Origin of the sequence: Streptomyces sp. NPDC048275, assembly GCF_040652275.1 — a bacterium.
In the GTDB taxonomy this organism is placed as follows: domain Bacteria; phylum Actinomycetota; class Actinomycetes; order Streptomycetales; family Streptomycetaceae; genus Streptomyces.
In genome coordinates this window covers 1-56,610 of sequence record NZ_JBEZLR010000041.1, presented here as the reverse complement: position 1 = coordinate 56,610, position 56,610 = coordinate 1, and the positions used below count along the sequence as shown (strand labels likewise).

Annotated in this window: 44 protein-coding genes, 1 tRNA gene, 10 pseudogenes and 1 riboswitch; of the genes and pseudogenes, 27 read left to right on the top strand and 28 right to left on the bottom strand. The window is 69.9% G+C overall.

All coding sequences use genetic code 11. The features are described from left to right. The first annotated feature begins 34 nt into the window (after positions 1-34). Positions 35-1,249: an SGNH/GDSL hydrolase family protein gene (locus AB0D57_RS24000; RefSeq protein WP_362076416.1), complete on the top strand. Its 1,215-nt coding sequence runs from the start codon at positions 35-37 to the stop codon at positions 1,247-1,249. Positions 1,250-1,574: 325 nt separating this feature from the next. Here the strand turns inward: AB0D57_RS24000 and AB0D57_RS23995 are convergent. Continuing rightward, positions 1,575-1,787, bottom strand: a pseudogene (locus AB0D57_RS23995) (hypothetical protein); the annotation flags it as partial. Positions 1,788-1,850: 63 nt separating this feature from the next. Beyond that, on the bottom strand, positions 1,851-2,885 hold the full coding sequence (locus AB0D57_RS23990; RefSeq protein ID WP_362076412.1) for an FAD:protein FMN transferase: 1,035 nt from the start codon (positions 2,883-2,885) through the stop codon (positions 1,851-1,853). Between the two features lie 300 nt (positions 2,886-3,185). Between AB0D57_RS23990 and AB0D57_RS23985 the strand changes: the two genes are divergently transcribed. Continuing rightward, on the top strand, positions 3,186-4,262 hold the full coding sequence (locus AB0D57_RS23985) for an NAD(+)/NADH kinase (protein WP_362076410.1): 1,077 nt from the start codon (positions 3,186-3,188) through the stop codon (positions 4,260-4,262). 43 nt (positions 4,263-4,305) lie between these two features. Here AB0D57_RS23985 and AB0D57_RS23980 read toward each other — a convergent pair. The 4 genes and pseudogenes from AB0D57_RS23980 to AB0D57_RS23965 form a co-directional block, all read right to left on the bottom strand. Further along, a pseudogene (locus AB0D57_RS23980) lies at positions 4,306-4,431 on the bottom strand (RNA-guided endonuclease TnpB family protein); the annotation flags it as partial. Between the two features lie 26 nt (positions 4,432-4,457). Beyond that, on the bottom strand, positions 4,458-4,724 hold the full coding sequence (locus tag AB0D57_RS23975) for a hypothetical protein (RefSeq protein ID WP_362076407.1): 267 nt from the start codon (positions 4,722-4,724) through the stop codon (positions 4,458-4,460). Next, the gene (locus AB0D57_RS23970) at positions 4,694-5,056 is read right to left on the bottom strand and encodes a hypothetical protein (RefSeq protein WP_362076404.1); all 363 of its coding nucleotides are present in this window, start codon (positions 5,054-5,056) and stop codon (positions 4,694-4,696) included. The genes AB0D57_RS23975 and AB0D57_RS23970 overlap by 31 nt, the downstream gene beginning before the upstream one ends. Before the next feature lie 301 nt (positions 5,057-5,357). Next, on the bottom strand, positions 5,358-6,482 hold the full coding sequence (locus tag AB0D57_RS23965) for a hypothetical protein (protein WP_362076401.1): 1,125 nt from the start codon (positions 6,480-6,482) through the stop codon (positions 5,358-5,360). A 33-nt stretch (positions 6,483-6,515) separates the two neighbouring features. On the opposite strand from AB0D57_RS23965, the gene AB0D57_RS23960 reads away from it, so the two are divergent. Next, positions 6,516-7,184 carry a hypothetical protein gene (locus AB0D57_RS23960; protein WP_362076398.1) on the top strand — a complete coding sequence of 223 codons (669 nt, stop codon included), beginning with the start codon at positions 6,516-6,518 and terminating at the stop codon, positions 7,182-7,184. A 131-nt stretch (positions 7,185-7,315) separates the two neighbouring features. Here AB0D57_RS23960 and AB0D57_RS23955 read toward each other — a convergent pair whose 3' ends face one another. Beyond that, positions 7,316-8,596 carry a SpoIIE family protein phosphatase gene (locus AB0D57_RS23955; protein ID WP_362076395.1) on the bottom strand — a complete coding sequence of 427 codons (1,281 nt, stop codon included), beginning with the start codon at positions 8,594-8,596 and terminating at the stop codon, positions 7,316-7,318. Positions 8,597-8,921: 325 nt separating this feature from the next. On the opposite strand from AB0D57_RS23955, the pseudogene AB0D57_RS23950 reads away from it, so the two are divergent. Then, positions 8,922-9,026 (top strand): annotated as a pseudogene (locus AB0D57_RS23950) (enoyl-CoA hydratase); the annotation flags it as partial. Between the two features lie 91 nt (positions 9,027-9,117). Then, on the top strand, positions 9,118-10,719 hold the full coding sequence (locus AB0D57_RS23945) for a GMC family oxidoreductase N-terminal domain-containing protein (protein ID WP_362076392.1): 1,602 nt from the start codon (positions 9,118-9,120) through the stop codon (positions 10,717-10,719). A 163-nt stretch (positions 10,720-10,882) separates the two neighbouring features. On the opposite strand, the gene AB0D57_RS23940 is transcribed toward AB0D57_RS23945, so the two are convergent. Then, positions 10,883-11,590, bottom strand: coding sequence for an SDR family NAD(P)-dependent oxidoreductase (locus tag AB0D57_RS23940; RefSeq protein ID WP_362076389.1), 708 nt, complete (start codon positions 11,588-11,590; stop codon positions 10,883-10,885). A 102-nt stretch (positions 11,591-11,692) separates the two neighbouring features. Here AB0D57_RS23940 and AB0D57_RS23935 point away from each other — a divergent pair, with 102 nt between their 5' ends. The 7 genes from AB0D57_RS23935 (at position 11,693) to thiD (ending at position 19,417) form a co-directional block, all read left to right on the top strand. Beyond that, positions 11,693-12,532: a helix-turn-helix transcriptional regulator gene (locus AB0D57_RS23935; protein WP_362076386.1), complete on the top strand. Its 840-nt coding sequence runs from the start codon at positions 11,693-11,695 to the stop codon at positions 12,530-12,532. 222 nt (positions 12,533-12,754) lie between these two features. Beyond that, positions 12,755-13,228 (top strand): DUF4442 domain-containing protein, encoded by a 474-nt coding sequence (locus AB0D57_RS23930; protein ID WP_362076383.1) that lies wholly within the window; start codon positions 12,755-12,757, stop codon positions 13,226-13,228. A 54-nt stretch (positions 13,229-13,282) separates the two neighbouring features. After that, the gene (locus AB0D57_RS23925; protein ID WP_362076380.1) at positions 13,283-13,954 is read left to right on the top strand and encodes a class I SAM-dependent methyltransferase; all 672 of its coding nucleotides are present in this window, start codon (positions 13,283-13,285) and stop codon (positions 13,952-13,954) included. Positions 13,955-14,603: 649 nt separating this feature from the next. Beyond that, positions 14,604-15,815, top strand: a complete 1,212-nt coding sequence (locus AB0D57_RS23920; RefSeq protein ID WP_362076377.1) for a type III PLP-dependent enzyme — start codon at positions 14,604-14,606, stop codon at positions 15,813-15,815. Positions 15,816-15,923: 108 nt separating this feature from the next. After that, positions 15,924-17,003, top strand: a complete 1,080-nt coding sequence (locus AB0D57_RS23915) for a maleylacetate reductase (protein ID WP_362076374.1) — start codon at positions 15,924-15,926, stop codon at positions 17,001-17,003. Between the two features lie 73 nt (positions 17,004-17,076). After that, positions 17,077-17,171: riboswitch (TPP riboswitch) on the top strand. After that, a complete protein-coding gene (locus AB0D57_RS23910; protein WP_362076371.1) occupies positions 17,161-18,555 on the top strand; it encodes a cytosine permease in 1,395 nt (464 codons plus the stop codon). It overlaps the preceding riboswitch by 11 nt. 49 nt (positions 18,556-18,604) lie before the next feature. Continuing rightward, entirely contained in the window at positions 18,605-19,417 is an 813-nt protein-coding gene (gene thiD / locus AB0D57_RS23905; protein ID WP_362076368.1) for a bifunctional hydroxymethylpyrimidine kinase/phosphomethylpyrimidine kinase, read from the top strand. 52 nt (positions 19,418-19,469) lie between these two features. Here thiD and AB0D57_RS23900 read toward each other — a convergent pair. Both AB0D57_RS23900 and AB0D57_RS23895 read right to left on the bottom strand, forming a co-directional pair. Further along, a pseudogene (locus AB0D57_RS23900) lies at positions 19,470-19,904 on the bottom strand (MFS transporter); the annotation flags it as partial. 354 nt (positions 19,905-20,258) lie between these two features. Continuing rightward, positions 20,259-21,239, bottom strand: a complete 981-nt coding sequence (locus AB0D57_RS23895) for an alpha/beta hydrolase (RefSeq protein ID WP_362076365.1) — start codon at positions 21,237-21,239, stop codon at positions 20,259-20,261. 412 nt (positions 21,240-21,651) lie between these two features. Between AB0D57_RS23895 and AB0D57_RS23890 the strand changes: the two genes are divergently transcribed. After that, positions 21,652-21,876 carry a hypothetical protein gene (locus AB0D57_RS23890; protein WP_362076362.1) on the top strand — a complete coding sequence of 75 codons (225 nt, stop codon included), beginning with the start codon at positions 21,652-21,654 and terminating at the stop codon, positions 21,874-21,876. 55 nt (positions 21,877-21,931) lie between these two features. Here AB0D57_RS23890 and AB0D57_RS23885 read toward each other — a convergent pair whose 3' ends face one another. Continuing rightward, positions 21,932-22,456: a hypothetical protein gene (locus tag AB0D57_RS23885; protein WP_362076359.1), complete on the bottom strand. Its 525-nt coding sequence runs from the start codon at positions 22,454-22,456 to the stop codon at positions 21,932-21,934. A 483-nt stretch (positions 22,457-22,939) separates the two neighbouring features. On the opposite strand from AB0D57_RS23885, the gene AB0D57_RS23880 reads away from it, so the two are divergent. From AB0D57_RS23880 to AB0D57_RS23865, 4 genes and pseudogenes are all read left to right on the top strand, one after another. After that, entirely contained in the window at positions 22,940-23,707 is a 768-nt protein-coding gene (locus tag AB0D57_RS23880) for an NPP1 family protein (protein WP_362076356.1), read from the top strand. 285 nt (positions 23,708-23,992) lie between these two features. Further along, positions 23,993-24,782: pseudogene (locus tag AB0D57_RS23875) on the top strand (LysR family transcriptional regulator); the annotation flags it as partial. Between the two features lie 100 nt (positions 24,783-24,882). Next, a pseudogene (locus AB0D57_RS23870) lies at positions 24,883-25,704 on the top strand (IS5 family transposase); the annotation flags it as partial. Between the two features lie 46 nt (positions 25,705-25,750). Further along, the gene (locus AB0D57_RS23865; protein WP_362076353.1) at positions 25,751-26,170 is read left to right on the top strand and encodes a hypothetical protein; all 420 of its coding nucleotides are present in this window, start codon (positions 25,751-25,753) and stop codon (positions 26,168-26,170) included. An 81-nt stretch (positions 26,171-26,251) separates the two neighbouring features. Here AB0D57_RS23865 and AB0D57_RS23860 read toward each other — a convergent pair whose 3' ends face one another. After that, positions 26,252-27,298, bottom strand: a complete 1,047-nt coding sequence (locus AB0D57_RS23860) for a S53 family peptidase (RefSeq protein ID WP_362076350.1) — start codon at positions 27,296-27,298, stop codon at positions 26,252-26,254. A gap of 760 nt (positions 27,299-28,058) precedes the next feature. On the opposite strand from AB0D57_RS23860, the gene AB0D57_RS23855 reads away from it, so the two are divergent. The 3 genes from AB0D57_RS23855 (at position 28,059) to AB0D57_RS23845 (ending at position 30,592) form a co-directional block, all read left to right on the top strand. Then, a tRNA-Pro gene (locus AB0D57_RS23855) sits at positions 28,059-28,132 on the top strand. Between the two features lie 302 nt (positions 28,133-28,434). Continuing rightward, complete coding sequence (locus tag AB0D57_RS23850) at positions 28,435-29,433, top strand: acyl-CoA dehydrogenase family protein (RefSeq protein WP_362076347.1); 999 nt, start codon at positions 28,435-28,437, stop codon at positions 29,431-29,433. Further along, the gene (locus AB0D57_RS23845; RefSeq protein WP_362076344.1) at positions 29,417-30,592 is read left to right on the top strand and encodes an acyl-CoA dehydrogenase family protein; all 1,176 of its coding nucleotides are present in this window, start codon (positions 29,417-29,419) and stop codon (positions 30,590-30,592) included. The genes AB0D57_RS23850 and AB0D57_RS23845 overlap by 17 nt, the downstream gene beginning before the upstream one ends. 159 nt (positions 30,593-30,751) lie before the next feature. On the opposite strand, the gene AB0D57_RS23840 is transcribed toward AB0D57_RS23845, so the two are convergent. Further along, complete coding sequence (locus AB0D57_RS23840) at positions 30,752-32,971, bottom strand: NADP-dependent isocitrate dehydrogenase (RefSeq protein WP_362076341.1); 2,220 nt, start codon at positions 32,969-32,971, stop codon at positions 30,752-30,754. Positions 32,972-33,204: 233 nt separating this feature from the next. Between AB0D57_RS23840 and AB0D57_RS23835 the strand changes: the two genes are divergently transcribed. Next, a complete protein-coding gene (locus AB0D57_RS23835) occupies positions 33,205-34,773 on the top strand; it encodes a M1 family metallopeptidase (RefSeq protein ID WP_362076338.1) in 1,569 nt (522 codons plus the stop codon). A gap of 42 nt (positions 34,774-34,815) precedes the next feature. On the opposite strand, the gene AB0D57_RS23830 is transcribed toward AB0D57_RS23835, so the two are convergent. Both AB0D57_RS23830 and AB0D57_RS23825 read right to left on the bottom strand, forming a co-directional pair. Continuing rightward, positions 34,816-35,901: a mechanosensitive ion channel family protein gene (locus AB0D57_RS23830; protein WP_362076335.1), complete on the bottom strand. Its 1,086-nt coding sequence runs from the start codon at positions 35,899-35,901 to the stop codon at positions 34,816-34,818. A 249-nt stretch (positions 35,902-36,150) separates the two neighbouring features. Then, positions 36,151-37,050: a lysylphosphatidylglycerol synthase domain-containing protein gene (locus AB0D57_RS23825; protein ID WP_362076332.1), complete on the bottom strand. Its 900-nt coding sequence runs from the start codon at positions 37,048-37,050 to the stop codon at positions 36,151-36,153. 306 nt (positions 37,051-37,356) lie between these two features. Here AB0D57_RS23825 and AB0D57_RS23820 point away from each other — a divergent pair, with 306 nt between their 5' ends. After that, entirely contained in the window at positions 37,357-39,279 is a 1,923-nt protein-coding gene (locus AB0D57_RS23820; protein WP_362076477.1) for an ABC transporter ATP-binding protein, read from the top strand. A gap of 474 nt (positions 39,280-39,753) precedes the next feature. After that, positions 39,754-40,167: a GNAT family N-acetyltransferase gene (locus tag AB0D57_RS23815; protein ID WP_362076329.1), complete on the top strand. Its 414-nt coding sequence runs from the start codon at positions 39,754-39,756 to the stop codon at positions 40,165-40,167. Between the two features lie 111 nt (positions 40,168-40,278). Here the strand turns inward: AB0D57_RS23815 and AB0D57_RS23810 are convergent. From AB0D57_RS23810 to AB0D57_RS23790, 5 genes and pseudogenes are all read right to left on the bottom strand, one after another. After that, positions 40,279-40,368: pseudogene (locus tag AB0D57_RS23810) on the bottom strand (peroxiredoxin); the annotation flags it as partial. Between the two features lie 62 nt (positions 40,369-40,430). Continuing rightward, the gene (locus AB0D57_RS23805) at positions 40,431-41,327 is read right to left on the bottom strand and encodes an RNA polymerase sigma-70 factor (RefSeq protein ID WP_362076326.1); all 897 of its coding nucleotides are present in this window, start codon (positions 41,325-41,327) and stop codon (positions 40,431-40,433) included. Positions 41,328-41,386: 59 nt separating this feature from the next. Further along, the gene (locus tag AB0D57_RS23800) at positions 41,387-41,617 is read right to left on the bottom strand and encodes a hypothetical protein (RefSeq protein ID WP_362076323.1); all 231 of its coding nucleotides are present in this window, start codon (positions 41,615-41,617) and stop codon (positions 41,387-41,389) included. Positions 41,618-42,251: 634 nt separating this feature from the next. Next, positions 42,252-44,939 carry a pyruvate dehydrogenase (acetyl-transferring), homodimeric type gene (aceE, locus tag AB0D57_RS23795; RefSeq protein WP_362076320.1) on the bottom strand — a complete coding sequence of 896 codons (2,688 nt, stop codon included), beginning with the start codon at positions 44,937-44,939 and terminating at the stop codon, positions 42,252-42,254. A 123-nt stretch (positions 44,940-45,062) separates the two neighbouring features. After that, positions 45,063-45,803 (bottom strand): NAD(P)H-binding protein, encoded by a 741-nt coding sequence (locus AB0D57_RS23790; RefSeq protein WP_362076317.1) that lies wholly within the window; start codon positions 45,801-45,803, stop codon positions 45,063-45,065. Between the two features lie 275 nt (positions 45,804-46,078). Here AB0D57_RS23790 and AB0D57_RS23785 point away from each other — a divergent pair, with 275 nt between their 5' ends. Together AB0D57_RS23785 and AB0D57_RS23780 are read left to right on the top strand one after the other, a co-directional pair. Continuing rightward, positions 46,079-46,504 (top strand): cupin domain-containing protein, encoded by a 426-nt coding sequence (locus AB0D57_RS23785; protein WP_362076314.1) that lies wholly within the window; start codon positions 46,079-46,081, stop codon positions 46,502-46,504. Positions 46,505-46,627: 123 nt separating this feature from the next. Beyond that, positions 46,628-46,948 (top strand): annotated as a pseudogene (locus AB0D57_RS23780) (hypothetical protein); the annotation flags it as partial. 23 nt (positions 46,949-46,971) lie between these two features. Here AB0D57_RS23780 and AB0D57_RS23775 read toward each other — a convergent pair. From AB0D57_RS23775 to AB0D57_RS23750, 6 genes and pseudogenes are all read right to left on the bottom strand, one after another. Further along, positions 46,972-48,038 (bottom strand): annotated as a pseudogene (locus tag AB0D57_RS23775) (aldehyde dehydrogenase family protein); the annotation flags it as partial. Then, positions 48,013-48,183 (bottom strand): annotated as a pseudogene (locus AB0D57_RS23770) (phenazine antibiotic biosynthesis protein); the annotation flags it as partial. The pseudogenes AB0D57_RS23775 and AB0D57_RS23770, both read right to left, overlap by 26 nt. A 106-nt stretch (positions 48,184-48,289) precedes the next feature. Further along, positions 48,290-48,772: a cupin domain-containing protein gene (locus tag AB0D57_RS23765; RefSeq protein ID WP_362076311.1), complete on the bottom strand. Its 483-nt coding sequence runs from the start codon at positions 48,770-48,772 to the stop codon at positions 48,290-48,292. A 65-nt stretch (positions 48,773-48,837) separates the two neighbouring features. Then, entirely contained in the window at positions 48,838-49,581 is a 744-nt protein-coding gene (locus AB0D57_RS23760; protein WP_362076308.1) for a PIG-L deacetylase family protein, read from the bottom strand. Between the two features lie 14 nt (positions 49,582-49,595). Then, on the bottom strand, positions 49,596-51,122 hold the full coding sequence (locus AB0D57_RS23755; RefSeq protein ID WP_362076305.1) for an MFS transporter: 1,527 nt from the start codon (positions 51,120-51,122) through the stop codon (positions 49,596-49,598). 253 nt (positions 51,123-51,375) lie between these two features. Then, entirely contained in the window at positions 51,376-52,140 is a 765-nt protein-coding gene (locus AB0D57_RS23750) for an SDR family oxidoreductase (protein ID WP_362076302.1), read from the bottom strand. Positions 52,141-52,338: 198 nt separating this feature from the next. On the opposite strand from AB0D57_RS23750, the gene AB0D57_RS23745 reads away from it, so the two are divergent. After that, on the top strand, positions 52,339-52,689 hold the full coding sequence (locus AB0D57_RS23745; RefSeq protein WP_362076299.1) for a metalloregulator ArsR/SmtB family transcription factor: 351 nt from the start codon (positions 52,339-52,341) through the stop codon (positions 52,687-52,689). A 232-nt stretch (positions 52,690-52,921) separates the two neighbouring features. Further along, on the top strand, positions 52,922-53,701 hold the full coding sequence (locus tag AB0D57_RS23740) for an alpha/beta hydrolase (protein WP_362076474.1): 780 nt from the start codon (positions 52,922-52,924) through the stop codon (positions 53,699-53,701). Positions 53,702-53,857: 156 nt separating this feature from the next. On the opposite strand, the gene AB0D57_RS23735 is transcribed toward AB0D57_RS23740, so the two are convergent. Next, positions 53,858-54,697, bottom strand: a complete 840-nt coding sequence (locus AB0D57_RS23735) for a helix-turn-helix transcriptional regulator (RefSeq protein WP_362076296.1) — start codon at positions 54,695-54,697, stop codon at positions 53,858-53,860. Positions 54,698-54,999: 302 nt separating this feature from the next. Then, the gene (locus AB0D57_RS23730) at positions 55,000-56,433 is read right to left on the bottom strand and encodes an aldehyde dehydrogenase family protein (RefSeq protein ID WP_362076293.1); all 1,434 of its coding nucleotides are present in this window, start codon (positions 56,431-56,433) and stop codon (positions 55,000-55,002) included. Between the last annotated feature and the right edge of the window lie 177 nt (positions 56,434-56,610).

Genomic DNA, 56,610 nt, shown 5'->3' with positions numbered 1-56,610 from the left:
CGCCGTAATACCCGACAGCCGAAGGGCAACGACCGTGAACAGCGCCATCAACACCCCCTCCAGCTGCGAAGGTTCTGCCCCGCACACAGTTGCATGGGTTCGCACCTGGGGCGCCTCCCCGCAGGCACCGGACAACTCCGTCAGCTGCATCGAGCCCTTCGAGAACGCGACGCTGCGGCAGATCGTCCGCATCACAGGCGGCGGACACCGCATCCGCATCCGCATCAGCAACGAGTACGGAACCGCACCGCTGACCATCGGCGCCGCCCGTGTCGCCATCACGGACACCGACGACGGAATCCAGCACGGAAGCGATCACGCGGTGACCTTCAGCGGCCAGCCGAGCGCCACCGTGCCGGCGGGCGCGCCGATCCTCAGTGACCCCATCGATCTGCGGACCGCCGCGCTGTCGCGGCTGACCATCAGCCTCTACCTGCCTGACCGAGTCGACACCGCAACCTGCCACGGGACCTTCCACACGCTCGGCTGGCTCATCCCCGGCGACGCGACCGCCTTCGTGTCGCTGCCCGCGGACGCCGCCCCCTTGCCAGCACAAGCCCTGATCACGGCCGTGGAAGTACAGCCTGAGACACCGACCGAGGCCATCGCCGTAATCGGCGACTCTCGCGTCGATGGCATGGGATCCACCCCCGGTACCGACCGACGCTGGACGGACAGGCTCGCCGAACGTCTGGCAGCCCGCGGCGGACAGGCACGCTGTGTGGTCAGCCAGGGCATCAGCGGCAACCGCATGCTCATCGACGGCATCGGCACAGCCGCCCTCGCCCGCTTCGATCGCGATATCCTCGCCACGCCCGGCCTCGGCCACGTGGTGATCGCCGTGGGCAACGACCTCATCTTCTCCTTCGCTCCACGCACCGAGGAGACCGCCGGATTCCTCTCGATGTTCCCTGGCTCACCCGTCGGCGTCGACGACATCATCGCGGCCCACCTTCAGCTGGCAGCACGCGCCCGCGCGCACGGCGTAAAGGTCTACGCTGCGACCATCGCCCCCTACGGCAGCTCGGAAATGTACTCCGCCGAGGGTGACAAGGCACGCGAGCAGGTCAACGCATGGATCCGCACAAGCGGCGCCTTCGACGGCGTGCTCGACTTCGACGCCGTGTGGCGCGACCCTGCCGATCCCAGCCGCATCCGCAGCGGCCTGCACATGGGCGACAACCTCCACGGCAGTGACGCGGGCTATGCCGCCCTCGCGGAGTCCATCGACCTCTCCCTCTTCGACTGATCCCTGACCGAGTGGTTTCTGAGCTACCTTCGCGGCAGAAGGAGCGTCCCCCTGGATGCACCCGACAACGCCGCGGCGTTCGGCATATGCGGTGATCGCACACGCCGAACGCCCTGGCGGGCCGTCAGGAGCCGCCCATCCAATCGTGCTGTATGGAGGTCGCCATCGCCGGGCGATGCCGCCGCCCTGGCTGTCCCCTCACGAATACCGCTCCCTGATGGCAAAACAGCACCCGCTTGTGGGGACCAGTTGGGGACCACACGGTGTGCGCGATGGCGCACGAAGGAGGCTGCTGCAACCCCCTCTTACCCCCCGGACGTTGTTTGACGCCGGCCAAGTCGAAGCCGGACAGCTCTGCGCGGGCGTTCTCCAGCGGGCGCCGCCCCAACTCGCGTACCTCCTCGACTCTCTCCCAGAGCCTTGAGAGCCTGGGGACCCCCAGCTCGGCGCCAGAGAGGTACTCGTGGTTGCCGGTGACGAAGAACGCACCGTGGCGGGCCCGTAGTTGGGCGCGCGGTGCGACGGCAGGGGCGAGGTCCGGCGCGGTCCTTTCCTTGAACATGTCTCCCGAGGCCGGCGAGCCCTGTGCCGGGAGGGTGCCTCACCCGGAGGCTTCGGTCTTGATCTTTTCGAGGGCGTCGTTGAACCCGTCGGGCGTGTGACTGTTCCCCGCCACGCGGTCCAGGGCCACGTCATCGATGTTCCTGCCGACTACGACGGCCGGGACCGCCTCGGCGAAGCGTCTCTGAAACTCGAGCGACGTTTCGTCCGTCGCGTGGGGAGTGATGTCGACAGCGGTGATCTCGTCGTCTTCGAGGGTGACGGACACCCCGACTCGATCCCCGGGTCCCGTACTCACCGTCCACGGTGTATTCGCCGTCCTTGTACGGGCCACGGCCGGATGCGGAGCCGGAAGAGGCGGTGCCGGTGCTCGAAGCGGACGGTGTGTTCGCGCTGTCCGTGTCCGTGGTGGCACAGCCGGCGATCGCGGCCGTGACGGAGATTCCAGGCCGATTCGGATGGCCCGCTCACCCGCATGGAGCAGGTCGCCGCTCCCATCGACGACGAACCGGGTGTGGCCGGCTTCGCGAAGGATCGCCGAGAGGAGGTCGACCAGGTAGCCCTTTCCGGCTGCCCTGACGTCGATCACCAGCAGCCGTCGTGTGACAAGGGTCGTACCGTCCCGGTCGACGTCCGCACCCCAGCTCGCGCGGCCCCGCGTGCGCTCGGCCGCCCGGACCTCGTCGGGCGCGGGAGTGAGGGAGTACGCAGGGTCGTAGCCGAGGAGTTCCAGTTCCCGGCCGACGAGCGGGTCCACGGCGCCTTCAGTGGCCGTGTACAGGCGGTCGTAGAGACCGAAAAGGTTGATCGAGTCCTCGGGGAACTCGAACCGGCCCCCGTCGGCGGTGGCGATCCGGGACACCAGGGAGTCCGGACGGAAGCGGGAGTACGTGGCGTCGAACCGTCGGGTCCGGTCGAGGAGGTGGGAGCGCAGGCTCGCGCTCAACGGCTCGTCCGTGTCGATCTGCCAGTGGGTGCCGATGGCATCGAAGGCGAACCGGCTGCCCCGCGGCTGCGGCCCACCCAGGACGGCCGGTCCTGAGACCTGTTCCGAACCGGGCCTGACGTCGTTCACAACTGCTGCTTCCTGCGGGATCTTCCAGTCAGATCCAGGTTTGCGACTTCGGCCGCTCCGTGGCAGAGCGTGTTGTGCCGGGGAGCGGCGTTCCAGGGAGTGACAGGGCCCCTCACATGGCCCTCGCCGATGGGCCGACACCGACAGGCTGCACGGACCGACCGAGAACGGGCGGCGTGGCGTCTCCACCCGGTGGGGGGTTCGCGGCGAGCATGACGCATGTACGCATGTGACGCATGGTCGCCGGGCGGTTGGCCCTCGCGGGTAACGAAGCCGATGAGTGGGTGCGTGGGAGCAGACGTGACGGTGAATCGTATCGGCCTGGTCGTGCACGGCGGACGGCGGGAAGCCGCGCTCGCGGCGCGCACGGTGCGTGCGTGGTGCGACGATCAGGGCGCCGAGTGCGCGGACATCGACGTGTGGCAGGACGGCGGGCGCCGCAGCGCCGGGGAAGAGGTCGCCGCCGCGGGCGATCCTGACCTCATTGTCACCTTGGGCGGTGACGGGACCTTCCTGCGCGGCGCTCGGCTGGCCGCCGAGAACGACGCCCTGGTCCTGGGTGTCGACCTCGGTCGGGTCGGCTTCCTGACGGAGGTCCCGGTGGACTCGGTGCGCTCGGCCCTGGACGCCGTACGTGAGGGGCGGCTGACTGTGGAGAGCCGCATGTTGCTGACCCTGCGGGCCTCGTGTCGACTGGAGGTGCCCTCCGACATGGAGGCGTTGCTGCGGTACGGACGCGGGCCGCTGCTGCCGCCCCCGCAGGTGCGCACCGACTGCGAGTCCGACAACGAGTGGGGCATCGCGCTGAACGTCATCGCGTTGAACGACGTCGTCCTGGAGAAACTCTCCAGGGACCGGCAGGTGTCGGTCGGCGTCTACGTCGGCGGACGGCTCCTGGCGTCGTACTCCGCCGACGCACTGCTGGTGGCCACGCCGACGGGCTCGACCGCCTACAGTTTCGCCGCCGGAGGCCCGGTCGTCTCGCCGCGTGCCGAGGCCCTCATCTTCACACCGGTCGCCCCACATATGGCGTTCAACCGCTCGGTCGTGGCCGCGCCGGACGAGCCGATCGGGCTGCGGGTACTGGAGCGGTCGGGCCAGGCAGCCGTCAGCATCGACGGCCAGCTGCGCGGCGTGCTCCATCCAGGGGACTGGATCGGGGTCTACGCCGCTCCGCGGCGCCTGCGCGCGGTCCGGCTGGGGCCGATGGACTTCTATGGCCGGCTCCGTCGGCGGATGAACCTGACCGACGCGCCGGCCGCGGTCGCCGACGGCAGCCCCGCTCCGCTGTGGTCGGTGACGACACCGCCGCCGGGGGACCTCGCGCATCTGGTCCTGCCCTCCGTGGGGGAGGCGCCCGGCTTTTGCGACGACTGAGGAGATTGAATCCTCTCCTTCGTGAGCGAGGGAGATTCCTGGCTCATGCTGCTCGGTCGCTCAGCGAGCGATCGAGTCTTACGCGATCGGCACCAGCCGGGTTCGGACCAGCCCGGACGAGCATCATGCGGGCGGAGTTCTTGTCCCTGAGGGATGCGGCTCCGCACGCGTCGTAGACAGCGCCGAGGTGATGGATTACGCCCGGCTCTCCGGCCCGCCCGCGTGCGCAGCGGCGTGGCGCAGTGAGCGGTAGGACACCACGGCCCAGGCGGCGATGAGCAGGGTGTAGAGGACGACGGCAGCCCAGACGAACAATTGTGAGCCGGTACGGGCAGCGAGGGCGCCGGTGCCGGTGACGCAGGCGCCGAGGGGGAAGGTGAAAGACCACGAGGTGGGCGCGAAAGGTAGCCCCGCTCGGAACTCCCGTACGGTCAGCGCCGCGGCGAGTGCCAGCCACAGCATGGCGAAGCCCCACACCCCCACTCCGCCAGCAGCGCGAAGACTGCCGCGCCGTGCGCGTACGGGGCGGGCAGCGCACTCGGCGCCGCTGCGGCCAGCGCACCCAGCTCCGTCACGACTTGGCCCAGCGCCCCCAGGCCGATCCACACCGTAGGCACCATCGCACCAGTGGGCGCGTCATGGTGCACCACGCGGCTATAGACCATGGCCAGCACCAGCAGTGCCGCCACCAGGCCGAGCCCGAACATCGCGTAGCAGCCCAGCAGCAGGGCGAGCCGCGCCTGCCCGGCCGGCATGTGCGGGACGAGCAGCGCGCCCGTCGTGGCTGAGACCAACGGCGGCACCACCGGCATCAGCCAGCCACCGAACGCGCGTCCGGTGCGAAGCGGTGCCGGGTGACCATCAGGTACGGCACCGTACGTCGCTAGTCTCCTGCGCGTCCTCGACGGCCATGTCGACGCCGAGGCGGGTGCCTGGCCAGGTGGTCACCTCGTTGCCGTCGGCCGACACCACGTTCAGCTGGTAGCGGCCGCCGAATCGCCGTTAGTTGGCAAAACAAACTGACTAATGGGGTGTCCGGCACTGCAGGACCCGCCGCCCGCGCGGTGTACTCGATTCTGATGCCTGTGAGGCGTCCTACCAGGGCGTGATCGCCAGTTTGAACCAGGCGGCGCCTTCCCGATCGACGTTCTCGGCGCGCAGCGTCTCGCTCGCCAGTGCGGCGAAGGCCTCGTCGTCCACCCCGAGGTATGCCCGTACGACCGCGTACTCCTGGGCGTCGTCATGGAGCACGCGATCGGCGGTGGCCCGGTCGAGCCTGCCCAGATTCCAGAGCAGATCCACTATCGGAGCCACCCGCTCACGGCTCTGCTCGGTGACGAAGCCGGCCAGGAAACTTTTGGCGATGTCCGTCGCGAACGGGTTGAGGTCCGCCATCCACTCTCGCCGCAGCCACAGTGCCGCGTGTGACACCCGCCCTCGGGAGTCCAGGTCGAGCGTGAGGTCCACATGCTCCTGGAAGCCGCCGGTCTTGAGGCGCACCTTCGTTCCGTCCGCTTCGGTCGTACGGCCGCCGGCCGTCTCGTGCACGTGGAAGAAGCTGAAGAAGTCGCTGTTTTGCAGGTCCGCGTACGGCACCCGGGTCGGCTCTCCCGAGAGATCACCCCACACCGACGGCCACAGGAAGGCCGAGAAGATGACCTTGCCGAGGTCGGCCCTGGTGATGAGCCAGCCGTACTCGTGCTCCACCGCGTCCACGCCCGCGGCGTTTTGCTCGTGGCACAACAGGGATCGGCCCGGCCAGGGATCGTGGAAAAGGACGGTGTCGTCGTCGGCGGCCATCAGATTGATGCAGTGCCCGGAGCGACCGTCGTACACATTGACGGGTATGCCCCTGGCGTCGAGCGTGATGAGGGCCCGGGCGAGGAGATCAACCAGAGCGGCCGGGGGAAAGGCGATCACGCGCTCGATGGCGGCGGTCGGCACCTCGGGCCGTCCGGCCGCCAGCAGACAGACCGGACGCACTCCGGACAGCAGGCCGAAAGTGCGCCAGGTCTGCTCCAGCGTGGCACCCCGCTGCGGGTCGCCGTAGAGTTCCCGCCCCTCCGCGCTGCTGCTCAGTTGGATGAACGCCGCCTCCAGGATGGCGACCCCCAGCGAACGGGGCACGGCGCGGGCCACTGTCTCGTCCGGCTGAGCCAAGTCCGGGTGAGCCGGGCCCTGTTGAGCCGGGCCGGGGCCGGAGAAGAGTATCTCTTCCATCCAAATACGGTATCCGGCCGATAGTGTGAAAGTGTGGCAGATTCCTCGATTCCCATCACGCGCATCCAGCAGTACGTGGTGGAGCGGTGTCCGCACTGCGCCGAGCGGCACCGGTTCGCGCTCGGCTTCGGCCGACGTGCCGTTCTCACCTTCGGAGGCGTCACGCCCAGCGCCGGTCTGACCTGCCCGACGACGGGTGCGCCGATCGTCGTAGAGCTGGAACTCGGCGAGAACGAGACCTACGTCGGTCCCGTCGACCCCTCGGCGGGCGCCACCGTGACCGTCGCGCTCCCCGAGGCGGCTGCCGCGGTGGCGGGGGGCAATGACGGCGAACGCTCCGAGTGGCGCAAGGGGTCACGTGCGACGGCACTCGACTTCTGCCGGACCATGCTGACCACCAGCAGCGGCGCGATACCCGTCTACACGGCCGTGCTCAACTACGTGGGGATCAAGGGGATATCGGGATCCTTCAACGGCCGACTGAGCGTGCTGCCCATGGTTCTCTTTCTGCTCGCGGCCGTGGCGTTCATCCTCGCGCTGGTTCCCACCCTCGCCGCCGTGGCCGACGAGAGCGGCTTCCGGGAGTTCCGCGACCGGCGCCTGCGTCTCCTCGACCGGTACATCAGAACGGGGGTCGTGCTGTTCGTGGCGGCGATGGCGCTCTCCGTCTACTTCCTGTTCGCCGCCCTGGGCACGGCCTGACGCCGGCCGGGCCCCGCTCCGTACGATACGGGCCACGGGTGGTGGTTCCATGTCGGCCGCCGCGTAAGCCATCGCGTTGGACCGGCTGAGATTGTGGTCAGACATGGGCGCCTCGGTACTTCGCTCGTGGTCTACAGCGCCACGGTGATCAGGGCGATGTCGTCGCGGCCGCCGCCACTCACGCCGAGGTGCGCGAGGACCGTGTCGGCGAGGTGTTCGGGGGCCATGTAGCGGTGGCGGGTGAGGACGTCGGTGAGACGGTGCAGGCCGGTATCGATGTCCTCGCCGCGGCGTTCGATGAGTCCGTCGGTGTAGAGCACGAGGGTGTCGCCGGGGGTGTAGAGCAGGTCGGCCTGCGGGCGAGGCGTGTGGTGGAGGCGGGCGCCCAGCGGTGGGTCGGTGGCCTGGTCGAGCAGGTCGAAGGTGCCGTCGGCGTGCACCAGGACCGGCGGAGGATGGCCCGCGCTGCTGTAGACGATCTGGTGGGCGTGGACGTCGATGACGACTTTCACCACCGTGGTGGCCAGAGCACCGTCCACCGAGCGGGCGTACAGGCCCAGGACTTCCAGGGCTCTGGCGGGCTCGTGCAGGGCCCGGACGGCGGCGGACAGAGCGCTCCGGAGCATGCCCATGACCGCGGCGGCCTCCAGGCCGTGGCCGACGACGTCGCCGACTGCGACCGAGAAGCCGTCGTCCGGCAGGTCGGCCACGTCGTACCAGTCGCCGCACACGTTCAGGGAGCCGGCGGCGGGCAGATAGCGCACGGCGATGTTCGAGTGCCGCGCCAGATCGGGCGAGTGGAGCATGGCCTCCTGAAGGGTGACGGCGACCTGGCGTTCCCGCGCGTGGGCCCTGCGTAGTTCCTCGTTCAGCCGCTGCAGCTCGCGGGCCCGCGCGTACAGCTCGGCTTCGGTCGTCTCCCGCACACTGAGCCCCCTTCCCGGGCGGGGGAGCGACGGGCGGGAGAGCACGAAATCGGTCACGTCTTCCACCCGGTGGATGATCCACGCCACCTGCCCGTCCGGCCCGAGGATGGGAGTGTTGATCGGGGACCACCACCGTTCCTCGAACACTCCTGGCCGGCCGGCGACGGGGATGTCGTACTTCTGCACCGCCATGGTGTCCGGTTCTTTCGAGCGCAGGACCCAGTGCAGAGACGCAGCCAGATTCCGCACCCCGTCGGCCTGTGGGTCCCCAGGGTTGTCGGGAAACGCGTCGAACAGGTACTGGCCCACCAGATCCCCCCGGGTGAAGCCGGTCGCCGTCAGATACGCCTGATTGACAGCAATGATCACCAGATCGGGACCCAGCACCAGATTCGGGCTGGGCGTCGCGGCGAACAGTGCCTCGTAGTCGATCGGTGCCCTCGCCACACACTCTCCCGTACCATCCCGTAGCCGCCACGGCTGCATGCTCCCTGTCTTCACTATGGGGCCAGCCCACCACAGGCGCGCCGCGAGCCACCGGCAGGAACGCCAGGGTGGCCCTTCAGCGCGGCCCGGACTCTTGCGGTCTGAAGTCGCCGAGGGCTTGAGGCAGACGGCGTGATCGCCGCGCAGATGATGAGCGACCTGCCGGACGTCCTGGACGCGGCCGACGCCGACGACGTACGCGTCATCGTCGTGACCGGCGCCGGGCGGGGCTGGTGTGCGGACGCCGACGGGCAGCGGCTCCTTCGACCACCGCAAGGCGGGCGCCCGGCACCGGGACACCGGGGGCGGCCGGTTCTCGCTGCGGATGTGCTCCTCGGCCAAGCCGGTCATCGCCGCGGTCAACGGCCCGGCGGCGGGCGTCGGGGCCAGCATGACCCTGCCCATGGACGTCCGGCCGGCCTCGACCTCGGCGAAGTCCGGGTTCGTCTTTGTGCGACGGGGCATCGTGCCGGAGTCCGCCGCGGAGTGGCGCGGCGGCATCGACCAGAGGGAGTGCACCTGTGACGGCGTACGACTACATCATCGTGGGGGCCGGTTCCGCCGGCTGCGTGCTGGCCAACCGCCTCTCCGAGGACTCGCGGACGAGCGTGCTGCTGATCGAGGCCGGGGGAAGGGACTCCAGCCCGTTGATCAGGATGCCCAAGGGCTTCGGCAAGCTCCTTGGCGACCCCCGGTTCGCCTGGCACTACCCGGTGGAACCGGTGGGGCCGACCGGCCGGGTCGAACTGTGGACCAGAGGCAGGACGTTGGGCGGATCGAGCTCCGTCAACGGCATGGTCTACAACCGTGGTGACCGTGCCGACTACGACGAACTCGAAAGGCTCGGCAATCCCGGCTGGGGCTGGGACACGATGCTGCCCGTCTTCAAGCGGATCGAGGACAACGCGCTCGGTGCCTCGGAGGTCCGGGGAGCCGGTGGACCGCTGCACATCTCGACCGCGGCGCGGCCGGAACAGCTCTGCGAGGAAGCGATCGCGGCGGGCGCCGACCTCGGCTGGAGCCGTACGGAAGACCTCAACGCGAGCGACGACGAGCGCATCGGCTACGCCATGGCCACCATCAAGGACGGGCAGCGGTTCAGCGCCGCCCGTGCCTTCCTGCATCCGGCCCAGGACCGGACGAACCTGACCGTGGCCGTGGACACCGTGGTCACGAAGGTCCTGGTCGAGAACGGCCGGGCCGTCGGCGTCCGCACCCGGAGCAAAGGACTGGAGGCCGAGTTCCGCGCCGGCCGCGAAGTGATTCTGTCCGCGGGCAGCATCGCCACACCGAAGATCCTCCAGCTGTCGGGCATCGGCCCGGCACAGACACTGAAGGCGGCAGGCGTCGACGTGGTGGCCGACAGTCCGCACGTCGGTGGCAGGCTGCGTGAACACCGCTGTTTCGTCGTCCAGTATCGACTCGCGGACAACCTCGGCTACAACAAGTCGCTGAGCACGCCGCTCCGGCAAGGGCTGTCCGGGCTGAAGTACCTGGCGACCCGTCGCGGACCGCTGGCCGCGCCCGCCTTCGACGTGATCGCCTTCTTCAAGACCCGCCCCGAACTGGCCCGCCCGGACGCGCAGTTGCTGATCGCGCCGATTTCCCTCGAACCGGAGGTACCCGGCAAGGAGAACGGCGTGGAGCGGGAGCCCGGAGTGATGGGCCTCGGCTACGTACTGCGCCCCACCGCCGAGGGAAGCCTGCACATCACCTCGGCCGATCCCGAGGCCCCGCTCGTCATCACGGCCAACTACTACGGTTCCGAACATGACCGGGGCGTGGGCACGGCCCTCTTCCGACGGATGCGGGAACTCTTCGAGACCGAGCCGATCGCCCGGCGGATTCAAGCCGAAACCCTGCCCGGCCCCGAGGTGCGCGGCGACCAGGAGATCATCGACGCCGGGCTCGAACACGGGCGCTGCGGATATCACGCCGTCGGGACCTGCGCGATGGGGCCGGCCGAGGACGACGTCGTCGACTCGCGGCTGCGGGTGCGCGGTGTCGAGGGGCTGCGCGTCGTCGACTGCTCGGTGATGCCGACCATGGTGTCAGGCAACCTCAATGGGCCGATCATGGCCATGGCATGGCGGGCGGCCGACCTCGTCCTCGACGGAGGCTGATCGATCGTACGAGATCTGGCGGATACGTTGTCATGGCCGACCGGATCGACCGAGCCCGCACCGGGAATCGCATCACGGGGCACCCCCTGCGCGTGGACGGCGGACGAGTGGCCCACCAGCCGTATGCGGCGGATCTGCGCGGCAGGTGATCGAGCCGGAGCCCTCACCAGGGGAGGGGGCCCGAGGCGTCGACGTAGCCTCCGGTCGGGCCGTCGGGGCCCACCTGCGCCATCCGTACGATGATCTCGGCGCCCTCCTCGACGGTCTGCGTGCCCGTGTTCCCGTTCAGGTCCGTCGCGGTGAAACCGGGCTCCACCGCGTTGATCCGCATCTCCGGAAACGCCTTCGCGTACTGCACGGTGATCATGTTGACCGTGGTCTTCGACGCCGGGTAGGCGACCCCCGGGTAGGCGTACGCCGGTGTGCCCTCGGCGCTGAGCCGGGTCAGCGAGGCCAGGCCGCTGCTGACGTTGACCACGACCGGGGCGGCGGACCGCCGCAGTAGCGGCAGGAACGCATGGGTGACACGCACCACGCCGAAGACGTTCGTCTCGAACAGCGACCGCATCATGTCGGCGGTCAGGTCCGCGGCGCCGACCACCGTGTTCCCTTCCCCACGTGCTTCGACACCGGCGTTGTTGACCAGCACGTCCAGTCCGCCGTGGGCCTCGATGGTCTTCACCGCGGCGGCGACGGACGCGTCGTCGGTGACGTCGATGACGACGGTCCGCGCCCCCAGCAGCTCGGCGGCATGGCGGCCACGCTCCGCGTCCCTGCTGCCGATGTAGACGGTGTGGCCTGCCGCGACCAGCTGACGGGCGGTCTCGAAGCCGAGACCCTTGTTCGCTCCGGTGATCAGTGTTGTTGTCATGCCTCCAGATTCCCGCCGGTCGGGGCGGTCAGCCAGGAGTCCCGCCTTCCTGGGACTGCCAGTGCCAGGCTGATCCACGGTTGCCGGTGCACACTGGTGGGCATGGCGACGGCGGAATTCGGCGAGGCGGTGCGCCGCTGGCGCGACCGGGTGGCACCGGAGGCCGCCGGGCTACCCGCCGGTGGGCACCGGCGCGCGGCCGGACTGCGCCGTGAGGAGCTGGCTCTGCTGGCCGGGATCTCCGTCGACTACGTCACCCGCCTCGAACAGGGCCGCGCCTCCCACCCCTCGGCGCAGGTCGTCGAGGCATTGGCCAGGGCCCTGCGGCTGTCGGGAACCGAGCGTGCACATCTGTTCCGGCTGGCCGGGCTGGCCCCGCCGGGCCCGGAAACCGTACCCGCGTACATCCCCCCGAGCGTCCAGCGACTGCTGGACCGACTGACCGGAACCCCGGTCGCGGTCTACGACGCCGCCTGGACGCTCCTCACAGCCAACCCGCCGTACGCGGCCTTGATGGGCGATCCATCGGGATGGCGTGGCTGCCAGCGCAACGGCGTGTGGCGCCATTTCCTCGGCCCCGGCACCCGGGCCCGGCACACACCGGAGTCCCTGCGCGCGTTCGAGGCCGCGCTGGTCGCCGACCTGCGCGCGGCCGTCGGCCGCTATCCGGCCGACCAGCGGCTACGGCGCCTGGTCGCGGAACTACGCACGAACAGCGACCGGTTCGCCGAACTGTGGGAGTCCGGCGCCGTCGGCCACCACGAGGCGGCCCGCAAGACCATCGATCACCCGCAGGCGGGCCCCCTGTCGCTGGACTGCGATGTGCTCAGCGTGGCGGGCAGCGACCTGCGCATCATGATCTACACGGCCGCTCCCGACACCGAGGACGCCGAACGCCTCGCGCTGCTCACCGTGCTCGGCACCCAGACACTCACCGGGTAGCCGCCTCACCCGACAGCGCGCCCGCCCCCCGGCAAGGCACCGCCGCCCTTCGCGCCTTCCGCCTCCTCCGGCGGCAGATCGCCCAGGTACGCCCGCCCGCACCGCCGGATCGCCGCGCGCCGGACCCGTCGGCGTCCTGCCGCAGAGCCGTCGGCCGTTGTCCCTCAATCAAGTCACGCGATCGTTCACTCGGCCGTAAGGAATCCGTGCGAGGCTGCGGCGATGGACATGACGGCGCTGGCGCGCACCCTGCTGGAGCCGGTCCCGGCCCACCGGACGGCCGGGATCAAGGTGCTCCGGGCCGCCGACTGCGCGGCCGAGGTCGCGCTGGAGACACCGCAGGCGCTGACCAACGTCATCGGCTCGCTGCACTCCGGTGGGCTCATCACCCTCGTCGACGCCGTGGGGCTGGGCGCGATCATCGCCGCGAGCTCGGGCGACGGCGATTTCCAGGGGGTCGTGCCCCTGGGCAGAGCAGCCTCCCTGGAATTCCTCGCCCCCGCACGAGGGAGGCTGGTGGCCGCCTGCCGCCTCGGTGACGAGGCCCGGCACACCCTGCTGCCCCTGCTGTCGGGCCGGACCGACCGGGCGCGGTCCGCCACCCACGCCGAGGTCACCGACGCGGCGGGAACGGTGGTCTGTCGCGGCAGCTTCGACTGGAGTGTCCGCAGGACCACGCCCTCCGGCGTGGTCTGAAGCCCTGGGTGAACACGGTCGCACGACCCGCGGCGCGTCCGTAGCGTCGGCGGCATGACTCCTGGGATGACAGCGCTGTACGACGAACACGCCGACTGGTACAACGATTTCATGTCGCCCGCGGCCGGCCCATACATCCAGCGGGTGCACGCCACGATCCAGGATCTGCTGGGCCCGGGGGACGGGCCGTGCTTGGACGTCTGCTGCGGGACGGGCGCCCACGCGCCCGCGCTCGCCGGGCTGGGATGGACACCGGTGGGAGTGGATCTCTCGCCCGGGCAGCTGCGTCATGCCGCGCAGCGGCTTCCGGTCGCCGTGGCCGACGCGTCAGCCCTTCCGTTCGCCGATAGCTCCCTCCCCGCCGCCGTGTGCGTGCTGGCCAGCACCGACGTACCCGATTACGCCGCTGTGCTGCGCGAGACCGCCCGGGTCCTGCACCCCGGCGGGCGTTTCGTGCACCTCGGGGTGCACCCCTGCTTCATCGGCGCGTTCGCGGACTGGAGCGACCGGCCCAGGATCGTGGTCGACGAGCGGTACGCCGACCGCTCGCGCAGCTTCGAGGCGTGGAATCCGGCCGGGGTCCGCGCCCGGGTCGGCGCCTGGCACATCCCCCTCGCGGACCTCCTCAACGCCACCGTGGCGGCCGATCTGAGGGTGATACGGACCGTGGAGACGGGCCCGGGCGGCATCCCCGATCTGTTCGGCTTCGTCGCCGTGAGGAACTAGGACCTGTCCGGTCGATCACCGCGGAGACGCGCACACACCGCTGCTTTCCTCCACCGTGATCGACCGGACAGGTCCTAGCCGCCGCCTCGGGGCCGGCCCCCCCCGACGCACGTTGCGCATGCCGTCGACGATGCCGCGGCTCGCCGGGTGTGACGTCGTTCATCCCGTTACGTGAGCGGCTCGAGGTGCTGACGGATCTCTCACCGGGTAGAGATCGTAGCGAGGCCTCGGGTATGGAGTCGCGGAACAGGATGATCGTGAAATGCCACAGGGCGCCGACCCCGCGAGCGTGGGCGCCGGCGAGCCGGAAGGCGACGGCGCGCGTCTCCTGGTCCCCCACCACCGTGCCGAACCGGACGAGCGGTCGGCATTCCCGACACGCTCCGCCGGAGCCGACGGGCCGGGCACCGGGAGCGGGACACCACGGCCCCGGTGATCCTTGCGCCTCCTGTGGCACGTGTAACGCTCCGGGGCGTTTGTGCTCGCCAGGATGCCGATGCCGATGCCGATGCCGATGCCGATGCCGCCTCCGCCTGCCGTCCGGCCGGGTCGCCGGGCCGCGCGCCGCTTGGTCCGCCTCGTCGCCGGGCCGCTCGCCTCCCTCCCCGGGTGCCACCGATATCCTGCGCCACACGACCCGGAGTTCCTCATGACCACACCCCCGCTTGCGGTGCGCGACCGCATCCTGACCCTGCCTCCCACCGAACTACCGGCCTACGTGTACGACTTGGCGGCATTGCGTGCACACGCTGCGTTTGTGCGGGACGCCCTGCCCGAGCGTGTCGAGCTGTACTACGCGGCTGAGGCCAACCGGGAACCGGAGATCCTGACCGCCCTCGGCCCGTACGTCGACGGCTACAAGGTCTCCTCGGACAGCGAACTCTCCTACGTCACCCGAGCGGCACCGGACCGTCCGCTGGCCTTCGGCGGTACCGACAAGACTCCGACGGAGCTCGCGGCCGCGCTGGAGCGGGGCGTGACCCGTTTCCACGTCGAGAGCGAGTACGAGCTGTACATGCTGGCCGGGCTGGCCCAGCGGCACGCTCCGGACAGCAAGGTGGCGGTCCTGCCGCGCTTCAACCTCCCGGTGGCCGACGGCCTGCTCGCCGGAAGCGACCTCGCGACGGACCGCCGCCGCACCCGTTCCGGCCTCGACCCGGCGCAGGCGGAGACGATCATCGGCCTGCTCACCGACGGCAGCTATCCGGCCCTCGAACTCCGCGGTGTTTATGCGCACTTGGTCGACGGGCTGCACGCTCCGGAACACCTGGCGGTCGCCGCGGCCATCGTCGACTGGACTTCGGAACTGGCCGCGCGGCACGGCCTTCACCTCACTGAGGTGAACATTGGGGGTGGCATGGCGGTGGACTACGACGACCCCGAGCGTCGCTTCGACTGGAAGGCGTACGGCGAAGGACTCGCCCAACTCACGTCCGTCCACCCAGAGCTGACGCTGCGTATCGAACCCGGTCGCGCGTTGACCGCGTACTGCGGCTGGTACGCGAGCGAGGTGCTGGACGTCGAGCACGGCCCCAGTGAGGACTTCGCCGTCGTCCGCGGCACCGCGGTTCATCTGAGCACCCCCGCGACCAAGAAGCGCGACCAGCCCTGGTCCGTACTCGAAGTGGAACTGTGGCCGTACCTCTGGCCGCGACCGGCGGTACGGAGGGAACGGGTCACCCTCACCGGCCAGTTGAGCACTCCGAAGGACGTTCTGGTCCGGCATGCCCGAGCGCCGGGGCTGCGGGCCGGCGACCGCGTCGTGTTCTCCCTCGCGGGCGCCTACACCGCACCCGCCTCCCAGCAGGAATTCCTCAGATATCCCCAGCCGGGCTTCCATTTCCTGGACCCGGGCGTCTAGCCACGCGACTCGCGATACGACGTCGCCCGGGGCGTTGCGGCCCTGACAAGATCACCCGCGGGAGTACGCCCGCTTCGACCTCGTACTGGAGCCGGTATGAACAACCCCATGAACACCCCTCTCGACTTCTCGTACGAGACTCAGCCGGCCCGCGTCGTCTTCCGGCCCGGCGCAGCGGTGTCCGCGACCCCCGGTGAGGTCGCGCGGCTCGGTCTGCACAGGGTGCTGGTGATCTGCGGCAGCCGCGGCGAGGCCACGGCGCGAGCGGTCGCGGACGCGCTGGGCGACGCCTGCGCGGGGCTGCACACCGAGGCCAGGATGCATGTACCCGTCGAGGTCGCCGACCGGGCCGTCGAGGTGGCGCGCGCGGTGGGCGCCGACGGCTGTGTCGCGGTCGGCGGAGGCTCCGCGATCGGGCTCGGCAAGGCGATCGCGCTGCGCACCGGCCTGCCCCTGATCGCCGTGCCCTCCACCTACTCCGGCTCCGAGATGACCCCGGTCTGGGGACTCACCGAGCACGGCGCCAAGCGCACCGGACGCGACCCGGCCGTCCAGCCCCGTAGCGTCGTCTACGACCCCGAACTCACCCTCTCGCTCCCCGTCCCCCTCACGGTCACCAGCGGCATCAACGCGCTCGCCCACGCCGTCGAAGCCCTGTACGCCCCCGACGTCTCGCCGCTCGTCTCGCTCATGGCCGAGGAGGGCGTCCGCGCGATGACGGGCGCCCTGCCGCTCCTCGCCGTCGCCCCCGACGACCTCGAGGCGCGAGGTCGAGCCCTGTACGGCGCCTGGCTCTGCGGCGCCTGCCTCGGCGCCACCACCATGGGCCTGCACCACAAGCTGTGCCACGTCCTCGGCGGCACCTTCGGCCTGCCGCACGCCGAGACACACACGGTGGTCCTCCCGTACGCCCTCGCGTACAACGCGCCGGCCGCACCCCAGGCGATCACCGCCCTTTCCCGCGCCCTCGGCACCGACAATGTCCCCCGTGCGCTCCGCGACCTGGCCGGAAGCCTCGGCGCCCCCCGCTCCCTCGCCGAACTCGGCCTGAAGGAGGCGGACCTGGCGGTGGCCGCGGCCGAGGCCGCCGGGCAGGCGTACCCCAACCCCCGCGAGGTCACCGCGAACGGTGTGCTGGGGCTGCTGACGGCGGCGTACGAGGGCTGGGAGCCGCGCGTCGATTCCTGATCCGCCTCCCCGGACCTCTCGCTGCGAGCCCCTCCGGTGGGGCGCGGGCGCGGACCGGGCTATCCTGACCGCCGAACCGGACACGGGGTGCCCCGCACGAGGGCTGAGATCACACCCGTTGAACCTGAACCAGTTAGGACTGGCGGAGGGATGTCTCATGTCGTTGCCGTACGCCCGTAATGAGGTGGCCGTCGGGGGCCCGCAAGGCGTTTTCGACGGGCGGATGCCCGCCGCACCCGGTGATCTGCGCGTAGAGGCGCGCGGAATCGCCCCGGTACCGGAGGACCATCGCTACGGAAGCCCCGGCCGCCTGTTCACCGTCTGGTTCGCCCCCAACCTGACCATGACCGGCGTGTTCACCGGCACCGTCGGTATCGCCCTCGGCCTGGACTTCTCGACCGCGCTCGTCGCCGTCGTCCTCGGTACCCTGCTGGGCGCCGTGCCGACTGCGTATCTGGGCACCTGGGGCAGCCAGACCGGCGCGGGACAGCTGCCGCTCGCCCGGCTGGCGTTCGGGCGGGCCGTGGTGGTGCCGGGCGCCCTGCAATGGCTGTCCTCCATCGCCTGGGACGCGCTGATCGGTCTCTTCGGCGGGGACGCCCTGGCTCAGCTGTGCGGCTGGCCGTTCTGGCTGGGCGTCCTGGTCATGATGGCGGCACAGGGGGCGCTCGGCGTCCTCGGGTACGAGGCGATCCACCGGCTCCAGACCGTGATGACCTTCGCCCTCGCCGCCGCCTTCGCCGCCCTGTCGGTGAAGCTCCTGAACGGCGCCCACCCCGCTGCCGCCGCCACCGTGCACGGCGCCGACCGGGCCGGGGCCTTCGTTCTGACCTGCACCATCGCGCTCAGCCTGGCGATGTCGTGGGCGCCGTACGCCAGCGACTTCAGCCGCTATCTGCCCCGTACGGCGTCCCGCCCGCGCATGTTCTGGTGCACCCTCCTCGGTATCGGCGTGTCCTTCGTGGCCGTCCAGGCGCTCGGCCTGTGGGGCGCGTCCGTCTTCACCGACCAGACGGCCCGGGGCGTCGACACACTGCTCGGCGGCGGCGCGCTCGGAGCATTCGGCCTGCTCGCCGTGGCGCTCGCCGCCCTGAGCAGCAACGCCATGAACGACTACAGCGGCTCGCTCGCGCTGCAGACCATGGGGCTGCGTGTGCCGCGTCCGCTCGCCGCCGCGCTGGCCGCCGCACTCGGCTTCCCGCTCGTGCTGTGGATGCACGCCGCCGACACCACGAGCCGCTTCCAGAACGTCCTGCTGCTCGTCGGTTACTGGATCCCCGGATTCGTCGCGATCGTCGCCGTCGACTGGCTCCTGCGGGCCAGGGCCCGCGGCGGCGCACCGGTCGACCTGCCCACCGAGAGCGCGCGACCACTGCCGTGGTGGCCCGCGCTGGTGGCGTTCGTCGCCGCCTTCGCCGCCGCCGTGCCCTTCATGAGCACCAGCCTGTACGTCGGCCCGGTCGCGCAGGCCCTGCACGGCGCCGACCTCGCCTACGGGGTGGCGTTCGTGGTGGCCCTGGCGGTGTACGCCCCGCTGCGTGCGCGCCACTGACCCGCGCCCCTCATCCCCCTCACCCCCTCCCGTACGGAGTGACACCACCATGCCCCCGATGACGCCCGCCGCCCCGCCCCGTGTCCTCACCATCGCCGGATCGGACTCCGGCGGCGGCGCGGGCATCCAGGCCGACCTCAAGACGATGCTCGCGCTGGGAGCACACGGCATGAGCGTGCTGACCGCCGTCACCGCGCAGAACTCCCTTGGTGTGCAAGGCGCTTGGGAACTTCCGGCCGCGGTGGTGCGCGCGCAGTACCGCAGTGTCGTGGACGACATCGGGGTGCAGGCCGTGAAGACCGGCATGCTCGCCTCTCCGCTGATCGTCGAGACCGTCGCCGAGCTGTTGTCGGACGCGACCGCTCCCGTGGTGGTGGACCCGGTGAGCGTGTCCAAGCACGGCGACCGACTGCTCGCGGACGACGCCCTGGACGCCGTACGGACCGTCCTGCTGCCGGTCGCGACGGTGGCGACACCGAATCTCGACGAGACGGCCGAGCTCACGGGGATCGAGGTGACGAGCGAGGAGGGCATGGTCCGCGCCGCGCGACGGCTCCTGTCGTACGGGCCCCGCTGGGTCCTGGTGAAGGGCGGCCACCTGCCCGGCGCGGCCGTCGACCTGCTGACGGACGGGGTCGATCAGCACTGGTTCCGGGCGCCGCGCCACGACAACCGCCATACACACGGCACCGGTTGCACCCTGGCCTCAGCCATCGCGGTGGAGCTGGCACGGGGGCGGGAGGTACCGGAGGCGGTGCGGCTGGCGAAGGACTACGTCACGGGCGCGATTGCGGCGGGATTCGCCCTCGGTTCCGGTCTCGGACCGGTCGACCACGGCTGGCGGACGCGCGCGGAGCGTTGATCCCGAGCCTCGGCTCGATCCCGTGGCGAACACCGCCCGTGCCGCTTTGCCGTCAGGCGGCAACGGAAGGCTCGAGTTCATCGGCGGCGCGGGCCTCCCGCGTGCGGGACACCGCGAGGGCGAGTGCCTGAACGACCGCTCCGGACAGGCCCACCCACAAGGCGAACCGATAGCTGACCTGGTCGGCGAGCAAGCCGCCCACCGGCGCCCCCACCGCTACCGTCCCCCAGTTGAACGAGCGGATCGTGGCGTTCATCCGCCCCCGCAGCCGGTCGGGCGTCACCGACTGGCGATAACTCATCTCCACCGGGCTTTCGATCGAGATCGCCAAGGACACCACGAAGAAGGCCAGCGATACCGAGACGAGCCCCCACGGTCCACGCTCGACAAGGACCAGCGGCAGCCAGCCGACGGCGGCAAGGACACGGAACACGATCAAGGTGGCGCCGACGTCCAGCGTTCGCGCCACCCGCCCCGAGAGCGCACCACACCCGTCTGCGTCAGACGACGCGAACGGGCGACGAGCCCCGAGCGTATCGGGACCCGGCTCCGCGCCTCCCGGACAGGCCCGAACCAGTGGCCCGCGCCCCGTGCCCGGGTCCTCCAGCCACTGGTGCAACTCCGGGTGGGTGAGGTACCGGCGGGCTGCGCGAAGGATTGCCTGGCGCTGAGGATCCCGCGGGCGGCGAGTCGCCCGGGTCGACGCCAGATCCGCCGTCCCATCAGGCCAACCCCGGCGCTCGGCCGGCTACGTGGCGGAGTTCAGTTCTGGGCAGAGCAGCGCCTTCCCCCGGGCGGTGATCACGTGTTTCGACAGCACTGGGCGGCGCGCGCGAATGTGTTAGGCGGGCAGGACGGCGAGCCACTCGGTGAGAAGGCGGTTGATGTCGTCGGGGCGTTCTTGCTGGATCCAGTGGCCGCAGCCGTCGAGGAGGTGGGAGGAGATCAGGCCCGGTAGCGTGAGCGGGTAGGCCTTGATCGCGTCGGCCAGCCATGTCGTGGAAGCGTCCAGGCTGCCGCCGATGAACAGGGACGGCTGGGTGATGGGAGCCCCGTCGAAGGCGGCGAGATCCTCCCAGTCGCGGTCCATGTTCCGGTAGCGGTTCAGCGCCCCGGTTACACCGGTTCGTTCGAACTCCCCGGCGTAGACGTCAAGGTCGTTCTCATCGAACCAGGCGGGCAGCCGGCCGATGGGGAACCGGTCACGCAGCGTCTGGGCCTTGCTGACGAAGTGCGGATCGGGAGCGCCGGGTGCGGGCATGGTGTCGGCGGACAGGGCCGCGTAGAAGCCCGCGAGCCAACCGCGTACATCGGGTTCGATCTCGGCCTCGGCGCGGCCCGGCTCCTGAAAGTAGGAGACGTAGAACTCCTCATCCCCGCCCATCTGAGCGAAGACGTCGCTGGGGCGGGGCCCGCCGCGCGGGGTGTAGGGAACACTCAGCAGTCCCACTGCCCGGAAGACCTCAGGCCTGAGCAGGGCGGAGTTCGCAGCGATGGTCGCGCCCCAGTCGTGGCCGACGATCACCGCCGACTCCTCGCCCAGGGCGTGCACCACCGAGACGTTGTCCTCCACCAGGTCGAGCATCCGGTACGCATGCGTCGCGGCCGGCTTCGAGGAGCGGCCGTAGCCGCGGACGTCGACGGCGACCGCGCGGTATCCCGCCGCCGCGAGTGCCGGCAGCTGGCGGCGCCAGGAATACCAGGATTCCGGAAAGCCGTGGACGAGCAGCACCAGCGGCCCCATTCCCTGCTCCACCAGGTGAATCCGGCCTCCCGGCGAGGAGACCAACCGATGCGTGAACTCCGCGACGTGCTGCGACATACGCTCCTCCAGGACCCTTTGGTCTGCTGTGCGCCCTGAGGGCGCCCTGCCACCGTTGCGTTGGCTCAACGCCGATCATCCGGAAGACCGTGCCGAGAAGACGAGTGCGTTTGCCGATTCAGCAAGGCCCCGGCAGCTCACATACGCAGGGCCGCCCGCAGGGACGCCTCAAGCGGCCAACTACGGCCCTCAGTTCGGCCATGTGTCGCGCTCAGTGGTCAACTGAAGCGCTCAGTCACAGCTGCGAGTCACAGGCAGCGCGCACGAGGTGCGCCAGAAATCGAACACGTGATTGAATCCTCTTGCCCGTGGGGTTCCCGTCGCAAGGCTCGCGACGGGAAGGAGACGGAGAAGGCATGAACGTTCACACAGTCGGGATGCAGGCCCGGACCGGACAGGCGAGGCTGGAACCATGTCCGAACCGTTGCCTGTGATCGTGGCCCCGCCGGCGGAGACCGGCGGCCGCCGAGTGCGTGTGCACGGAGAGAACCTCGGGTTGGCCTACAACCTCGAGGACCTGTCCGAGTTCCTGCGTCGCGCGGGTCTGGACGTGGACCCCGTGACCGCGGCGGTGTCCCCACTGATCGACTGGCGCGGCATCGGGCCGGAGTACTGGGGACCCGAAACGGGCGCTTGAGGCCGCCCACGCCGTCCCCGCGCTTCCGTACGGACGCCTGCCCTTGCCGGATCGTTCAGTTTCCGCAATCCGTGGAGACGCGGACCTTGTTGGACCAGGTGTTGGTGGTGACGTCGAGGACCATCAGAGTGGAGTTGCGCGCGTAGCCGTAGGCTGTGCAGTCCAGCAGGCCCGTCGTGACATCGAAGCCGCCGCCGGGGCGCCCCCAGACGGTGCGCGCGGTGGTCGTCTTGTACCAGCTGGGAATGCCCGTGATGCGGGAGTCCTTGTAGAGGACCATCTTCACCTGGCCGCCCTTGCTGAAACTCTGACCGTGCAGGGTGATGCCGTAGACGCCGATCCTGCTCGGGCTGCGGGTGGCCCAGGCGTACGGGTTGTAGCCGTACGCCTTGCCCTCCACCGACGGCAGCCCTTTGGGCGAAACCGTCTTGGTGCTGGTGGAACGGACCGCGGTGTCCGCGTTCCCCGCGCACGCGGTGGTCGTGGCGATCACCGCGGTGGCGAGCAGACCGGCGAGTCCGAGCGCGGTGGCGCGTCGGCCGGAGCGGGATGCGGGTGCGGACGCAGATGTAGTGCGCATGATGTTTTCCCCCTGGAAGCTGTTGGCCGCAACCCCCGTGGGCGGCCAACGTCCTGAGGGACTCCGATGGGCGAACTGCGGTTGCGGCGACGCGGGGACGAGACGGACATCAAGGCGTCGCGGCGCCTCGGTCCCAGCCGACCAGCGCGCGGAAAAGCAGGTCACCGGCGTGATTTACGAGGTGTACCGCGCGGCGGTGCCCACTCGGGCAGCGTAGGGGCAACGGACTTTGCGGCCGGGGAGCCGTTGCCACGGGGGGAGTAACCGGACTGGGCTCTCTGTGGTAGTCCGGTGTGCGCGCAGGGCGGTCACCCGCCCCCCACTCGACTGCCCCTCGTCCAACTCGCCCCATCCTTCCCTTGGCTGACCCTTCATCACGGCGACACCTCCTGACGCTTGCCTTGTCGACGAAGTGGGAAAAGGTGATCCGGGCATGCCAATCCGGCTGCCCGTGCCCACACCGCGGTCGATCAAGGGGACGCAGTGACGAGAAGTTCGCGCATCCGCAAGGTCTCGCTCATCCTCGGCAGCGCCGTCGCGCTGGTCGTGGCCTTTCCGGGGAGCGCGCTCGCCGCGCCGCCCACGGCCCTGCCCGCCAATGCGGACGGACTTGAGCAGACGTTCCAGCCGGCCTTCGACTACGACACGGACGGCTGCTACTCCAGTCCCGCGATCGGCCCCGACGGGACGATCAACGGCGGCCTCAATCCGTCCGGTGCCCTCAACGGCCAGTGCCGCGACGCCTCGGACCTCGACAACACCAACGGCTACTCACGCGAGAAGTGCAACAACGGCTGGTGCGCGATCATGTACGGCCTCTACTTCGAGAAGGACCAGGCCGTGGCCGGCAGTGGCCTCGGCGGGCACCGCAATGACTGGGAGCACGTCGTGGTCTGGGTGCAGAACGACGTTGCCCAGTACGTCTCCACCTCCGCCCACGGCAATTTCAACATCTATGGCCGTGACCAGATCCGTTGGGACGGTACGCACCCGAAGATCGTCTACCACAAGGACGGCCTGAGCACGCACTGCTTCCGCCCCGCGAACACCAACGACGAGCCGCCGGAGAACCACGAGCACGTATGGCAGTTCCCCGCCCTGGTCGGCTGGAACGGCTACCCCGCGGGTCTGCGCGACAAGCTGAGCCAATACGACTTCGGCAGTGCCGTGTTCGGGCTCAAGGACGGCAACTTCAACAACCACTTGGTGAAGGCCAAGCCGGCCGGTATCCCCTTCGACCCCAACGCCTGACGGGGAGCCGGGAGGGGCGGGGCGGGTCGCCGTCGTCCTGCCCCGCCCGGCCTGTCGGTCTGCCCGGCGTGTCCCCGATCACTGATCCGACGGATCGTCAATTGATGTGTGGTTCCGGCAAGTTCGTACGGTACCCAACTGCTCTTGAGTCGTGGGCGTGGCGTACATCACCCTTGAGGGGAGCGGGAATGTGAAGCAGGTCTTCACGACTTCATGGCATGCTCACATCTAGTTACTCGCTGGTAATTCCTTGCCGCCCCCACCCCCCTCAGGACTGATGTCTCGCTGGTCGCGCTGCGCGTCTTCCGTGAGGTGGCCGAGCGCTCCACCCTCACCTCCGCGGCCGCGGCCCTCGGCTACCCAGTCCGCGGTGTCCCGGCAGATCGCCTCGCTTGAACGGGCCGCGCGGGCACCGTTGTTGGAGCGACGCCGCGACGGGGTGCGGCTCACCGCCGCGGGGCGTGTCGTACTGCGCCGTGCCGTGACCGTGCTCGACGAGATCGACGCCACGGCGCGCGAACTCGCGGGCCTGCCCGCCGAGGGCGGGGCCGTGCGCCTCGGCTGGTTCACCATCGCCGGTGCCGTTCTGCTGCCGCGGGCCGTGGCCGCACTGCCCCTCGGCCACCCCGCGATCGCCGTCAGCACGCGGGAGGGCAGCACACCAGCCCTGGTCCGCGCACTGCGAGCCAGCACCCTGGACCTCGTCCTGCTCGCCTCGGCGCCTCCGTTCCGCTCCTTTGGCACGCAGTCGCCGCCGCTCACCCTGGAGACGCTCGGCGAACGCAGCCTGCGCCTCGCCGTGCCCGCCACCCATCCGCTCGCCGTGAACGACTCCGTCGACGTGGCCGACCTGCGCGGACAGCGCTGGATCGCCAGCGCCTCCACCGGAGAGGAGCGGCCGATGGGGGTCTGGCCCGGCCTCGACGAACGCCCCGAGATCGCGCACACCGCCCGCGACTGGCTGGCCAAGCTGAACCTCGTCGCCGCCGGCTGTGGCCTGACCACCGTGCCTGCCGCACTCGCCCCGGCCGCACCCCCCGGCGTCCGCGTCCTTGCCGTACGCGGCGGCCCTCAGAGGGTGTTCCGCGAGAATTCAGCGGCTCTCGTAGCGGTTGAGGGCGGGTTGTCTGGTTCTCGGCTTCACGAGGTGGCCGACGCGCGGTGTGCTGGTGGGCGTGAGTGGACGTCTTCCGTACCCGAGTGACCTGTCGGATGAAGCCTGGGGGCTGATCCGGCCGGTCATCACCGCCTGGAAGGCGGGGCATCCCTCGGTCAGCGGCCACGAGGGCAGCTACGACATGCGGGAGATCGCGAACGCGATCCTCTACCAGGCCCGCACCGGCTGCCAGTGGCGTTACCTGCCCCACGACCTGCCGCCGAGGAGCGCGGTGTACTACTACTTCGCCAAGTGGCGTGACGACGGCACCGCCGAGACCGTCCACGACCTGCTTCGCTGGCAGGTCCGCGAAAGCCGCAGGCGAAGCGAGGACCCCACCGCCGTGGTACTCGACACGCAGACAGTGCGGGCTTCGGTGAACGCCCCGAAGGAGACGACAGGGCTGGATCCGGGCAAGAGGAGCCCGGGCCGAAAGCGCGGCATCGCCACCGACGTCCTCGGCCTGGTCATCGCCGTTGTCGTGGCCGCCGCGAGTGTGCACGACAACACGATCGGCATCGCCCTGCTGGACAAGGTCGCCGCCGCCGCGCCCACCGTGACCAAGGCGTGGACAGACGCCGGGTTCAAGAACGCCGTCGTCGAGCACGGCGCCCGGATCGGCATCGACGTCGAAGTCGTGCACCGTGAGCCCGGGCAGCGGGGGTTCACGCCCGAACCGAAGCGGTGGGTAGTCGAGCAGTCCTTTGGCACCCTCATGCTGCACCGACGTCTCGCGCGCGACTTTGAGGCGAAGCCGGCCAGCTCGGAGGCGTGGATCCACTGGTCCATGTCCGCCGTCATGCTCCGCCGCCTCACCCGCACCTCCACCCCGTCCTGGCGCGACCCTCCTGCCTGGCACACGGCATCCTTGACGAACGGGAGCGTCGATGAGGGAGCTCCTGGACAAGATCGAGACCCGGCAGCGGCTCATACGCGAGACGGCCGAGCAGCTGCTTGAGCAGATCAACCAGCTCACCGGGCAACTGGCAGCGGCCGAGCGCACCCTGGACCGTTTGAAGATCACTCACGAGACCGTGCTGGAGCTGGCCTCCGAGGACGGCACCGATCCGCCCGAGCCGCTGCCACCCGGATACCGCGAAGTCCTCACCCCCTTTGAGCAGGGCGGGGAAGGACTCCGGGCCAAGGACATCTGCCGGGCACTGGGCAACGGACTGGAACCGCGACACATCGAGAACATGCGCGCCAAGCTGAAACGCCTCGTCAACCGCGGCATCCTCACCGAGCCCGAGCCAGGCATTTTCATCCTGCCCCGGCCGGCAAGGCCCGACTCAACTCAGGCCGAATGAAAGCGTCATAGAACGCCCACTTAAGCTACCTGGCATTGCGCCCTGGCAGACCGTCGCTTGTCCGTCGGTCCCGGCGTGTGGTCAGGGTCGCAAGCCTCGGACTCCACGGGGTGTGCCGACGCCGGTGGGGCCGTCGTAGCCCAGGACGGCGGTGCACAGGTAGGTGCCGCCGCAGGAACCGTTTGAGCCCTGGGTGATGTCCCAGAACTTCCGGCGGTTGGCGTAGGGGTAGGAGTTGGGGCGGTCGTTTGGGCCTGGGGTGCCAGCCAGGGCATAACTGGCGGCGATCAGGGGGGTGGACAGGCTTGTGCCGCCGACCACTACCCAGCCCCCCAACTGAAACGTGTCGTATACGGCGAGGCCCGTCGCTGGGTCGGCGACCGCGGAGACGTCGGCGACGGTGCGCCGGGGGCAAAGGGGATCGGTCTGCCACGGCGGTTTCGGCTGGAACTGGGAGCAGCCGGAGCCGGCGCCGGTCCATGCGGATTCGTACCAGTGGCGTCGCTGCCTCTGCGGGCCGGGCACCGGCCGGCGGACACGGTCGAGGCGGGTTCCGCCGGCAGCAGTGACGTATTGGGAGGCAGCGGGCCAGTGGACCTTGAAACCGCTGTCACCCGAGGCGGCCACGAACGCGATGCCAGGGAAGTTGAAGTAGATCTGGTCGAGGGTCGGTTGGACGGGGTTCTCCCCGTTTGGGTCGACCCAGCTCATGGAGATGAACTTGGCGCCCTGGAGGCGGGCCTGTTGCACAGCCGTGAGCAGATTGCCAAAGGTGTCGTCGTTGGCTTCGACGAGCAGGATCTTGCAGTCAGGGCAGGCCGCACTGACTGCATCAGTGTCGAGGGCGGTCTCCAGTGCCCAGTCCTCACCTGGCGGTTGCGTCGGCGGGAGCGGTGTACTGCCGCCATTCTGGTTGATCTTGCGGAAGCAACCGTTGGCGGTGGTGCACGGCGGCAGCTTGAAGGTGCGGCGGTAGACCGCCAGATCACTCTCCGCGTTGGGATTGTCGAACGCATTGACGATGGCCACCGTCTGCCCGCGGCCGGCACGGCGGGGCAGTTGGTAGGCGCTCCGGATGTCGGCGGGCCCGTAGCCGGCCGGTCTCCTCCCCGGGGACAGGCTCCTCACCGCCGGGAGGTCGGTTCGGATCAAGGCCAGACAGGTGGCCTTGTCTGGACCTGGTGCGGGACTACATGCACGCCGGGACGTCACCGCCCTGTCGCCCTGTCCGTCCGCCGACGCCGCGGCCGGTGTCCGCCGCTCACCACCGTCCGGTGTCCGGGCATGCGCACCGGACGGGACGAAAGCTAGACTCACCAGCAAAGGCAGAGCCCCCAGCAGGGATCCCACGATGCGCCGCGCAGGCCGCATGATGCTCCTTCATGCCGTCGAATTCGCAGATGAACCCGACCAAGCCGTACGCGGCGGCTCTCACATGCCGTCGGACGCGCCGTGGCCCGGCGGACTTGCCAGACATCATCGGCAGCGCACTGATAGCGAACCGGCGAACAGCACCGGTTAGGGCACCCAAATGCAGTAGCTGACTCACCTCGACGGCCCACGTCGCAACCAGGGCCGAGCCCACCCGGGCCCCACTCCCCAGAAGAAGTAGGCCGACCGAAGCCTCGTGACCAGCAGCCCTGCCCCAACCTCACCTGGAAACGGACATCAAATCACGAACCGCCCTCTCAGGAGCACCGCCGCCTCGTCCTGGCCCGTCTCCCGCACCCACTGCCCGAGCCCGCCGCCCGCCTGGCCGACGCGCTGCGCACCGCGGCGGCCGAACTGAGCACACCGACCTGGTGACCTCCTCGTGTGCAGGTCCTCCCTTGCGCGTGCGGTAGTGTTTACCTGCACGATCACGCGGGTGACCGCAGGTGAGACGCATCGGGACGTGGCGCAGCTTGGTAGCGCACTTGACTGGGGGTCAAGGGGTCGCAGGTTCAAATCCTGTCGTCCCGACGGTGCGAAGGGTCTTCGCAGGTGAAAGCCTGTGAGGACCCTTTTTGCGTAGGTCGTTTCCCCTCTTCGAGATTGAGCTGTGCGCCCGAACCGGGCGCTGACTGTCGCCCCGCATCATCACCGGCGGTTCGCCGTGTCCGCACACTCATGCCTGCGGCGAAGCGGCAAGCGCCTTGTGTCGAGCCTGGACTCCTCGGGGGATGTGAGGGAGACTCTCAATTCCATATAGCGAGAATGTAATTCTCGCATGCTCGTTCACGTTCTCGCCGTGGTGTGTACCGGGACACCGGCAGGGAGGCCCGATGCTGTTTGAGTTCGACGCGGAGCAGCGCCTGTGGCGGGACACCGTGCACGAGGTCGTCGCCAAGGAGTGCCCGCCGGCGCTGGTCCGTGGTGTCGTCGACGACGGTGCCGACCCGGCTCCGCTGTGGCGGGTCTACGCCGACCTGGGCTGGACCGAGCTGGCCGACCCGGCGGACGCGGTCGAGTTGGCCATCGTCCTGGAGGAGCTGGGCCGGGCCACGGACCCCACGCCCTATCTCGCGACGATGACCCAGTTCGCCCCCCTCGCACCGCACTTCGCCGGCCCGGGACAGTCCGGCACCGGTGTTTTCGCGGGAGTATCCGCCCGCGCGGTTGGCGGCGGCTGGGTGCTGCAGGGCACCGCGCGCCATGTGCTGGACGGGGATCGGGCCGAGTTACTGGCCGTCGTGACCGAGGCGGGCGTGTTCGTGGTGCCCGCCGCCGAGGTGACCGCCGTACGCACTCCCGTCTTCGACCCCGTGCTGCATGTCGCCGACGTCTCGTTTCCCGGGGTGCGGGTGACCGACCGGGCGCGCAGCACCGCCGACCCGGAAGCCGCCCGTCAACTCGCGGTCACGGGCATGGCGTTGACGATGGTCGGCGCCTGTCGCCGGGCCCTCGACCTGGTCCTCGACCATGTCCGCACCCGCCGTCAGTTCGACGCTCCCATCGGCTCGTTCCAGGCCGTGCAGCACAAGGCGGCGGACATGCACGTGGCGGTGGAGCGGGCACGGGCCCTCGGCTACTACGCGGCGCTGACGATCGCCGCCGACGACCCGCGTCGCCGGCTCGCCGCCGCCATGGCCAAGGCGGCGGCGGGCGAGTGCCAGGCCCTGGTGTTCCGCCACGGGGTGCAGCTGTCCGGGGCGATGGGCCACACCTGGGAGAACGACCTCCAATTCGCCATCAAGCGGGCCAAGGCAGGTGAGCTGATGCTGGGCGGCGCGATCGAGCACCGGGCGTTGATAGCGGAGGAGTGCCATGCGATTGACCTTTGACGCCGACGTCGAGGCCTTCCGCGCCGAATTCGCGGCGTTCCTGGAGGCCAACCTCCCCGCGGAGGCGGAGGCAACCGAACGGTCCCGTTCCACAGGGCACATCCCCGAGTGGGCGAGGCGCTGGCAGCGCCTCCAGTTCGACGCCGGCTGGCTGCTGCCGGGCAACCCACCGGAGTTCGGCGGACGGGGCGCCACCGTCCTCCAGCAGTACGTCCATCTGGAGGAGCTGTCCCGGCGTCGCATCTGCCACAGCTTCAACCCCCAGGGTGTCGGCATCATCGCCGCCTCGCTGCTGTCCTTCGGCACCGAGGAGCAGAAGCACCGCTGGGCCGTGCCCATCCTGCGCGCCGAGATCACCGCGGCCCTCGGTATGAGCGAACCTGGCGCCGGTTCCGACCTCGCCTCCCTGCGCACCCGTGCCGTCGCGGACGGCGATCACTTCGTCGTCGACGGACAGAAGGTGTGGACGTCCGGCGCCCACGACGCGGACGTCCTGCTCACCTTCGTCCGCACCGACCCCGCGGCCCCCAAGCACAAGGGGATCAGTGCGCTGCTGATCCCCACCGACAGCCCCGGGGTGACCCGCCGTCCGTTCGCCTCGTACACCGGCCCCGAGGACAAGGACTTCAACGAGGTCTTCTTCGAGGACGTGCGCGTCCCCGCCGAGAACCTCGTCGGCCCGCTCGACCAGGGCTGGCGGGTGGCCAATGGCTCACTCGGGCACGAGCGCACCCTGATGTGGCTGGGCGAGACCGAGCGGATGGGCGACGTCGTACGGGACTTCCGCCCGACCACACCCCTCGACAAGGACTGGTACGCCACCCTCGTCATGGACCTCCAGGCGTTGCGCCTGCTCGGCTCGGCCGCCCTGGCCCGCGCCGCCCGGGGCGAGCAGGACGTACCCGCCCTGTCCGTCCTCAAGGTGCTCGGTTCGGAGGCCTCGCAGCGGGCCCTGGAACGGGCCTTGGAGGCGGCCGGGCCGGACGGGCTCGTACATCCGGCGACAACAGCGCCGTACTACCACATGAGCTACGACGACAACTCCGCCAGCTGGTTCAACCGCTACGCGCGCAGCTTCGGCGGCACCATCGCCGGCGGCACGTCCGAGATCCAGCGCACGATCATCGCCGGGCGTGTGCTCGGCCTGCCCCGTGGCTGAGGAGCCGTCGTGCGGATCCGGTACGAGACGCAGGACCCCGTCACGACCCTCACTCTGAATCGGGCCGAAGGTGCCGGCGGCGGCGCCGCAACACGACCGCCCCGGCCGAAAGATCCGGCCGGGGCGGTGCAGTCGGGCCCGCTGGGCGCCGACGGTAGGTCAGGCGAGGGTCGCGAGCGCTTCGTTCCAGGTCGTCGACGGGCGCATGACCGCCGCGGACTTGGCGGGGTCGGGCTGGTAGTAGCCGCCGATGTCGGCGGGCTTGCCCTGGACCGCGAGCAGTTCGCCGACGATCGTCTGCTCCTGCGCGGTGAGCGTCTCGGCGAGCGGGGCGAACGCCTTGGCGAGGTCGGCGTCGTCGGTCTGCTTGGCCAGCTCCTGCGCCCAGTAGAGGCCCAGGTAGAAGTGGCTGCCGCGGTTGTCGATGCCACCGACGCGACGGGTCGGCGACTTGTCCTCGTTGAGGAAGGTCGCCGTGGCGCGGTCGAGGGTGTCGGCGAGCACCTGGGCGCGCGCGTTGCCCGTGGTCTGCGCCAGGTGCTCGAAGCTGGCCGCGAGGGCGAAGAACTCGCCCAGGCTGTCCCAGCGCAGGTAGTTCTCCTTGACCAGCTGCTGGACGTGCTTCGGGGCGGAGCCGCCGGCGCCCGTCTCGAACAGGCCGCCACCCGCCATCAGCGGGACGACCGACAGCATCTTGGCGCTGGTGCCCAGCTCCAGGATCGGGAACAGGTCGGTCAGGTAGTCACGCAGGACGTTGCCCGTGACCGAGATCGTGTTCAGACCCTTGCGGATGCGCTCCAGGGAGAACTTCGTCGCCTCGACCGGGGACAGGATCTTGATCTCCAGGCCCTCGGTGTCGTGCTCCGGCAGGTACGCGTTGACCTTCGCGATGAGCTGCGCGTCGTGCGCGCGGGACTCGTCGAGCCAGAACACCGCCGGGTCGCCGGTCGCGCGGGCGCGGGTGACGGCCAGCTTGACCCAGTCCTTGATCGGGTCGTCCTTGGTCTGGCAGGAGCGGAAGATGTCGCCGGCGGAGACGGTCTGCTCCAGGACGACGTTGCCGGCCTGGTCGACGAGACGGACCGTACCGGTGGTCGGGATCTCGAAGGTCTTGTCGTGGCTGCCGTACTCCTCGGCCTTCTGCGCCATCAGACCGACGTTCGGGACCGAGCCCATCGTCGCCGGGTCGAAGGCGCCGTTGGCGCGGCAGTCGTCGAGGACGACCTGGTAGACACCGGCGTAGCTGCTGTCCGGGAGGACCGCGAGGGTGTCGTGCTCCTGGCCGTCCGGGCCCCACATGTGGCCTGAGGTGCGGATCATCGCCGGCATGGAGGCGTCGACGATCACGTCGGACGGAACATGCAGGTTGGTGATGCCCTTGTCGGAGTCGACCATTGCCAGCTCCGGGCCCTCGGCGAGCTCGGCGTCGAAGGAGGCCTTGATCTCGGCGCCCTCGGGCAGGGCCTCCAGGCCCTTGTAGATGCCGCCGAGACCGTCGTTCGGGGTCAGACCGGCGGCGGCGAGCGTCGCGCCGTACTGCGCGAACGTCTTCGGGAAGAAGGCGCGCACCACGTGACCGAAAATGATCGGGTCGGAGACCTTCATCATCGTGGCCTTGAGGTGCACGGAGAACAGCACGCCCTCGGCCTTGGCCCTGGCGATCTGCGCGGTGAGGAACTCGCGCAGCGGCGCGACGTGCATGACCGACGCGTCCACGACCTCGTCCGCGAGGACGGGTACGGACTCACGCAGCACGGTGGTGGAGCCGTCGTCGCCCGCCAGCTCGATACGCAGCGAGCCGGCCTCGGTGATCACCGCGGACTTCTCGGTGGAGCGGAAGTCGTCGACGCCCATGGTGGCGACGTTCGTCTTCGACTCGGGGGTCCAGGCGCCCATGCGGTGCGGGTGGGTCTTGGCGTAGTTCTTGACCGACGCGGGGGCGCGCCGGTCGGAGTTGCCCTCGCGCAGTACCGGGTTCACGGCGGAGCCCTTGACCTTGTCGTAGCGGGCGCGGATGTCGCGCTCCTCGTCCGACTTCGGGTCGTCCGGGTAGGCCGGCAGTGCGTAGCCCTGCTCCTGCAGCTCGACGATCGCGGCCTTCAGCTGCGGGATCGAGGCCGAGATGTTCGGCAGCTTGATGATGTTCGCCTCGGGGGTCTTCGCCAGTTCACCGAGCTCGGCGAGAGCGTCGGGAACGCGCTGCTCCTCCTGGAGGAACTCGGGGAAGAGCGCGAGAATGCGCCCGGCCAGCGAGATGTCACGGGTCTCCACAGCGACACCCGCCTGCGAGGCGTACGCCTGGACCACCGGCAGGAACGAATACGTCGCCAGGGCCGGGGCCTCGTCAGTGTGCGTGTAAATGATGGTCGAGTCAGTCACCGGGTGCTCCGCTCCACGTCTGCAACATTGCTCGATATCAAGATATCTCGTGAGCAGCCTCGGCTCGACAGGGGTCCGCAGCAGGCAACCGATCAGGACGGCCGCGGCACAGAAAAAGCGGAAAGTGTGTGCCGCCTGCAACCGCTCCTCCGACTTTGCGGTCCTTTTAGATGATCATTGAACTATGGCGACGGCAGGGCGCCCCGCCCCCGTCGTCCGAACGAAAGCGAACCATGAGATATCGCACGCGAGTGACGGCCCCCGTGGCCGCCCTTATCGGCACGGCCGCGGCGCTCACCGTGGGGACCACGGCGGCGCACGCCCAGGCCCCGGCCTCACGGCGTCCGGGCACCCCGGGTGGGGAGACCCTCCCCGAGCCGGACCCGGTCTACCCGGCCCTCGGCAACGACGGCTACCGCGTGAGCGCCTATCACCTCGACCTCTCGTACGACGCGACGAGCCGCCTGGTCGACGCCACCGCGACCCTCACTCTGCGGGCGACCCAGAACCTCTCCCGCTTCTCCCTCGACGCGCTCGGCCTGGACGTCCAGGCCGTGCGGGTCGGTGGGCGCCCGGCCACCTTCGAGCAGGTGGACGAAAAGCTGCGGGTCACGCCCGCCCGGACCCTGCCGAAGCATGCCACTGTCACGGTCCGCGTCGAGTACTCCGCCGACCCGAGCCGGTCGCTCCCTGGGCTCGCCTACACCGGCTGGGTCGTCACCCCCGACGGATTCGCGGTGTGCGCCCAGCCGAACTTGGCGCACACCGTCTTCCCCTGCAACGACCACCCCACGGACAAGGCGGCCTTCAGCTTCCGCATCACCGTCCCCAGCGGTCTGCGCGGCGTCGCGAACGGCACCCTGGTCCGCACGGAGGACCTGAACGGCGACCGGACCGCGTACACCTATGTCTCCCGCTCCCCGATGGCCACCGAGCTGGTGCAGATAACGGTCGGCGACTATACGGTGACGCACCGGGAAGGTCCCCATGGGCTGCCGCTGCGGGACGTCGTCCCGACCGCGCGGGCCGCCGCCCTCGAACCCGCGCTCGCTCTCACGCCCGGCCAGCTCGAGTGGCTGGAGCAGCGGCTCGGCGCCTTCCCGCTCGAGACGTACGGCCTGCTGCCGTGCAATTCCGACGACCCGAAGGCCTTCGACTTCACGGGCCTGGAGACGCAGACCCTCACGCTGTACAAGCCGAACTTCCTGCTCCAGGAGGAGAAGAAGATCGGCTCGCACATGATGCACGAGCTGGTCCACTCCTGGTTCGGCAACAGCGTCAGCCCCGCCAGCTGGGCCGACCTGTGGCTGAACGAGGGCCACGCGGACTACTACGGGCTGCTGTACCGCTACGAGCGCGGCTGGGCCGACGGGCTCGGCCTCCTCAGCTTGGAAGCCCGGATGAAGGACACGTACGCCAGGGGCGACCTGTGGCGGCAGTCCTCGGGGCCGGTCGCGGCGCCGAACGCCGCGAACCTCTTCGACAATCAGCGCTACCTGGGCGGTGTCCTGGTGCTGTACGCGCTGCGCGAACTCGTCGGCGAGGACGTCTTCCAGCGCATCGAGCGCACCTTCCTGGAGCGCCACCGCAATTCCGCCGCGAGCACCGAGGACTACATCGCGGTCGCCTCAGAGGTCTCGGGGCAGGACCTGTCCGGCTTCCTGAGGGACTGGCTGTACGGCACGAAGACGCCCCGTATGCCGAACCATCCGGACTGGACGGTCGCCCCGGTGCCCCCGGGCCTGGTCGCACCCCGTAACCGCGTTCCCGGCCACTACCCCGACTCGACCGCCACCCTCTGACGACGTACGGCGCGGAGCCGGGCGGGCTTGCTTCGCCCGGCTCTACATCCGTGTCGGGGCCTCGCGCTGATGCGGGATGCCCGACTCCAGAAGCTCCGCTCCACCGGGCTGCAGCGCCACCGTCCGGGTGGGCGCCGGAATCCGGATGCCCTCGTCGCGGTACCGCTTGTGCAGACGCTTGATGAACTCGTGCTTGATCCGGTACTGGTCGCTGAACTCGCCCACGCCGAGGATGATGTTGAGGCTGATGCGGGAGTCGCCGAAGGTGTGGAAGCGCACGGCGGGCTCGTGGTCCGGGACGGCGCCGGTGATCTCGGTCATCGTCTCCGTGACCACCTCGGTGGTCACTCGCTCGACGTGCTCCAGGTCGCTGTCATAGCCGACGCCGACCTGGACGATGAGGGTCATCTGCTGCTCGGGGCGGTTGAAGTTGGTCATGTTGGTGCGCGCGAGCCGGTCGTTGGGGATGATGACCAGGTTGTTGGAGAGCTGTCGTATCGTCGTGTTGCGCCAGTTGATATCGACGACGTAGCCCTCCTCACCGCTGCTGAGGCGGATGTAGTCGCCGGGCTGGACCGTCTTCGCGGCGAGGATGTGGACGCCCGCGAAGAGGTTGGCGAGCGTGTCCTGCAGGGCCAGCGCGACGGCCAGACCACCCACACCCAGGGCCGTGAGCAGCGGGGCTATGGAGATCCCCAGCGTCTGCAGGACGACGAGGAAGCCCATCGCCAGCACCACGACCCGGGTGATGTTGACGAAGATGGTGGCCGAACCGGCGACCCCCGACCGCGACTGGGCCAGTGATCGCACCAGGCCGGTGATGAGCCGGGCCGCGGTGAGCGTCGCGACGAAGAGGAGCACAACCGTCAGGACCTTGTTGACGTTGTGCCCGACCGGAGCGGTCAGCGGAAGCACCGCGGCCGCCGCCGAGACGCCCGCGGCGATCGCCCCCCAGGGAACGAGAGTTCGCAGCGCGTCGACGAGGAAGTCGTCGCCGCTCCACCGGGTGCGCAACGCGTGCTTGCCGAGCCAGCGCAGCAGCACGCGCAACAGGAAGGCCGCCAGGAGGCTCGCGACCACGGCGATTCCGGCGACCATCAGGTCGTCCAGGGTGAGGGAGCGTTTCACCGGCAGCCTCCCGTGCGAACGAAGGGAAGGCCCGCGGGCCGGATGTGCTGTGTCGTCACTTGCCACCTGCTCGAATCCGGGAATGCACGATCACGCCCGGACAGGTGTTCGTCGTCCGGGGAGACCGCTCATCCTGCCGTATTCGCGCGTACGTTCCGTACCGGGCCGCACAGTTCCGGCTCCGCTGTCCGCCCGTCACCAGGCGTGCGGTGCCCCGTCGTTGACGACCGGCGACGGCCGGGGTTCCGCTCAGATCACCTTCAGACGCACCAGCGCCCCCAGTGTCAGCGCCCCCGGAAGCAGCGGCAGCCACACCGTGATGATCCGGTACGCCAGCACCACCGCGGTTGCCACGGCCACCGGACCGCCCGCCGCCACCAACGCGACGATCAGGGCCGCCTCCACCGAGCCGATCCCGCCCGGCGTGGGAACCACCGCGACCGCGGCCGTCGCCGCCAGGTACGCGACCGCCATGTGCATGGGTGGCACGGGCAACTGCAGCGCCTGCCCCACCGCCGTCAGTCCGGCGGCCTGCAACAGGGGGAAGGCGAGCGATCCGCCCCACAGGGCCAGCGCGCGAGCCGGACGGGTGTGCACGGAGCGTGCCTCGCCGAGCGCGGTGCGCACGAAGGAGAACACGGCCGTGCGCAGCCGACGTACGAGTAGGAGCGCCGCCGCCGCGACGCAGAGGATCAGGCCCGCGGTGAGCAGCAGGGGGCCGATCGCCCCGGCCGGGAGGAGTCCTCCCATGCGCAGCGCTCCGGGGAACGCGATGAGCAGGCCCATCAGCAGGCCCACGCGGGCGATCGACTCCGCGAGCAGATAGAGCGCGAGCGCGGCCGACGAGCGGGCGAGCGGGACGCCGCACACCGTCATGAAGCGCAGATTCACCGCGCTGGCGCCCAGGCCCGTCGGCAGCAGATGGTTGGCCGCGCCCGCCGCGAACTGGGTGGCGAGCAGTCGGCGCGCGGGCAGCCGCTCCATGACGGCGCCCTGGCGTGTGACGGCCGCGGCGACCCAGGTCAGGCAGGTCGCGAGGGCCGCCGCGAGCAGCCACGGCCACTCGGCCCTGCGCAGATGGCCGAAGCCCTCCACGAGCACGGACCAGTGGCGCACCGCGACCACGAGCACGAGGGCGAGCGGGAGCATGCACAGGACCGTCCGGAGGGGGAAGCGCCGGGGGCGGCCCTCGGGCTCTTGGGTCAGTTCCTTGGAAAAGCGAACGGCTGTCACATCGGGAGAGGTTTTCCACGCCGCACCAACGTGGGGTTGCGGGCGTGGGTCCGGCGGCTGACACGTCGGGCAAGGTGAGGCAGGGGGCCGGGTCGTCAGAGCTGCGGTCACAGGTGCCGTCATGGGTTCCTTTCGATGCGTGGACTTCCCCCGGTGTGTGGACTTCCCCCGGTGACCATTGACCTCAACAATGCTTGAGGTCGTACGGTCACTTGCATGAGCATGGAGACCACAGCCTGGACCCAGCTGCACAGCGTCATGAACGCGCAGCAGGAGCGCCGCCCCTTCGCCCGCGCGACACTGCGCCGTATCGCCGCCTTCGCCCGTCCGCATCGCCGCAGAATCGGCCAGTTCGTGGTCCTCAGCGTGCTGACCGCCTTGCTGGCCGTCGCGACGCCGGTCCTCGCCGGGCGCGTCGTCGACGCCATCGTGTCCGGCGGCGACGAGTCCACCGTCATCCGCCTTGCCGTGCTCATCGCCCTCATCGCGCTCGCTGAGGCGGCGTTCGGGATCCTGGGCCGCTGGCTGTCGGCGACGCTCGGCGAAGGACTCATCCTCGATCTGCGGACGGCTGTGTTCGATCATGTGCAGCGCATGCCGGTTGCGTTCTTCACACGTACCCGTACGGGAGCGCTAGTCAGCCGACTCAACAACGACGTGATCGGAGCGCAGCGCGCCTTCAGCAACACCCTGTCCGGAGTCGTCGCCAATCTCGTGACGCTGCTTCTCACCCTCGCCGTCATGCTGACCCTGTCCTGGCAGATCACACTGCTCGCGCTGGCGCTGCTGCCCGTGTTCGTGGTGCCCGCGCGCCGGATGGGCAGCCGGATGGCCAAGCTCCAGCGGGAAGCCGCGAACCTGAACGCGGCCATGGGCACCCGGATGACCGAGCGGTTCTCCGCGCCCGGTGCCACCCTCATCAAGCTCTTCGGACGGCCCGAGGACGAGTCCGCGCAGTTCGCGGCGCGGGCCCGGCGGGTGCGGGACATCGGGGTGCGTACGGCGATGGCGCAGTCGGCGTTCATCACGGCCCTCACGCTCGTCTCCGCCCTGGCGCTCGCGCTGGTGTACGGGCTCGGCGGCTGGTTCGCGCTGCGCGGCAGCCTGGAGCCGGGCGCCGTCGTGTCGCTGGCGCTGCTGCTCACCCGCCTGTACGCGCCGCTCACGTCGCTGGCCGGGGCGCGCGTAGAGGTCATGAGCGCCCTGGTGAGCTTCGAGCGGGTCTTCGAGGTGCTCGACCTCAAGCCGCTCATCGAGGAGAAACCGGCTGCCCGCAAGGTCCCGGAGGGGCCGGCGTCCGTCGAGTTCGACGGTGTGCGCTTCGCCTACCCCTCCGCCGACAAGGTCTCGCTGGCCTCCCTGGAGGAAGTCGCCACCCTCGACACCCGTGGCGGTGCCGAGGTCCTGCGCGGTGTCTCCTTCCGCGCCGAGCCCGGCCAGACCGTCGCGCTCGTCGGCTCCTCCGGCGCCGGAAAGTCGACCATCGCACAGCTGCTGCCGCGCCTGTACGACACCGACGACGGCGTCGTCCGCATCGGCGGCGTCGATGTCCGCGACCTGAGCACCGAGTCCATGCGCGAGACCCTCGGCATGGTCACGCAGGACGGGCACCTGTTCCACGACTCGGTGCGGGCGAACCTGCTGCTGGCCCGCCCGTCCGCGACCGAGGACGACCTGTGGGACGTACTGCGCCGAGCCCGGCTGGAAGACCTCGTACGCTCCCTGCCCGACGGCCTCGACACCGTCGTCGGCGAGCGCGGCTACCGGCTCTCCGGCGGCGAGCGCCAGCGCATGACCATCGCCCGGCTGCTGCTCGCCCGCCAACGTGTCGTCATCCTCGACGAGGCCACCGCCCATCTGGACAACACCTCGGAGGCGGCGGTCCAGGAGGCACTCACCGAGGCACTGGAGGGGCGGACGGCCGTGGTCATCGCGCACCGGCTGTCCACCGTGCGCTCCGCCGACGTGATCCTCGTCGTCGAGGCCGGTCGGATCGTGGAGCGGGGCACACACGAGGAACTGCTCGCCGTGGACGGGCGGTACGCGGAGCTGTACCGGACGCAGTTCAGCAAGTCCGCGACGAACGGGGTGGCGTACGGCGGAGGCGTGACGAAAATCGCGGAGTCCCCGGAGGCGGTGGCGTAGGCACGGGCCGGCGCCCGCCGTACTCTGACGGGCGTCGGTGCGTACCCGTCGGCGGGACGCGACTTTCTTCACGGGCGTCGCCCGCCGGCTGCCACGGCGACCGCTGCAGCCTCGGCGTTGATCCCCAGCCTCTCCGCTGCGCGCCAAAGCAACGCCGGTTCACCGGTTGGTTCCACCGCTGCGGCCAGCAGGAACCCACGAGCCTCTTTCGGAAGTCCGGCGATTCTGCGCACGTAGGCCTTCTGAATACGGTCCCCGACGGGCTGGACACTCGGAAGACCAAAGCCGCCAGCCAGTTCCACCGGCGTCGACATCTTCGGAAGCGGCCGACGTCGACCGGTGGTTCCCATCCTGACCAGGCACCTGCGACACCAACCCTGGATCGCCCGGATCGGGCCGGCCGACACCGAACGCGTGATCGCGCTGCACCGCAGGTGCTCCGCATACACGCTGTGGAGCCGCTACCACAGGGCGATGGGCGACCCCCACACCTACCTGGGCGGCCTGCTCGCCCGACCGGGCTCGGTCCACCTGGCGGTGCGCCACCCCGGTGGCCGTCTCGTGGCCGTGGGACACCTGATGCCGGACGACGACCGCGTGGAGGCGGCACTGCTCGTGGAGGATCCATGGCAGAACCACGGGCTTGGTACCACGCTGCTCCGCCATCTCGGGGGCCACGCCGTTCACCAGGGTTGGAGGGAGGTCTACGGCCTCGTCCTGCCAGGTGACGAACGGATCCTCGCCATGCTGCGCCGCACCGCGATCCCTGTTCAGCGGGTCGAGGAGGAGGGCGTGATGACGGTCTGGGCGGACACCGACGACATCGCCGACGCCCTCCCGCTTCGGCGAGGCCGACACCGGCATCCGATCCGGGCCGGCGACTCGTGAACGCCGACGGCGCCACGTACCGGAGCGAAGCAGCACACGGCGTCCTGGCAGCCGGATGACGGCAGGCAAGAACCGACGCGGTCACCGACAGCCGGCGCGGGTCACCGGCCTCAGAGCCCCATGGAAGCAGGCCGGGAAACCGTCGGCGAACAACTGCTCAGGGTTGGTCGCCTGGCCGTCCCCGCCGAGCTCGTCGGGCATACGCGGGTTCCGTGGCACCTGCAGGACCACGACTTCGCCGTCGAGATGCCGAGGACGAGCGCTCAGCCGTTCAAGGACGCCACATAGGGCGACAACTTGGCTGGGTTCATGACCCACATGATCCGGTCGATGCCCTCCGCAGACACATCCACGGACAGCAGGGCCACGGCGTTCCCGGCGGAGGAGACAAGCACGGCCGGCCGCCCGTTGGCCTCCGCCCACCGCAGCTGCGCCTGGGGCCAGAAACGCGGCGCGAATGCCACGAGGAACTTGGAGACATGCGTACGTCCGACGACCGGGACCTTCGAGGCGCCGCGTACCCCACCACCGTCGGAGTAGCTGACGACGTCCGCGGCGAGGACCTGTTCGAGCACCGCCAGATTCCCGGTCCGTGCGGCGTCCAGGAACACCTCCAGCAAGCGCTGGTGCTCGGCGGAGCTGACCCGCTCCCTGCGCTCGGCGGCCAGGTGCCTGCGGGCCCGGCTGAACAGCTGGCGGCTGTTGGCCTCGGTCGTCTCCAGGATGTGCGCGACCTGCCGGTACGGGTACTCGAAGGCCTCGCGCAGGACATAGGCGGCCCGTTCCACCGGGTTCAGCTTCTCGAGGAGCAGCAGGACCGCCAGTTCCACGGCCTCGGCCCGCTCCGCCCCCACCAGCGGGTCCAGGCTGGTGTTGACCGGCTCGGGCAGCCACGGCCCCACGTACGACTCCCGCCGCACCCGGGCGGACTGGGCGAAGTTGATGGCCAGACGTGTCGTGATCGTCGTCAGGAAGGCCGCCGGTTCGAGGACTTGCTCTCGGTCGGCTTCCTGCCAGCGCAGCCAGGCGTCCTGCACGATGTCCTCGGCCTCCACCGCGCTGCCGAGCACGCGGTAGGCGATGCCGAACAACTTTGGGCGCACCGCGAGGAAGTCCTTCGTCGCCCGGTCGAGGGATGCGGCGTCGTCGCCAGCGTGCATGGTCGCCCCTTACGGCTTGATCGTCCTCATGCTACAAACCGGCGGAGCGGGGCGCTCGTTCAGCTGGGCGAACCCGGATCAGGCCAGCCGAGAGCCAGCGCCAGCACAGACATGTCGGTCCGCTCGGGCAGCGGGACAAAGCCATGTCGGCGCAGCTCACCGATCACCTCGGCAGGCGAGGCCGGCCACATCCAGAACGCCTCCGCGTGCTCCCGCAGCACACGCCTCTGCGCACGCACCCAATAGTCGAACCGTGCGCGGATCCGACCGCCGTCGGCCGACATCACCATGCGCCCCCGTACTCGTGCCGACCGACCCGCTGCCCCGGGAAGACACGCACCACCTCCGCGTCAGGAAGCCGAGCAGGCGGGAGCTGAAGAAGCACCGAACCGCCGGGGACGAGCGCCCGGGCGATGGCCGGCCACGAGGCGCGGCGCGCGACAGGAGGCAGACAGGCGACGGTGTTGTGACAGATCGCCGCGTCCGCGACCCCGTACAGCCCTGCTTGGTCCCCCGACATCCAGCACGCCGATCCGAGCACTGCGCACGTCGCCGCTGTAGAGGTTGTGGACCTGTATCGCCTCCTGCTGCGCCTGGGGCACGTCGTAGAACTCGGCGCTGACGGTGTAGTCGTCCGGCTGTACCGGAACGGTCGGCGCTCGGGAAATGACAGTGTGCATGGCCGGCAAGACAGACGATGCGTTGCATCTGTGGCAACCGTGTGACCGCCTGCCGCGACGGCTCGGTCCTGGTGCTGTGAGGCAACCAGGGCCGGAGCCGTCGCGACCGAGGCCGAGGACGCCCTCAGGACTCCGTGGCGGGCATGAGGTCGCGCCGATGGCGTCGGACTCCACAAGTGCCTTGACGGTGCAGGGCGCCGCGGCGCCCTGCGTCCTCGTCCCACTTCGGTGACCGTGGGCGAAGTCACCCAGCCCAGCCGTAGCGATCGCGGGCCTTCGGGACCATTTCCGGGTCGACCTCTCCGGCCAGGGCCAGCCGGTCCAGTGCCGCGACAACGATGGACTCGGCATCGACATGGAAGTAGCGGCGCACCGCATCCCGGGTGTCCGACAGTCCGAAACCGTCCGTCCCCAGCGAGGAGTAGTCCTGCTCGACCCATTGGCTGATCTGGTCGGGGACCTGGCGCATCCAGTCGCTGACGGCCAGGACCGGCCCCTCGGCCCCGGCGAGCGCGCGGGTCACGTAGGGGACGCGCTCCTCACCGCGCAACCGGGCCCGGTCGGCGTCCAGCGCGTCCCGGCGCAGCTCCGTCCAGGAGGTCACCGACCAGACGGCGGCGTGCACACCCCAATGCGCGGCGAGAAGTTCCTGGGCTTTCAGCGCCCAGTGGATCGCTGTGCCGGAGGCGAGCAACTGGATATGCGGCCCGGTGCCCTGCGCGTCCGACTCCCGGAACCGGTACAGGCCCCGCAGGATGCCCTCCTCCACCGTGGCCCCCGACGGCATGGCCGGCTGGCGCTTGGGCTCGTTGTAGACCGTCAAGTAGTAGAAGACGTCCTCGGGTTGCTCCCCGTACATCCGCCGGAGCCCTTCCCTGACGATCACCGCGATCTCGTAGGCGAAGGCCGGGTCGTAGCTCACCGCCGCCGGATTGGTGGAGGCCAGCAGATGGGAGTGACCGTCCGCGTGCTGCAGCCCTTCGCCGGTCATCGTCGTGCGCCCGGCCGTCGCTCCGACCACGAACCCGCGCCCCATTTGGTCGGCGAGCGCCCAGAACTGGTCACCGGTGCGCTGGAACCCGAACATCGCGTAGAAGATGTAGAAGGGGATCATCGGTTCGCCGTGTGTGGCGTACGAGGTCGCCGCGGCGGTGAACTCGGCCATGGAACCGGCCTCGGTGATGCCTTCATCGATCAGTTGGCCGTTCTTGGCCTCCCGGTAGTAGAGCAGCTGATCCGCGTCCACCGGCTCGTAGGTCTGCCCCTGCGGGGCGTAGATCCCGGCAGTCGGGAAGAGGGACTCCATGCCGAACGTTCGGGCCTCATCGGGGATGATCGGCACCCAGCGCGGCCCCGTCTCGTCATCCCGCATCAGATCCTTGACCAGCCGGACCAGCGCCATGGTGGTGGCGACTTCCTGCTTCCCGAAACCCATGTGCAGGGCCTCGAAGGGGCGGGGCGGCGGCTGCTTCAGCGGTTTGGGGACGACGGTACGCGCCGGGGCGGGGCCGCCCAGAGCGGTGCGCCGGTCGCGCAGGTACTGCACCTCCGGTGAGTTCTCGCCGGGATGCCAGTAGGGCACCAGGTCGCCGCTGAGCGCACTGTCCGGAATGGGCAGCTCCAGCACGTCGCGCATCTGGCGGAACTGGGCCATGGTGAGCTTCTTCATCTGGTGGTTGGCATTGCGCGACTCGAAGTCCCGCCCCAGCGTGTGGCCCTTGACCGTCTGGGCAAGGATGACGGTCGGCTGCCCGCGGTGCTCGGTCGCGGCACGGTAGGCCGCATACACCTTGAGCGGTTCGTGGCCACCACGCGCGTTGCTGAACAGCTCGGCGAGTTGGGCGTCGCTCAGTCCCGCCGCGATGCCGGAGAGCGCGTCATTGGTGAAGAAGTGTTCGCGTATGTAGGCAGCGTCCCGGGCGGCATACGTCTGCATCTGGGCGTCGGGCACCTCACCGAGGCGTCGGACGAGAGAGCCGTCGGTGTCCAGGCGCAGGACGGGGTCCCATGCCTCGCCCCACAAGGACTTCACCACGTTCCAGCCCGCTCCGCGGAACCGGGCCTCCAACTCCTGGACGATCTTGGAGTTGGACCGTACGGGGCCGTCCAGGCGCTGCAGATTGCAGTTGACGACGAAGGTGAGGTTGTCGAGCCCCTCACGGGCGGCGAGCGCCAGTGCCGCGGTCGACTCGGGCTCGTCCATCTCCCCGTCGCCGAGAAAGGCCCACACCCGCGAGCCCGAGGTGTCCTTGATACCCCGGTCGTGCAGATAGCGGTTGAAGCGCGCCTGGTAGGTGGCGGCCAGCGGGCCCAGCCCCATGGACACGGTGGGGAACTCCCACAGCCACGGCAGCCGCCTGGGGTGCGGATACGACGGCAGCCCGTGGCCGTCGGCCTCCCGCCGGAAGCCGTCCAACTCCCGCTCGTGAAGCCGCCCTTCGAGGAACACCCGGGCGTAGATGCCGGGCGAGGCGTGCCCCTGCAGGTACAACTGGTCGCCGGAGCCGTCCAGTTCCTTGCCCCGGAAGAAGTGATTGAACCCGATCTCGTAGAGCCAGGCCGCCGAGGCATAGGTGGAAATGTGGCCGCCCAGGCCCAGACGGGAGCCCCGGGTCACCATCGCCGCCGCGTTCCACCGGTTCACGGCGGTGATCCGGGCTTCCATGGCGAGGTCGCCAGGGAACGTCGGCTGGGCCGACGCGGGGATCGTGTTGATGTAGTCGGAGGTGAGCAGGGCGGGTACGGAGATGCCGGCCTTGGTCGCGTACTCGTGCACACGCCGCAGGAGGTACGCCGCCCTGTCCCGTCCTGTGTTGCGCACGACGGCTTCGAGGGATGCCTGCCATTCGGCGGTTTCCTCGGTGTCGCGGTCGGGCAGCTGGTCGAGTTCACTCGTCGGGGAGGACTCAGCGGGCCGGGCCGGGTCAGTCATGGCAGCCTTCCTGTCACGCGTGGGGAGAAGAGGGGGCCGGCCACGGCACCGGAGACGTGCGCCGGCGCCGGGCGGCGGGGAATGCGCAGACGCGCGGGGTGAGTGCGGGTTCCGCTGTGGCGGTCAGCGCCGCACGAGCCACTGCGTGAGCGTCTCGTGGCCCGGGTGGGCCGTCGTCCGGGGCAGCAGCGACCGCTCCCCGACCATGGTGCCGAAGAACGGGGCGTGCGCGTCGGTGACCACGCCCCGCAGGTCGCCGCGGGCGGCCAGCAGCTTCGCGGTGAGGTCGTCGAGCCGGTACTCCTCGGGGCCGGCGATCTCCAGGACGCCGAACAGCGGCAACCCCACGGCGACATGGGCGAGTTCGGCCGCGACGTCGTCCGTCGACACCGGGCGTATCAGCACGGGCGCGACGTGCACGCCGTCCGCGTGCGCGGTCGAGCGGGACAAGGTGTCCACGGACTCGAAGAACGGCGTGGCGCGCACGAGGGAGTGCGGGATCGGCGAGCGCCGGGCCTGCTCCTCCTGGACCGCCTTCGCACGGAAGTAGCCCTGCTGCAGCCGGTCGGCTCCCACGACGGACAGAGCCACATAGTGCTCGACGCCCGCGGAGGCGGCGGCCTGCAGCAGGTTGGTGGTCGATGTGCCGAAGAACTCCACGCTCGTCGCCTCCGCGCGGGAGGGCGCGTCGGTGACGTCCACGATCACGTCGGTGCCGCGCAAGGCCACGGTGAGCCCTTGCCCCGTGATGACATCGACACCCTCGCGGCGTGAGGCGGGTACGACTTCCACACCGTGGTCGCGGAGCTTGGCGACAGTCCTGGAACCGATCAGGCCGGTGGCTCCTGCAACAACGACTCTCATCTGGGTCTCTTCCTGTCGGGGGGTCGGTGACCCCGCGGGTGCGTTCGTGACGGCGACGTCAACTCACAACACCTAGGACAGCGGTGGTGCCACTGTTGTGACACCACCTCACAACTTGACCGTGGACCGCCATGCGTGTCACAGATCCACGCCGTGGCCGGTCAATACCGGCGAAGGGTCATGGGGCCGCGACCGGGCACCCGACGGTGTGCTCCGCCCATGACATGGCGACCCACGGAAGGTGCACAACAGTGTCGGACAACCACGCAGCGCACATGCACGCATCCGGTGACCAGCCGGCGTCGGAGAGCTGGATGACCGCGGCGCGGGTGCTGCAGGACGCCGCGCCGCTGACGATCCCTGAAGGCGCCTCGGCGATGACCATTCAGGTCGAGTGGGAGCCCGGCGACCCGGGAACCCCGCCGCACCGCCACTCCGGGCCCGCCTTCGGGTACGTCGTCGAGGGCGCGGTCCGCTTCGAGCTCGAGGGCGAGCCGGAGCGGGTGGTGGCAGCCGGCGGAACGTTCTGGGAGCCGGGCGGTGACGTGATCCACTACCAGGACGGCAACGCGCTCAGCGACGCGCGGACCCGGTTCGTGGTGACCATGATGTGCGCGCCGGGAAAGCCCATGCTCGAACTCGTCTCCAAGGAGGAGCTGGAACAGCGCGCCGACCTGCGTGCCCCGCGGCCCACCGGGTGAGGCCACCGGCGCGCGGCCACTCCGCGGGAGGACGCGACACGGGATGAGCGCCACCGACGCCGTGCACGCCCTGCTGACCACGCTGTTCGCGGGCGCGGCCGTCTACGCGGTGCGGTAGCGCTCCTCCCGGCCGGCTCGGCATGGCGCGGCCGCGTCGACCATCTCCTGCACGCAAGGCGCTTGTCCTACGTGCTCGGAATGGCCGCGATGGTCTGGATGCTCCGGACACCGCTCGCCGCGCACCACGCACCGGCTGTCGGGGAGTCGACGACCGGCTCCCTGGTCACTGCCGGGCCGGCCCTGTGCGTGCTCGCCTGCGCGCTGCGCTCGCTGCGCGCCACATCGGACACTGCGGGCGTCCTCCCGCACTCTCAGCTCTACGGCCGCTTCTGGGACGGCTCGATGGCCCTGCGCACCGCGGTCATGCTGGTCATGTCCCCTTGACGATCATGACCGCTCGCCCCGCGTCACCGCGCGCCGAAGACGGCCTTGCTGCGCATCAGGAAGTCCGACAGATAGCTGTCGTGGGGCACCCCCGGCGCCATCCAATAGGTCGGGTGATCGCCGATGTACAGATTGGCGATGGTGGGCTCCGCCAGCAGCGCGTCCAGCAGCACCTCGTCGCGCGTCAGTGCCGACAGGACGAGCGAGTCGCGCAGTGGGGCGATACCGTCCGACCGGCTCCACGGCGCCACCCACACACAGGGGAAGGGCAGTCGGTGCGCAGCTGAACGGCGTCGGCCCGGTCGACCTGGTGGACGGCGGGACGCAGCACGGCACTGCCGTCGCCCAGGTCGTCGGCGATGCCGTCGCCGCCGAGCCAGGCCCGCGCCCCCGCCGCCACCGTCGCCAGATGGGCGCTGAGCGCGCGGGCCCGGTCCAGCGGGCACACCGGCAGGACGGCCCGCTCGTCCTGCGGCGGCAGACTGGGCAGGACCGACAGACGTGCCGCGACGGCCTCGGCGACCGGCTCCGGATCGCCTTCGACGAGGATCGCGGTGGCGTTGACGCACGCCGTGCCGGCTTCGTCGCCGACGGAGCCGACGATCGTGTCCAGGTGTGCACGCCAGTCCGTGTCCGCGGTGATGAGGATCTTCGTGCGGCCCGGCCCCTGGGGCAGCACCCGGGGGTCGTGGGCGTACCGGGCGAGCACGTCGTCACCGCCGTACACCACGGCCCGGTCGGCGCCGTGCACCAGCGTGTCGGCGGCCCGGTGGTCGGTGGGCAGCAGCACCACCTGGTCCTCGCCCACGCCGGCTTGACGCAGCGCGCCGACCAGCCGGTGCGGTGTGAACGGCTCGCGTCGCGAGGGGCGGACCGCGACGCGGTACCCCAACGCCAGCGCCTCCAGCCACAGCCGGTGGACGCCGGGGTGGTTGCCCGAGGCGTTGACGGCGAACACGTCGCCGCGCCGCGCCCACACCGCGTGCCCCGCCCGCAGGGCCGAGTCCCGCAGCCCCGTCGCGGCGCCTCGGGGCCTGCCCCGGTCGGCGGAGGCGCGGGCCTGCGCCCTTGACGTCCTGCCGGGGGTCGAAACCGAGCCGCGAGGCCCGGTCGAGCCAGAAACGCGACCCTGTCGCCGGGTCGAAGTGCCAGTGCATGGCGGCTCTGACGAACTCGTCCGGATCCACCCGGTCCGACGGGCCGGCATCCAGAAGGGTCGAAGCAGAGGACGGCATGGGTTTATGTCCCTTCTCGAAGGTGTGGGAGGGCGGTGCACTACGACCGGACCGGTCCGGTGCCACCGTTGGTATGCGGCACCGGACCGGTCACGAGGAGCGAACCTCACTCCACGAAATAGGAGTCGTGCTTGTCGAAGAACTTCGCGCGTTCCTCGTCCGTGGCGTCCGCCAGCTGCGACACCTGCTCGAAGTACTCCTCGCGCGGAGCGCCCGGTGTGAAAAGGAGCAGCATTTCGGCCGGGGCGTCGGAGTCGTTGCGGAAAGCGTGCAGACCGCCCTGTGGAACATGCAGGAAGTCGCCCTTGTGCGCATCCACCCACCGCGCGCCGTCGAAAAGACGAACCGTCCCGTCGAGAATGTAGAAGGACTCCGAAATCGTCTTGTGGAAGTGCGTCTTGGGGCCACCCGCCCGCGCCTTCATCTCGACGCGATAGAGCCCGAACTCGCCTCGTGTCGTGGTCGTGGTCGCCAGGTAGTGGATGGCGCCTTGGCCTCGTTCACCTAGATCGGGCGGGGTGCTCTCAGGGCGGAAATCCGCGCTGACTTCCCCGCTGTCTCCGAAGTACACCTGTTCCGGGTACGACATGGTTCACCATTCCTTGTCTCGCATACTTCCGTGCAGGAAAGACCGAGCCGTGTGTACGAAGAGGCTCAGCGGTTGAACAGTTCGAACACGACGGCCGGGTCTCCACCGAACCGCGTGCTGTGTGCCCGCGTGGTGGTGGTCAGGAAACGTCGTACGTACGTCTCGGGGGCCTCGTCGGTCAGCGCCTCGAGGTACGCGCGATGCGCCAGCAGTGAGTGCACCGCCCGCTCGAACCCCTGGTCAGCGCGTACGGCGTGGGTGGGGACCGGCGAGTTGGCGACGGCCACCCACCGCACGCCGTTCCACGGCCGCAGCCCCTGCTCACTCAGCTCCGGGAAGATCCAGCGGTTCCCGGCGTCCGCCGCGGCATCGAGGACGGCGCGCCCCACGGCCACGTGGTCCGGTGTGTTCCAGGTCCCCGGGCCCCAGGTCGCATGGTGGTTCAGGGTGATCACCAGTTCGGGACGGTGGCGGCGTATGGCCGCGGCGATGTCACGGCGCAAGGGGAGGCCGTACTCGATCACGCCGTCCCGGTGGCCGAGGAACTCCACCTCCGAGACACCTACGGCGGCGGCACTGGCGCGCTGTTCCTTCTCCCGCAGTGGCCCGGCCTCCTGGGGAGCCAGCGTGTCGATGCCGGCCTCGCCGCGCGTGGCGAGGACGTAGGCGACGTCCCGCCCGGCCTCGACCCAGGCGGCGACAGCGGCCGAGCATCCGTACTCGAGGTCATCGGGATGGGCCACCACGGCCAGGGCACGCTGCCAGTCCTCGGGCATGGGGCGCAGGGGTGGGGGAGACGCACTGGTCATCGTGTCTGCCTTCGTCAGTGGTTCGTGTGAGGGTGCGAGAGCCGCGGCGCGAGGGGTGGCTCCATCAGCCACCCGTGCGTGCGCCAGTGCACACGGTGAGGGACCGTGCTGGTGGGGCCCAGCGTCACGAAGGCCACCAGGGCCCCGCCGCACAGAAGCGCCGCGCACAGAGGCATCGCCCGGCTGAACGACGCGTCGAAGGCGGCGCCCGAGCGGTACGCGTCCGGGCCCATGCCCACGAGCAGGGGCAGGGCCGCCACGGCCACCAGACCGGATGCCCGCGCCGCCGCGTTGTTGATGCCGCTCGCCACTCCGGCGTTCCTCCCGTCCACGGACGAAAGGAGCGTCACGGTCAGCGGAGCGACCATCGTGACCATCCCGGCTCCGATGAGCAGCAGCGCGGGGAACACGTCTTTCAGGTACGAGGTGCCAGGGCCGACCCGCAGCATCATCACCATGCCCGCCGCGCACACGAGCGGGCCCACGGTGAGCGGGATGCGGGGACCGATGTGCCGGGCCAGTTCGCCCGCGTGGGACGAGAAGATCAGCATGATCACGGTGTTCGGCAGCATGGCAGCACCGGCTTCGAGCGCTGAGTACCCGACGACGATCTGCAGTTGGAGAGCGGTCAAGAAAAAGAAGCCGCCCAGCCCCGCGTATACGCACACGGTGGTCAGATTGACCGAGGTGAACTGACGGGCGGCGAACAGGGACAGCGGCATCATCGGGTCGGGGCTGCGCCGCTCCACAACCACGAACGCAACCCCCGCCACCACGGCCGCGACCGCCGTGACGGCGACGACGGCGCCACCATTGCGGGCCTCGGTCAGTGAGTACGTCGCCAGACCGAGCGCGAGGGCACCGAGGAATGCTCCAGGTACGTCGAACGCATGCCGCAGACGTGCGGTATGCCGCATCTCCTCGATCTCTGGAGAGGCGACCCCGATGGATTCCGGGACGTGACGGAGCGCGATCGGCACACACGCCAGGGCCAGCGGAACGTTCAGCAGGAAGGTCCAGCGCCAGCCGGGGCCGTCGACCAGCCAGCCTCCCAGGAACGGCCCGAGCGCCGCGCCGATACCACCGAATCCCGACCACAGACCGACCGCGCGCGGCCGGTCGTCGGGGTGGAACGAGGCCTCGATGAGCGCCAGCGAGCCGGGCGTCAGCAGGGCGCCGCCGACACCCTGGAGGGCGCGAGCCGCGATGAGCGTGCCGGTGTCGGGGGCCAGACCGCACAGCAAGGAGGCCACGGCGAACCACACCACGCCCAGCAGGAAGACCCGGCGTCGGCCGAAGCGGTCGCCCAACGAGCCTCCCACCAGGATGAGGCCTGCCAGAGTCAGCATGTACGCGTTCACGGTCCACTGGAGAACGGCCAGATCGGCATCGAAGTCGTCACCTATGTGAGGCAGCGCGACGTTGGTGACCGTCGAACCCAGGAGCACCATGCCGGAGCCCAGGGCAGTGGTGAGGAGGATCCACTTGCCGCGGGCGCTCGCGATACGTGTGGAGGGCTGCTCGTGTAAAGAGGTGTCCATGTCGAATTCCTGCGTTGCCCATCGGATTAGCTCGCGGGAGGTGCGATCGGATGGCCGAGTGTCCCGGCGAGTGACGGAAACGTTGTGACACGTTAGACCGGCCAGGCGGCCCAGATGTGACATCGGCGTTCCCGCACGGCGCCGCGGGTGCGCTGTGACCGCCGGCAGGGCGAGGGGCGCGATGGGACGTTGGGACCTTTCCGCCCCTTGCCGAGCCGACGCCGGTGGTTCAGGCGGCCGTGTCGTCTGGGGGTCAGGAGAGTTCGAGCCCTCCGTCGATGGTGAGGATCTGTCCGGTGACGTAGGTGCCCTGAGGGTCGGCGATGCGCACGATCCAGTCCGCGATGTCCTTGGGAGCACCGAGCCGGCCTGTGGGGATGCGCTCGCGTTCGCCGGCGCGGATCTGGGTGACGGTGTCTTCGGGCAGGCCTGCCGCGGTCAGGACGTCGGTTGCGGTGGGGCCGGGCGCGATGGCGTTCACCCGTACCCCCTCGGGGGCGAGTTCGAGTGCCCAGCTGCGGGTCAGTTGTTCCAGGGCGCTCTTGGTGGCGGCGTAGTGCGCTCCGCCGGCCAGGGGGCGATGGCCGTAGGTGCTGGAGACGTTGACGATGGAGCCGGAGGAGTCCCGTAGATGGGGTAGAGCCGCATGAGCGAGCAGGCTCGGTGCCGTCACGTTGAGTTCGAACAGGTTGGTGATCACTGCTCGGTCCGTCTCTGCCAGGGGCATCAGGGCGGCAATGCCGGCGTTGTTCACCAGCAGGTCGAGTCGGCCCCACCGCTCCACGGCGGTGGAGACGATTTTGTCGGCGGCGCCCTCCTCGCACACGTCGGACGACAGGACGGCGATGTTGGAGTGTGCGCGAGCGGTTTCCTCCAAAGCCTCCTGGCGCCGCCCCACGCCGAGGACGTGCGCCCCCGACGCCGCCAGGGCGATTGCTGTGGCCTGGCCGATGCCCGACCCCGCGCCCGTGACGATGGCGACGCGGTCCGAGAAGTGCAGCGGTGTAGAGCTGGACATGACGTTCCTTTGTTCGACGTTCTATGAACGTCGAACAACGTAGCAGACGCGTGCAGCTCCGTGACAATGGAGCGTGTGACATGGTGCACAGAAGACGTGGAAAGGTGCGTCATAGGCTGCGCCTGGCACGCGGGCAGGCAGGGCTGTGTGGGGACGGGTAAGTTCGTGAGCTGTCGAACAAGCGCTAACATGACCCCCATGCCGGATCACTCACCACTGCTCGCGGAAAGCGAGATCACACTGCCGCGTCTGCTGGGAGCGCTGAGCGACCCGACACGGCTCGGCATCGTGCGAGTGCTGTCCGACGGCGCCGAACGTGGCTGGGGCCAGCTCAGCGCCCCCGTTGCGAAGTCAACTCTGAGCCACCACCTCAAGGTGCTGCGCGAGGCGGGCGTCACGCAGACCCGCCAAGAGGGCACTCGCTGCTTCGTGACCTTGCGTCGCGCCAGCCTGGAGGCCCGTTTCCCCGGTCTGTTGCCGGCACTGCTGTCGGCGGCCGTCACCGACGGCGTCGGTGGGCACGTGACGGAGAGCGCCGAGGGGGCCTGACTGGGCCCGTCGCCCCGCCCCCTGCCCCGGCAGGGTGGGAATGTGACATCGTCTGAAACACAACGTGTCTGAATGCATCTCAGGCAGTATGGTCGAGAGCACGCCCCTCACACGATGGCACAGACCCTTGGTACACGTGCTGGAGCGGACCAGGCACTGAACACGGGGAAGCGGCTATGCCCCTGTGTCGCTCCGCTCGGCTGATGCCCTCGAGGGATCCCCGCCCCGCCTCCTGCGCGCGCGACCCGCTACCGACAAAGGACCCCGATTCACGCCTGCGATCCTGATCCACGGCGTCCCCGACACCCACCATGTGTGGGACGGTGTTCGTCGGCATCTGACCCGGACCGACGTGGAAGCCTGGGATCTGCCCGGGTTCAGCGTGCCGCGGCCGGACGGCTTCAGCTCCACCAAGGAGGAGTACGTCGACTGGCTCATCGACCGATTGGAGCGCGTCGGCGAGCCCGTCGACCTCGTCGGCCACGACTGGGGCTGCATCCTCACCGCTCGCGTCGCCTCCCTGCGGCCCGATCTGGTCCGCACGTGGGCCGGCGGCAACGGACCGGTCAACGCCGGGTACCTGTGGCATCCGCTCGCGAAGATCTGGCAGGACCCAACCGAGGGCGACCGCTTCATGAGTGAGCTGGAACCGGACGCGTTCACCGATGATGTGGTGGCGGGTTTCGATGTACCTGTCGACCTCGCCAGGGAGATGGTCAGCCGCGTGGACGAGTCCATGAAGGACAGCATCCTCAGGCTCTACCGCTCCGCCGTGACCGTGGGGGCGGAGTGGGAGCCGGCGCTGTCGCAGGTTTCCGCGCCGTGCCTGGTGTTCTGGGGCGTGCGCGATCCCGCCTGCCAGAACGAGTTCGGTGAGAAGCTCGCCACCTCACTGCGGGCTCCCGAGGTCGTGAGGCTCGACTGCAACCATTGGCCGCTACTGCAAAAGCCCGCCGAGGTCGCCACGGCCCTCGAATCGCACTGGAGCACGCACGCGGGTGCAGGCAGGTGAGATGCGAGGCAATGAGTGCTTCACTCTCGTGTCCGACGGCCGTGTGTGACGCGTCGGCCTGGTGAGGTCGCAGACACCCGCTGCTGGCGCAGCCGCCGGGAGGGACGTCGGCAGGGGGCCGGGCCATGCCGGTGGGCGGTGGCGGATACGCAGCCATCAGGTCGGAAGGGACTGGCCGAGGACGGACAGGAGTTGGAGGCTGGTGTGGCTCTCGGTGCCCGGTACCGCGGTGTAGACCAGGAGCCGCTGAGACTGGTCCGGGTCGACGAGCGTCTGGCAGTGCAGTTCCAGCGTCCCCACCTGCGGATGCCGGAAGCGTTTGGAGGCGCAGTAGGGTCCCAGCACCGGTCGCTCACGCCAGAGCCCGGCGAACTCGGGGCTTTCCTCATGCAGCGCGTCGACGAGTTCGGCGGCACGCGAGTCCCTGCCGTCGCGGGTGTAGGCGCCGTGGAGGTCTGCCACCATCAGACGGCTCTGCTCGGCGTGGTCGCTCTCGGGGTGGACCAGGCGGGAGGCGGGATCCGTGAACCAGCGGTAGTGCGCACTGCGCGCCAGTCCCGTGTAGGCCGTCTCGTCACCCAGCAGCGCCACTGCCGCGCGCGTCTGCTTCAGCGTCTCGCCCAGGTGGTTCATCACCTGGGCGGGAGTGTCCTCCAGCCGGTCCAGGATGCGCATCATCCCCGGGGTGATGTGGTCGCCGCGCCGCACCCTGCGGGGCAGCGCGTGCCCGGCGAGCTGGAACAGATGGTCCCGCTCCTCCAGCGACAGGTGCAGACCGCGGGCGATCGCGGCGAGCATCTGCTCCGAGGGGTGGGGCCCTCGCGGCTGCTCGAGCCGGCTGTAGTAATCGACCGACATGTCGCACAGCGCCGCCACCTCCTCGCGGCGCAGCCCGCCGGTACGCCTGCGGCGCCCGCGGGGCAGCCCGACGTCCTCCGGCTGAAGGGCCTCACGGCGCGCCCGTAGAAAGGCCGCCAGCCCTGCTCGGTCCGCCATAGCTGTCCTTTCTCTCGGCTGGTGATGTTCCCGAAGGGATTTGTCGATCCTCGACGGCTCCGCGGCGGTCCACGACGCGCCCTTCCGGGAGGGACGCCGCCGCGTCAGCCGGGGCCGTCGCTCTGGACCACAACGGTGTGAGCGACGCGGCCCGGCTGCCGATTCCCCGGGGGTGGTGTGCTGTCCAGCACCATCCGTGCACGGGCGGTTGCGGACGAGGGGGATCGTCCACAGCCGCCCTGGGCCCGGAAGGCCCGGACGGGGGTTCCGGGCCGCCTTCCGGGGTCTGGCGACGCGGTGGGTCAGCGGGTGATCGCCTTGGTCTCCAGGAACTCCTCGATGCCGGCGCGGCCCATCTCCCGGCCGTTGCCGGACTGCTTGTAACCACCGAACGGAGCCTGGAAGTTGTGCTTCCCACCGTTGACGTCGACCTGGCCGACGCGCAGGCGCCGGGCGATCGACATGGCGTGTTCCTCGTCACCGGTGATGGCACCGCTGAGGCCGTAGATGGTTCCGTTGGCGATCTCGACGGCGTGGTCGTCGTCGGTGTAGGGGATCACGACCAGGACGGGGCCGAAGATCTCCTCCTGGGCGATAACGGATCCGGGATCGACGTCCGAGAAGATCGTGGGCTTGACGTAGGCGCCGGTCTCGAAGCCCTCCGGCCTGCCCGGGCCGCCGACCACGAGCGTGGCGCCGTCGGCGATACCGCGCCGAATGTAGCCGTCCACGCGCTGGCGCTGAGTCTCCGAGGCGACCGGACCGATCCGCGTGGCCTCGTCGGCGGGGTCGCCGACCGAGTACTCCGCGGCAGCGGCGCGCAGCTTCTCGACCACGGTCTCTTGAAGGTCCTCAGGCACGAGCATGCGGACGTAGGCGCCGCAGGCCTGACCGCCGTTGGCCCAGGCGTAGGCCAGTCCGCGCTTGACGGCGAAGTCGAGGTCGGCCTCGGGCAGGACGATGTGGGCTGCCTTGCCACCCAGCTCGAGCGCGACCCGCTTGACCGTGTCAGAGGCGGCGACGGAGACGCTCTTGCCGGCGCGGGTGGACCCGGTGAAGGAGATCATGTCGATCTTCGGGTGCCGGGCGATGGCCTCGCCGACGACCGGGCCGGTGCCCTGCACGACGTTGAACACACCGTTCGGCAGACCGGCGTCCGTGGCTATCTCCGCGAACATCCGGGCGCTCAGGGGGGAGATCTCCGACGGCTTGAGCACCACCGAGTTGCCCGCCAGCATCGCCGGGACGACCTTGGTCACCAGCTGCTGTAGCGGGAAGTTCCACGGGGTGATGGCGCCCACTACGCCGATCGGCTCATGGATGACGAGCGAGTTCTCGATCGCCTCCGTCCACTCGTACTTCTCGGCCGCAGTGATCGCGGCGAGTGTAGACGCCACCGGGAATCCGGCCTGCGCCTGCCGCGAGAAGCCGATCGGGGCGCCCATCTCGAGCGTGATGGTGGCCGCGAGCTCCTCGGAGTGCTTCTGCATCCCCTCGGCCAGACGCCGCATGACGGCGATGCGCTCCTCCGGCGACGTCGACGACCAACCAGGGAAGGCGGCGAGCGCGGCGTCCACCGCTTTGTCCACGTCCTCGGCCGTGCCCTCGTGCACGGAGGCGATCACGGACTCGTCGGCCGGGTTCACGACGTCGATCAGCGGCCCGGAACCCTGGACGGCGCGGCCGTCGATCCAGTGGGACGGAACGGGAAAGGGAACCTCACGATTTGCGTTCATGCCGTCAAGAGAACATCAGCCAGCGCATGGCATCCATGTTCCGCCATGCCCATGATCTGGCTCACTCCGCCGCCGTGCCTCGTCTGTCGGTGCGCCTACATCCCGAACGTGCTCTCGGTGGTGGTGATCGCGGCGATCTTCTCCGCCGTGTACGACCAGGAGAACGGTCTGCTCAAC

Excerpts from the sequence above, each read along its gene's own strand:
- AB0D57_RS23975 (WP_362076407.1), bottom strand. The coding sequence starts at position 4,724 with ATGCTGTGGCTGGCACTCGCCGCGGCGCTGACCGTACGGGAGTTCCGA.
- AB0D57_RS23965 (WP_362076401.1), bottom strand. The coding sequence starts at position 6,482 with ATGGAAGAGATACTCTTCTCCGGCCCCGGCCCGGCTCAACAGGGCCCG.
- AB0D57_RS23955 (WP_362076395.1), bottom strand. The coding sequence starts at position 8,596 with ATGCAGCCGTGGCGGCTACGGGATGGTACGGGAGAGTGTGTGGCGAGG.
- AB0D57_RS23940 (WP_362076389.1), bottom strand. The coding sequence starts at position 11,590 with ATGACAACAACACTGATCACCGGAGCGAACAAGGGTCTCGGCTTCGAG.
- AB0D57_RS23935 (WP_362076386.1), top strand. The coding sequence starts at position 11,693 with ATGGCGACGGCGGAATTCGGCGAGGCGGTGCGCCGCTGGCGCGACCGG.
- AB0D57_RS23930 (WP_362076383.1), top strand. The coding sequence starts at position 12,755 with ATGGACATGACGGCGCTGGCGCGCACCCTGCTGGAGCCGGTCCCGGCC.
- AB0D57_RS23925 (WP_362076380.1), top strand. The coding sequence starts at position 13,283 with ATGACTCCTGGGATGACAGCGCTGTACGACGAACACGCCGACTGGTAC.
- AB0D57_RS23920 (WP_362076377.1), top strand. The coding sequence starts at position 14,604 with ATGACCACACCCCCGCTTGCGGTGCGCGACCGCATCCTGACCCTGCCT.
- AB0D57_RS23915 (WP_362076374.1), top strand. The coding sequence starts at position 15,924 with ATGAACACCCCTCTCGACTTCTCGTACGAGACTCAGCCGGCCCGCGTC.
- AB0D57_RS23910 (WP_362076371.1), top strand. The coding sequence starts at position 17,161 with ATGTCGTTGCCGTACGCCCGTAATGAGGTGGCCGTCGGGGGCCCGCAA.
- thiD (WP_362076368.1), top strand. The coding sequence starts at position 18,605 with ATGCCCCCGATGACGCCCGCCGCCCCGCCCCGTGTCCTCACCATCGCC.
- AB0D57_RS23895 (WP_362076365.1), bottom strand. The coding sequence starts at position 21,239 with ATGTCGCAGCACGTCGCGGAGTTCACGCATCGGTTGGTCTCCTCGCCG.
- AB0D57_RS23890 (WP_362076362.1), top strand. The coding sequence starts at position 21,652 with ATGTCCGAACCGTTGCCTGTGATCGTGGCCCCGCCGGCGGAGACCGGC.
- AB0D57_RS23885 (WP_362076359.1), bottom strand. The coding sequence starts at position 22,456 with ATGCGCACTACATCTGCGTCCGCACCCGCATCCCGCTCCGGCCGACGC.
- AB0D57_RS23865 (WP_362076353.1), top strand. The coding sequence starts at position 25,751 with ATGAGGGAGCTCCTGGACAAGATCGAGACCCGGCAGCGGCTCATACGC.
- AB0D57_RS23850 (WP_362076347.1), top strand. The coding sequence starts at position 28,435 with ATGCTGTTTGAGTTCGACGCGGAGCAGCGCCTGTGGCGGGACACCGTG.
- AB0D57_RS23845 (WP_362076344.1), top strand. The coding sequence starts at position 29,417 with ATGCGATTGACCTTTGACGCCGACGTCGAGGCCTTCCGCGCCGAATTC.
- AB0D57_RS23835 (WP_362076338.1), top strand. The coding sequence starts at position 33,205 with ATGAGATATCGCACGCGAGTGACGGCCCCCGTGGCCGCCCTTATCGGC.
- AB0D57_RS23825 (WP_362076332.1), bottom strand. The coding sequence starts at position 37,050 with ATGCTCCCGCTCGCCCTCGTGCTCGTGGTCGCGGTGCGCCACTGGTCC.
- AB0D57_RS23820 (WP_362076477.1), top strand. The coding sequence starts at position 37,357 with ATGGAGACCACAGCCTGGACCCAGCTGCACAGCGTCATGAACGCGCAG.
- AB0D57_RS23815 (WP_362076329.1), top strand. The coding sequence starts at position 39,754 with ATGGGCGACCCCCACACCTACCTGGGCGGCCTGCTCGCCCGACCGGGC.
- AB0D57_RS23805 (WP_362076326.1), bottom strand. The coding sequence starts at position 41,327 with ATGCACGCTGGCGACGACGCCGCATCCCTCGACCGGGCGACGAAGGAC.
- AB0D57_RS23800 (WP_362076323.1), bottom strand. The coding sequence starts at position 41,617 with ATGGTGATGTCGGCCGACGGCGGTCGGATCCGCGCACGGTTCGACTAT.
- aceE (WP_362076320.1), bottom strand. The coding sequence starts at position 44,939 with ATGACTGACCCGGCCCGGCCCGCTGAGTCCTCCCCGACGAGTGAACTC.
- AB0D57_RS23790 (WP_362076317.1), bottom strand. The coding sequence starts at position 45,803 with ATGAGAGTCGTTGTTGCAGGAGCCACCGGCCTGATCGGTTCCAGGACT.
- AB0D57_RS23785 (WP_362076314.1), top strand. The coding sequence starts at position 46,079 with ATGCACGCATCCGGTGACCAGCCGGCGTCGGAGAGCTGGATGACCGCG.
- AB0D57_RS23765 (WP_362076311.1), bottom strand. The coding sequence starts at position 48,772 with ATGTCGTACCCGGAACAGGTGTACTTCGGAGACAGCGGGGAAGTCAGC.
- AB0D57_RS23760 (WP_362076308.1), bottom strand. The coding sequence starts at position 49,581 with ATGACCAGTGCGTCTCCCCCACCCCTGCGCCCCATGCCCGAGGACTGG.
- AB0D57_RS23755 (WP_362076305.1), bottom strand. The coding sequence starts at position 51,122 with ATGGACACCTCTTTACACGAGCAGCCCTCCACACGTATCGCGAGCGCC.
- AB0D57_RS23750 (WP_362076302.1), bottom strand. The coding sequence starts at position 52,140 with ATGTCCAGCTCTACACCGCTGCACTTCTCGGACCGCGTCGCCATCGTC.
- AB0D57_RS23745 (WP_362076299.1), top strand. The coding sequence starts at position 52,339 with ATGCCGGATCACTCACCACTGCTCGCGGAAAGCGAGATCACACTGCCG.
- AB0D57_RS23735 (WP_362076296.1), bottom strand. The coding sequence starts at position 54,697 with ATGGCGGACCGAGCAGGGCTGGCGGCCTTTCTACGGGCGCGCCGTGAG.
- AB0D57_RS23730 (WP_362076293.1), bottom strand. The coding sequence starts at position 56,433 with ATGAACGCAAATCGTGAGGTTCCCTTTCCCGTTCCGTCCCACTGGATC.